Source organism: Burkholderia sp. BCC1996 (assembly GCF_905339955.1).
Lineage (GTDB): Bacteria > Pseudomonadota > Gammaproteobacteria > Burkholderiales > Burkholderiaceae > Burkholderia.
In genome coordinates this window covers 1-57,671 of record NZ_CAJPHM010000032.1, presented here as the reverse complement: position 1 = coordinate 57,671, position 57,671 = coordinate 1, and the positions used below count along the sequence as shown (strand labels likewise).

Below are 57,671 nucleotides of genomic sequence, written 5' to 3'. Positions count from 1 at the left end.
ATCGGCGTTCATCGAAGGACTCGAGGCAGCCAAGGAGCGGTTCGACTACTCCGCCGCGAGGCAGGCACAGGCGCAGGCGCGTGCCGAAGGGCGCTGGGTCGGTATCGGCGTCGCCTGCTATGCGGAACTGTCCGGCATCGGCTCGCGCATTTCGGCATCGCCAGGCATGCCGATCAACACCGGCACCGATACGTGCGTGATTCAGCTCGATTCGACCGGAGCGGTCACGGCATCGTTCGGCTGCGCATCGCATGGTCAGGGACACGAGACGACGCTCGCTCAAGTTCTGGCGGACGAGCTTGGCGCACGCATCGAAGATCTGCGCGTGATCACCGGAAATAGTGCCGCCGTGCCGCATGGTACCGGCAGTTACGCCAGCCGCACGGCCGTCATCAGCAGCGGGGCTGGAATGCTGGCAGCGCGCGAGCTGCGCGCACGGATGCTGCGCGTCGCCGGCCATCTGCTCGACGTGTCGCCGGACGATCTTGACGTGATCGAGAGTGTCATTCGCGTGCGCTGGAGCGACGCACGTCTTTCGTTCGCCGATCTGGCAAAGGCGCTCTATTCGCAAATGGGACGCGTGCCGCTGGAGTTCCGAGAGGATCTTTGTGTCAGTCGGGTGTACGACCCGGTAGTAGGCACGACCAGTTCGTCGACGCATCTCGTTCAGGTGGAAATCGATCCCGAGACGTATGGCGTTCACGTTCAGCGATACGTGATCGCGGAGGACTGCGGACGGGTGATCAATCCGTTGATCGTCGCGGGGCAGACGCGTGGCGCCGTGGCGCAAGGCATCGGTGCAGCACTTCTCGAGGAAGTCGTGTACGACGCCGACGGCCAACTGCTGACGGCGAGCCTGGTCGATTACCTGCTGCCATCGGCACCGGAGGTCCCGACGTTGGATCTCGTGCACCTCGAGAAACTGGCACCCAATACGCTGGGCGGCTTTCGCGGCATGGGCGAGGGCGGGACGATCGGCTCGCCTGCCGCCATCGCGAATGCGATTGCCGATGCCCTGTCGCCGTTGAACGTCGACATATCGGAGCTGCCGGTGACGCCCGAACGCCTGTATCGCCTCATTCATTTATCCCCCATTGAATCAATCAAGGAGCAACAAGATGGAATTCAGACTTGATGGAAAGGTCGCGCTCGTCACCGGTGGCGCCCGGGACGTGGGCCGTGAAATCGCACTGGGCCTGGCTGGGGAGGGTGCGAGTGTCGTCGTCAACTATCACGGATCGAAGGTCGCAGCGGAAGCGGTCGTGGACGAGATCCGCGCGCAAGGTGGGCGAGGGCGGGCGATCGGCTGCGACATCTCGGACCGTCGGGCCGTGGATCAGATGATCGACGAGACCGTCGAGGTCTTCGGCGGTCTCAACATCCTTGTCAACAATGCCGGGCTCGTCATCCGCAAGCGCTTTCTCGATTCTCATCCGGACGAATGGCGCAAGCAGATCGACGTCTGCCTGTACGGCACGCTGAACTGCACGCATGCGGCGTTGCCTCATCTGGAGCGCCAGAAAGGCAGCGGCCGAATTATCACGATCACGGGCGATTCGTCGAGGGTAGGTGAATCCGGCCTGGCGATCGGCGCGGCCGCGCGCGCGGCCAATATTGCGCTGATGAAGTCGATCGCACGAGAAACGCGCTCGGGCACGACTGCCAATGCGCTTGCGCTCGGGCTGATCGAGACTGCACATGATCCGGAATTTCTCGAGGCGAATCTGGAACGGCTGGTCAAGCTCTATCCGCTTCGGCGTCTCGGTCAGCCGCACGACGTTGCGCCTATGGCGGTCCTGCTTGCATCGGAAAAGGGAAGCTGGATTACCGGTCAGGTGATCAGCATCAGCGGCGGCTTCAGTATGGTCTGACGGCGCAACCCCCGGCTTCCTTCCGACAACTGACATATCGGCGCCGCCGACCGAAACCGACGGCAGCGCCCGAGGAGACAAACGTGATTCATACCGAGCTTATTGTGCCTGTCCACGAATTGCTCAAACGCCATAAAGAGCGCAATCCGGACAAGGCCGCATTCGAGGACGCACGTACGTCCATCACCTACGCGGAACTGGACGCGATGACGGCACGCCTCGCGACGCACTTCCAGCGGGCGGGCGTGCAGGCCGGCGATCGCGTCGCCGTCGTGCTGCCGAATTCGGTCGAATGGGTGGTGAGCTGCCTCGCCTGCGTTCGCGCCGGTGCGATCGCCGTGCCGATCAGCCACGAGGCGACGTCGCCGGAGATCGAGTATCGGCTGGACGATGCACGCTGCACTGCGCTGGTGACGAGCGATGCGCGAGAGCGGGAATTACGCGCGGTCGGTGCGTCGGTTGGCTCGGTCAACGAATACGTGACCGTGCCGTGGTCGTCGCAGCCCGTCGTCGGTACGCCATTTGCAGTCGCGACGGCGCGCGGCGCCCCGAGCGAGCCGTCGGATCCGGATGCGATCGACGATCCGGGATTCGTGATCTACACGTCGGGAACGACCGGTAAGCCCAAAGGCGTGTTGCTGTCGACGCGCGGCATGCTGTGGGTCGCTGCCGCATGTTGGGCCCCGATTGCCGGCCTGACGGGCAGCGACCGCATATTGAGCGCGCTTCCGCTGTATCACTCGTATGCGCTGAACTTCTCGGTGCTGAGTGTGCTCGCAGTCGGCGCGACCGCGTACCTGATGGAGAAGTATTCGTCGAGCGAAATCCCGCGGCTACTGTCAGACGGGCGCTTCACCGTAATGCCCGGCGTGCCGACGATGTTCCACTACCTGCTCGAATCCGCGCGGGCGACAGGGGGGCGCGGCTCGCTGCCCGGGCTGCGATTATGCGTGTCGGCCGGCGCGATACTGCCGGGCACGACGAATCGTGAATTCGAAAACATGTTCGGCCTGAAGCTGCTCGATGGCTACGGCATTACCGAAACCTCGACGATGGTCACGATGAACTGGCCGACCGGTGCGCGCGTATTCGGCTCGTGCGGCCTGCCGCTGCCGGGCGTAGCGGCGCGCGTCGTCGATCCTGTTGCGTTGCGCGATGTCCGTGTCGGGGAAGAAGGCGAGTTACTCGTTCGCGGCCCCAATGTGATGAAGGGATACCTGAACAAGCCAACGGAAACCGATGCGGCATTGAGCAACGGCTGGTATCGCACGGGCGACTTGGCACGCTTTGATGCGAACGGCTATATCACCATCACGGGGCGCCTCAAGGAAGTAATCATTCGGGGCGGCCAGAACATCTCACCGGCCGAGATCGAAGAGGTGGTCTGCGAGTACGACGGCGTTCACGATTGCGCGGTCGTCGGTATGCCGCATGCGCATCTCGGCGAGGTGCCGGTGGTGTTCGTCGTCGAGCGAGCCGAGGGCGCTGTGGATGTCGCGGCGCTGCTCGCGCACTGCAGTCTCCATCTGTCGGCTTACAAGGTGCCGTCCGCGATTCATGTGACGGCGGAAATTCCGCGGACCGGATCTGGGAAGGTCATGCGGTTCAAATTGCGCGAAGCCGTACAACCTGCCGAGCACGGTGACGCCTGACGCATTTCAGCTATCCTCTGACTGGAGAAGTATTGATGTCGACAATTTCATTGAACGGACAGGTAACACTTCGGAATCCTGATCTGGTGAGGAATGCGTGCCTGATCGCAGGCGAATGGATTCACGCCGACCAGGGAGACGCGATCGACGTGCGCAATCCGTCGACTGGGCAGTCGCTCGGGACGGTGCCGCGCATGGGGCGAAATGAAACATTGCGCGCGATCGACGGTGCCAATGCCGCGCTGGCCGAATGGCGCTCGCGTACGGGCAAGGAGCGTGCGGCAGTTTTGCGTCGCTGGTATGAACTGATGGTCGAGAATCAGGATGATTTGGCCGCGATCATGACGGCTGAGCAGGGCAAGCCGCTTTCGGAAAGTCGTGGGGAAATCACCTATGCCGCGTCGTTTCTGGAATGGTTCGGCGAGGAGGCCAAGCGTGCCTATGGCGACACGATACCAGGGCATACGCGCGACAAGCGCATCGTCGTGCTGAAGCAACCCGTCGGCGTGTGCGCTGCGATCACGCCGTGGAATTTCCCGGCGGCGATGCTGACGCGCAAGATCGGGCCGGCGCTGGCCGCTGGTTGCACGATGGTATTGAAACCGGCAAGCCAGACGCCATTCTCCGCGCTTGCGCTCTGCGTGCTGGCGGAGCGTGCCGGCGTACCAAAGGGGGTGATCTCGTGCGTGACTGGCGCGGCGGCGGAGATCGGCGAAACGTTGACGGCCAGCCCGATCGTCCGCAAGGTCTCGTTCACCGGATCGACGGAAATCGGCAAGATTCTGCTGGCGCAATGCGCGTCGACCGTCAAGAAGGCATCGATGGAACTGGGCGGCAACGCGCCGTTCATCGTATTCGACGATGCGGATCTCGATGCGGCGGTGAAAGGTGCCATCGCGTCGAAGTATCGCAATGCGGGGCAGACCTGCGTATGCGCCAACAGGCTGCTGGTTCAGGACGGCGTGTATGACACGTTTGTCGAAAAACTGTCGGTGGCCGTGCAATCCATGCGTGTCGGCGACGGATTCGAGGAAGGTGTCGCGATCGGTCCTCTGATCGATGAGCATGCCGTCGCGAAGGTTGTGGAGCACGTAGACGACGCGATATCGAAGGGCGCGCGTGTCGTAGTCGGCGGAAAGCGGCATCAGAAGGGCGGCAACTACTACGAGCCGACGATTCTTGCCGATGTGACGCCGTCGATGCGGATCTTTCGCGAGGAGACATTCGGTCCCGTCGCCCCCATTTTCCGGTTCAGTACCGACGACGAGGCGATCGCGCTCGCCAACGACACCGAATTCGGTCTTGCTTCCTATTTCTACAGCCGGGATATCGGCCGCGTGCTCAAAGTGGCCGAGGCGCTCGAGTACGGCATCGTAGGCATCAACGAAGGCCTGATCTCGACCGAAGTCGCACCGTTCGGCGGTGTCAAGGAGAGCGGGCTCGGACGCGAGGGATCGAAGTACGGCATCGAGGACTACCTCGAGCTCAAGTATCTGTGCATGGGCGGAATCGCCTGACGCTCGGTGCGGCACCTGAGTGCATCGACGCTTCGGTGCCGGTTCATCGTGAATGCTTCAATGGAGGAATCTCGCGCAATAAAGTCCAGCAATGAAAGTTAAACAACAACGATGAATCCATTGGTTTGGAGGAGCTAGATATGTCAACGGTCAATGTGGCAGTGCCTGCGTCGCGGATGTCCCGTGACGAAAAACGGGTGGTTTTCGCATCTTCGTTAGGTACGGTGTTCGAGTGGTACGACTTCTTTCTCGCTGGCTCGCTGGCGACGTTCATTGGCAGGCACGTTTTCTCCGGTGTCAACCCGACCGCGGGATTCATCTTTACGCTGCTGAGCTTTGCTGCGGGGTTCGCGGTGCGGCCTCTCGGGGCGATCGTATTTGGACGTCTGGGCGACCTTGTCGGCCGCAAGTACACGTTCCTCGTGACGATCGTCTTGATGGGCGGCTCGACGTTTCTCATCGGGTTGCTGCCGGGCTTTGCCACTATCGGGATCGCTTCGCCGATCCTGTTTGTCGCGATGCGGATGATTCAAGGGCTCGCGCTTGGCGGCGAATATGGCGGCGCGGCGACCTATGTCGCGGAGCATGCGCCGAATGACCGGCGCGGTGCATGGACCGCCTGGATCCAGATGACCGCGACGCTCGGGCTGTTCCTGTCGCTGGTGGTCATTCTGGGTGTGCGAACCACGACAGGCGAAGGTCCGTTCGCATCGTGGGGATGGCGAGTGCCATTCCTGATGTCCATCGTCCTGCTCGGGATATCGGTGTGGATCCGCCTTCAGTTGCACGAGTCGCCGGCATTCGAGCGCATGAAGGCCGAGGGCAGTCGCTCGAAGGCACCCGTAGCCGAGGCATTCGGGCAATGGAAGAACCTCAAGCTGGTGTTGGTCGTGTTGTTCGGGCTGACGGCGGGGCAGGCAGTCGTCTGGTATACGGGGCAGTTCTACACGCTGTTCTTTCTGACGCAGACGCTCAAGCTCGAGGGTTCGACGTCGAATGTGATCCTTGCCATCGCACTCATGATCTCGGCTCCGTTCTATGTCGTGTTCGGTTCATTGTCCGACCGGATCGGACGCAAGCCGATCATCCTGATTGGTTTCGCGCTGGCGGCCGCCACGTACTTTCCCCTGTTCAAGGGGCTGACGCACTTCATCAATCCCGCGCTGGAGACGGCACAACGGAATGCGCCAATCGTGGTGAAGGCATCTCCTCTCGAGTGTTCGTTCCAGTTTAATCCGGTTGGTACGGCGACCTTTACCAGTTCATGCGATATCGCCAAGAGTGCGCTATCGAAAGCCGGGCTGAGCTACCGTAACGAACCGGCGCCGCCGGGAGAGCGGGCCGCGATCGTCGTCGGCGGCAGCGTCATTGCGTCATACGATGGAAAAGCCGCCGACGCAGCCATGCAAGCGCGTGATTTCGATCGGGCGCTGCAGCGTGCGCTGCACGATAACGGCTATCCGGCGAAGGCCGATCCGGGCAAGATCAATTGGCCGATGGCGATCCTTCTGCTGGCGATCCTGATGATCTACGGCACGATGGTCTACGGGCCGATCGCGGCCATGCTCGTCGAGTATTTTCCGACACGGATCCGCTACACGTCGATGTCGTTGCCATATCACATCGGCAACGGATGGTTCGGTGGATTCCTGCCGGCTTCCGCATTCGCGATCGTCGCGGCAAACGGGAACATCTATTCCGGCCTCTGGTATCCGATCGTCATTGCGGCCGCTTCGCTAATCGTTGGGGTCTTGTGCCTGCGCGAGACGCGCGGCACCGATATCTGCGCCAACTGACCAGACAACATATCGATACGGAGTCAAGCGGATCATGGCGTTATACGAATATCGAGGCGTGGCCCCGCGCGTTCATGCGTCCGCTTACGTACACCCGAGTGCGAGCATCATCGGTGACGTGATCGTCGGCGCCGGTTGCTATATCGGGCCCGGAGCGTCGCTACGTGGGGATTTTGGCGCCATTCGTGTCGGCGAGGACAGCAACGTACAGGACAACTGTACGTTGCATGTCGGGCACGGAATGACATGTTTGCTGGGTGAACGGTCTCATGTCGGTCACGGCGCCGTGGTACATGGCGCACGTCTGGAGCGCAACGCGCTGATCGGGATGAATGCCATCGTGATGGACGACGCGATAGTCGGAGATTCTGCCATCGTGGCGGCGTGCGCGTTCGTCAAGTCGGGAATGGAGGTGCCGGCACGAGCGCTGGTCATGGGCGTGCCGGCACGGATCGTCCGCGTACTGACCGATGCGGAACTGCGAGAGAAGGTCGAAGCGACGAACCGTTACTGCAAACTCGCGGCATCGAGTTTGGCAACGATACGCAGGATCGATATGCCGATCGGTGGCTGAGCCGAGTGATATTGCCGGAATTCGACAGCCCCCCGACCGTCGCGAACGGAATACGGCGATGGACGATTGTCTCGATCGGCTTTTGCGGCGGAGTGCCGCAAATGTTCGTTGTCGGCACTAAAGAACGTAGCCGTGCAGTGCGCCGTGGACGTGCGCGCACTGCACGATTCTCATACGAATCAATCGACCCCCGCCGTGCGGTGACCAGCATAGTACGGGGTGCGCCAGTTTGGCGTTATGCCCATGAAGTCGTCGAAATATGCAATGGCCAGCATCGGCTCTTCGAGCAAATTCTCGCGATATGATTGCCAGATCTTGACCTGTCCGATTTTTTCGGACGGTTCGACGACTTTTCCACATTCCTGCCGTGATACTTTTTTGACGAGCTCAACGCAAAAATGAGTCAGTGCGAATCCTGTCGGCCACCAGTCTGCAATTTCGCTGCTCGATTTCTTATGTGGAATGACGGTCACCGATGTGTCTCGGACGGCTTTGAATTTCAATAGTTCGGCGAGCAGCGCGCCGATGCAGAACTGAAAATAGTCAGCCGCGTTCTTGTGTAGGTAAAACTCGCTGTCTTCGAGGATTTGAGTCCACGCGACGAACGCTTGTGTGAAGTGTCGATCATCGAGTTCGAGCAACACACCGGAATTTTTTGAGTAGTCGTCGCAATACTGCTGAAGAAGCAGTCTGCAAGATGACAGTTTGGTGAGAGCCGGCCATACGCGATGTATGGACCTTGCGATCGGTTCGTGTTCGTCTACCAAGATGCTTCTCCGGCGCATTGACTTCACAGGTAGCTGACAATTCTGGAAAACTCGCGCTGCATCGCGTCGTCCGGATTTTTCGATCGCAATGCCGCTCGAATTCGCGACTCGGAAGCACCTACGAGATCGGCCGCGACGCGAAGCAGCGCGTCGGGATCGGACGGAAGCGCTTCAGGCTGAACAATTCTTGCGCACCCGGTGATACCGAGTAATAGAAAAACATATACGTTCGGCTCGGATACCAGCCACCACGGCGCGACGACATCAGGCAATTCATCGAATCGTGCGCTTCGAATCGGATGGCGGTCGATTAGCGATAACGTGAGCCGGGAATACGCACGACAGATATCGTCGGAAAATTCATCCGGCGACGCCTCGACCTGGATTTCCGATATGCCTTTCAACACGTTGTGCGCGCCGCGCAGGCTGCTGAATGCGTCATTGATGCGGTGTTCAAATATAAGGACGTCCGTCGCACCCGCGTGCAGGATGAATCGCTTCGCAGCTGCGTAATAAAGTGCCGAGCAGTGGCGGATCAGCTTTGTATCCGCGGAATCGCGAATGATGCGTTCCAGGCCGCCGTCGAAGCTGACCGGCGCTTTCCAGTGATCCTGCAGTGGGGGAATCGCATGACCTGCATACGTTTCGGCCGTTTCGAGCAGTGTGTCCGCGATATGGCCGACGGAGCCAAGAAATTGCGGCAACGGCGGCAAGTTCGCGCGGTGGCTAGCGGTTCGCTGAGAATCGGACCCAGAGCCGGGGACGTTTCGCGCCGCGTATCGAAGTTGCCGCGCACAATCCATCAATGCAAGGCGGACCTGACTGAGATCCTGGACGATGTGCGATGGCGTCAATGACTTGGGTTCCATGGCTGCCTCGAGGATGAAACATTTGAAGTTAAGATAGCACATTTGTTCAGTGTCATTGATCACGTTAATTTAGGGGAGGAAGCGTGCCGAGAGCCCGAACCAAGCACCGAGAAGAGGCCATCGACGAACAAAGTCCTGCGCGCAGACTGCGACTGCGCGCGGCGTGGATGTACTTCGTGGAGGAGATGACGCAACACGAGATCGCACAGAAACTCGGCATTGGTCGGGTGACGGTCGTGCGCCTGCTGGCCGCTGCGCGCGAGCGAAACGAGGTAAAAATTTCGATTGGTGATCGCCTGGTCGAATGCGTGGATCTCGAACGGCAACTCGAGGAGCGATTCGGAATCGCGGAAGCGATCGTCGTACCGTTGTCAGCGCGAGACGCGGATGCCACCGCCCCGGTGAGCGCTGCCGCTGGCGAATATGTGTCGTCGATGGTGCGGTCGAACATGAAAATCGGCGTCGGTTGGGGACGCACCCTTGTCAGTTCGCTGTCGTACATGGGTGAGCGCCCAGTCGAAAACGTCTCGGTAGTTTCACTGCTGGGCGGCATCATGAAAGCCCGACATTTCAACCCGGCCGAGTTCGCTTGGCGTTTCGCGACGCTGTATCAGGCGGACTGCTACCTGATGACTGCGCCGTTGGTGGTCGACAGCCCGGAGACCCGGCGCACGCTCATCGAACGCTGCGGCCTCCGGGACATTTTCGATCTGGCGAGATCCCTTGACGCGGTCGTGCTCGGCGCTGCGGGCACCGGCCCGGAGGCAACTGCGCATCGATCGCGGTTCATCAGCGATGCTGATCGCGAATCAGTGATCAAAGCCGGTGCCGTGGGCGATCTGCTTTTCAACTTTTTCGACGCCAACGGACAACTAGTTGACCATCCCATCAACGAGCGTGTGATGTCCGTGCCGCTCGACATCGTCAAGCAAGTGCCGGTGCGCGTTCTTGCAGCGGGCGGCGTCAGCAAGGTGCCGGCGCTGGGCGGCGCTCTGAGGTTATTGCGTCCGTCCGTATTGATCACCGATCAATACGCCGCGGCGGACTTGCTGAAACTCGCGGACTAACCTTCGAGCGGAAAGGTCGCCGCTACCTTTCCGCACTCCGCGCTCATCACTGCTGCCGAGAGAAGCGCGCTCTCTCACCCTCCCTCGTTCGCGGCGACGGCAGCGATGCTGCGCCGCATCAACGTCTGTATCAGTGCTCGCCGCTGGGTTGGCACTCGCGTCAGCGAGCCTGCGGCGCGACTCCTTCTCTATCCGCCCCCAGATTTTTGCGCGCTAGGAATAACCCTAGCTGCGCGCTTTTTGCCGCTCGGTTGCTTGTACCTTTTATGAACAAAGTGCTATTGTAAAAAACAAATGTGCACTTAATGTCGCGGCGATCCAGGTTGCAGACGCGGGTTAAGGGCACATGCCTGCGCAAGCGCGCGTCACTACCCAGGAGACATCGTCGATGCTCAACATCATTCCCAGCGGCCTGGCGGCCGACCTCAAAGCCCGTGCCCAATTGGGCAGACCTATCCGAATCGGCTTGATCGGCTCCGGCGAAATGGGCACGGACATCGTGACCCAGGTCCGGCAAATGGAAGGTCTTGAGATCGGCGCGATCGCGGACCTCCGTGTCGACGCCGCATGCGAAGCGGTTCGAGTCGCCAATCAGGCGGACGAAGGCTATCGCGTCGTCGGGACCGGCTCGGGGATTTCGCAGGCGATCGAGGCCGGATCGATCGCCATCACGCAAGACTCGAATGCGATCTGTACCAACGATCAAATCGACGTGGTGATCGATGCGACCGGCAAACCGGCGGTGGGCGCGCAGATTGGGCTGCTGGCCATGGAGCACGGCAAGCATCTCGTGATGATGAACGTCGAAGCCGATGTGACCATCGGCGCATACCTGCGTCGTGAAGCGGAGCGGCTGGGCGTCGTGTACACGCTGGGTGCTGGCGATGAGCCGAGCTCTACGATCGAGTTGATCGATTTCGTCAGCGCGCTCGGTTATCCGATCGTTGCCGCGGGCAAGGGCAAGAACAACCCGTTGAATATCGACGCGACACCGGACGACTACATGGCCGAAGCCAAGGCGCGCAACATGAATCCGCGCATGCTGGTGGAGTTTGTCGACGGTTCGAAGACCGCGGTCGAAATGGCGGCGATCGGAAATGCGACCGGGCTGATTCCGGATGTCGCCGGCATGCACGGTCCCGCGGCCACGCTCGACCAACTGCATGAGGTGCTTTGTCCGGTGGCGGACGGCGGGATCCTCACCCAAAAGGGTGTAGTCGATTACACCATCGGAAAGGGCGTCGCGCCCGGGGTATTCGTCGTTGCCGAACTTGCACATCCTCGCCTGCGCGAGCGCATGGCAGACCTCAAGCTCGGCAAGGGGCCGTATTACACGTTTTATCGCCCGTATCACCTGACGAGTCTCGAGGTGCCGCTCAGTTGCGCGCGCGCCGTCCTGTACGGCAAAGCCGACATGCGGCCGCTCCCCGTTCCGGTGGTCGAGGTTTGCGCGGTGGCGAAGCGAGACCTGAAAGTCGGTGACCGACTCGACGCGATCGGCGAATTTACGTACCGCGCGTGGGCCATCGCGGCGGACGACGCGCTTGCGCAGCGCGCGGTTCCATGCGGCTTGCTGGAAGGCGGCACCGTCACCCAAGCGATCCGCAAGGGCGAATTGCTGACGTACCAGAACGCCGCGGTCGACGCGAACGCACCGATCGTCAAACTGCGCCAGCGCCAGGACGAAATGGTCCGCGGTGCGCGTGCCGCCGCTTGAGGAGAAGATGATGGGATTCGTTGCAGAGAAGATCGAAGGAATGCCCGAAGTCTATCGGCATGTCTCGGTGCAAGCGCTGCGTGACGCGCTGAAGAAGATGCAACTCGTGCGTCGATTCGAGGAGAGCGCGGAGCAGGCGTATATGCGTGGGCTGATTCACGGGACGATGCACCTGTCTATCGGGCAGGAAGCTTCCGCGATCGCGATGACGATGCTCCTGACCGATGAGGACTACATCACGTCGACGCATCGGGGGCACGGCCACTGCATCGGCAAAGGTGCAGATCCGAAACGCATGTTCGCCGAATTCTTCGGTAAGGAGACGGGGTATTGCCGGGGGCGGGGCGGTTCGATGCACATCGCGGATGTGAGCCGCGGAAATCTCGGCGCCAACGGTATCGTGGGGGGAGGCTTGCCTATTGCGGTCGGCGCGGCGCTGTCGATCAAGAAGCAGCGCAAGAACTCGGTTGTGGTGTGTTTTTTCGGCGATGGCGCGAACAATGAAGGTGCGTTCCATGAATCGCTGAATTTCGCCGCGATCTGGAAGCTGCCGGTGATTTTCGTCTGTGAAAATAACCGGTACGGCATGTCGATGTCGGTCGAACGTTCGACGGCCGTCAGTCGGATCTCGCAGCGCGCGGCTGCGTATGACATGCCCGGCGTAACTGTCGACGGCAACAGCTTCGGCGACGTGTTGACGGCGGCTGAAGGCGCGATCGAGCGTGCACGAAAAGGCGAGGGGCCGACACTCATCGAGTGCGAGACATACCGCATTCGCGGCCACTCCAAGAGCGACCGGAACCGCTATCGCACCCGCGAAGAGATCGAGTCCTGGGGCGCAAGGGATCCCATTGCGAAATTCGAGCGGCAGTTGGTGGAGCTTGGGCTGATCGATGCCGCAGCGGTGCAAGCAATCCACGCGGAAGTCGAGGAAGAAATCAAGGCTGGTCTGGACTACGCGCAGAACAGCCCGGCACCGGACATCGCCGAGTTGACGCGCTATGTATATACGGAGAACGGGGGGAATGACCATGAGTGACCAGCGCGAACTGACTTACGCTCAGGCGATTCATGAGGCAATGGGCATCGCAATGGAGCGAGACGAGCGCGTGTTCCTGATGGGCGAGGATATCGGAGTCTACGGCGGTGCGTTCCAGGTGACCGGTGACCTGTTTCAGCGCTTTGGTGCGGAACGTGTCATGGACACGCCCATCGCGGAGCTGGCAGGCGCCGGCATTGCGGTCGGTGCGGCCATGACCGGCTGCCGGCCGATCTACGAATTCCAGTTTTCGGACTTCGCAACGCTTGCGATGGAACAAATCGTGAACCAGGCCGCGAAGATGCGTTACATGCTGGGCGGAGAAGTCTCGGTGCCGGTTGTGATGCGCTTTCCGGCCGGTTCCGGGACGGGTGCCGCAGCCCAGCACAGCCAGAGCCTCGAGGCCTGGTTCGCGCACGTTCCCGGATTGAAGGTGGTGCAACCCAGTACGCCCCATGACGCGAAGGGATTACTGCTTGCTGCGCTCGAGGATCCCGATCCGGTGATGATCTTCGAACACAAGCTCCTGTACAAGAGCAAGGGCATCGTGCCGGAGGGCTACTATGTGGAGCCGATCGGCAAGGCCGTCGTTCGCCGCGAGGGGCGGGATGTCACGATCGTCGCGACTTCGATCATGACCGTGCGTTCGCTGGAAGCGGCAGACGCGCTGCAGCAGGAAGGCATCGACGTGGAAGTGATCGATCTGCGCAGCATCCGGCCGATCGACCGCGAGGCGATTATCGACAGCGTAAGCAAGACTTCGCGTCTGGTATGTGTGTACGAAGGCGTTCAGCAACTGGGCATAGGCGCCGAGATCGCGTCGATCGTTTGCGAAAGCGACGCCTTCGATTATCTGGACGCACCGATCGTCCGGCTGGGCGGCGCGGATTGTCCGTTGCCTTACAACCCGCAGCTCGAGAAGGTTGCCGTGCCGCAGGTGCCCGACATCGTCGAGGCGGTTCGGCATATCGTCGGTCGGAGGGGCTGAGATGGCGACCGAAGTGATTCTTCCTCGCGTCGACATGGACATGACCGAGGGCACGATTACCGCCTGGTATGTCAAGGACGGCGACACGATCAGGCAGGGCGAGCCGATCTTCGACATCGAGACCAGCAAGGCCACGATGGAAGTGGAGGCCCCGGCGAGCGGTACGGTCCGGCAGATTACCGCCAGCGTCGGTGATACGGTCCCCGTCGGAACCGTGATCGCATGGATCTATGCCAATGGTGAGACCGTCATCGAGCAGGACGTCGGCACAACCGCATTAGGCGTTGCCGAGCCTGACGCTGCGGCTGAACCCCCGATCCATCGTCGCGCGGACGTCGCAGATGCAGCATTGCCGGGTGATATCAGCGACAGCCGGATTCGCGCGACGCCCGCCGCTCGTCGGGCTGCTCGCGAAAGCGAAATCGACTTGGGCAGCCTGCAGGGATCCGGTCCGCATGGGCGGATTATCGAAAATGACGTGCGCGCTGTCGCCGCTGGGCGCGGTGGTTCACGTGAAGTGGTGGCCGGCGCGAGCCAGCAAGGCGCGCTCAATCGGGTCTGGCTGCAGCGCGGCGGCCCGGCGACGCTGGTGTTTCTGCATGGATTCGGGGCCGAGGCGAATAGCTGGCGCCCGTTCTTCAATGCGTTGCGCGACGCCGGCCTTGCGAAGAATCTCGATGTACTGTCGATCGATCTGCCCGGACATGGAAAATCACCGGCCGATGCTGCCGCATCGCTGGAGAACATCGTCGACGCGATCGGCGCTACGCTGGCGGCAGAAGATGTCGCGCACTGCCATCTCGTCGGGCATTCGTTCGGCGGGGCTATCGCGATTGCGTTGAGCGCTTCGCGCCATGTGCGTGTGTCGTCGTTGACGCTGGCTTCACCGGCCGGGCTGGGTACCGAATGCAACGGTGCGTTCTTGCGCGGGCTGACGCAAGCCGCTGATCGAACCAGTCTTATGCGATGGCTGCGGGAATTGGTCGCGCGTCCCGGTGTGATCGACGACGCGTTCATCGCGACGGCAGAGCAGCAATTGTCGAGTGAGGCAAAACGTGTGACGCTTGCGTCAATCGTAGATACGTTCTTCCCGGGCGGCCGGCAGAAGATCGACCTGCGAGAGGTCATCGCGTCGCTGACGATGCCTGTTCGCGTCGTCTGGGGGGCGTCGGACAAAATCATTCCGATGACGCACACGAACGGCCTGCCTGGCCGGATTGCGCAGCACCGCTTCGCGGACATCGGTCATTTGCCGCACGTCGAAGCGCTGGCTGATGTGGTCGGTATCGTCGGCGAGCAACTGTCACGGTAGGCGGAGCCATTCATGAACCTGGAGCTTGACGGCAAGATCGCGCTGGTAACGGGGCTCTCGTCCCCGATCGGCGACGAGGTGGTCCGTGCCTTGCGTACCGCCGGCGCAACGGTGCTTACGCAGCGGGCACGCGCTCTCGAACTGGTGGGTGACACGGGAGACGGTCAAGCGAATGTCGACGGTACGCCGCCGGAAATCTTCACGGCGCGGCGTGCGGTCGAACTGGTCGAACGTACCGTTCTCGAATTCGGGAGGCTCGATATAGTCGTCCATAACGGCTGCGCGCGGCTGGACGGGGGAGGCGATCTCGAGATTCCCGAACGAGAAATCGATCAGGCGTACGCCGAGTGCGTCAAGGCTGCGCTTTACATAGCCCATGCCGCGGCGTCGCAGTATCGGCGAGTCAAGCGAGGCGTGATCGTCAATATCGCGCCGACCGCCGAAGCCGATTCTTGGTGCGTGCCGTGGCAGAGCGCCTGTACCGCGGCGCTCTGTCAGCTATCCCAAGCACTGGGGCAACGATTGAAAGGTGACGGGATCCGCGTCAATGCCGTCTGTCCAACGGTACCTTCATACGATGAGTTTCGCCGCGTCTCACGGGGAGCGACGCTGCATCCGGCCCCGCTGCCATCGATCCCGAGGCGAGAGGATGGCATGTCCGCCGCGGTGCGTGCCGCTCTATTCCTGGCTTCGGATGCGTCACACTACATCTCGGGTCTCGTGTTCCCGATCGAGGTCAATTCGGGTTTTTGCTAGAAGAATCGTTTCTACGAGCTTCGTGTCGCGTTTTCCCGTATTTACCCGAAAATGAACAATTGTATTATTCAAATAAACATTTGTTCAAATGGCGGCGCGAAATTGCCCGCCAGATTCGTACCGTTTGTTAAAGCAGCTCGCGCGAGGCAGGAGACACGCAATGGAACTCGTACGGTTTGGTTTACTGGCATTGGCGGTTACGTGGGCGCTGCAGCTCATCGCCGGGTGGGCCCATATGCGCTACTACAGGGACACGCTGAGAAAGACGGCGCGCACGTGGGGCGACGGGTTCCTCGGCGTGGGAACGTTCAAGCCGCGGATCGGGCGCGGCGCGGTTGCGATCGTCGTCATCAGTGACGATCGCATTGTCAGGCAAGTATTGGCCATGTCCGGACTGACTGTGTTTGCTCGTTTCGAAGCGCTTTCCGGATTCAACGGCGGGTCGATCGGCGAGTTTCAGCAACATGTGGCGTCCTCAGCGCTTGCGCCGCGTCTCAGGAACGCGCTTCACAGCGCGCTCGACATGGCTTGCAGAGCTGCGAACGTCAGTCATCCTATCGGTGCCGTGATTGAGTAGACGAACGCTGTAAAGCACGCAGGTCGCAGCGCTGTTTTGATTCACGCATCTGTCGCACATCACAACTTCATCAGGAGACAACCATGAATCCGCTGGATTTTCTTACTCATGCCGCCGAGGCGTTCATCGGTGTATTCAACGCAGGCGGAAAGACGTTCGTCGGCTTTGTTACAGGTATTTTGCCGACACTGATCGTGCTGCTCACCGCGGTCTATACGATCATCGCGCTGGTGGGAGAGCAGCGGATCCAGGGATTGGCTCGTTTCCTTTCGAAAAACATCCTGACGCGATATACGCTGTTGCCGTTACTCGCGATGTTCTTTCTGACCAATCCGATGGCCTACACGTTCGGCGTCTTCCTTGAAGAGCGTCACAAACCCGCGTTCTACGATTCCGCGGTGTCCTTGTGTCATCCGATCACTGGCTTGTTTCCGCACTGCAATCCCGGCGAGCTGTTCGTCTGGCTTGGCGTGGCAGCGGGTATCACGAAGCTCGCTGAAACCCATGCCGCACCGTTTTCGTTGCCGAAACTCGCGCTCTTCTACCTGGGCGTCGGCCTTTTCGTCAATCTCCTGAAAGGGGTGCTGACCGAAGCGATCACCCGCATGATCGCGAAGCGCGAAGGCCTGACTCTTTGAACTCGACACGATAAAACACGAGAAATCACCTGGAGGAGAACGAAATGGATGCGCGTACGTACAAGGCGGTTCAGGTTCGAAAAGGACCCAACGGCTGGGGAGGTCCACTCGTCATCGCACCGACGGTGGAGCGCAACAAGATTGTGGCCGTGACCGGAGGAGATATTCCGAAGGTGGCGCAGCGGCTGGCTGATCTGACCGGAGCAACGGTCGTGGATGGCTTCCGCAATCCGCCGCTCGAATCGGAAATCGCGGCTGTCGTGATCGATTGCGGGGGCACTGCGCGGTGCGGCGTATATCCGCGAAAACGCATCCCGACCATCAATCTGAGTCCGGTCGGGCAGTCGGGTCCGCTTGCGCAGTTCATTACCGAAGACATCTATGTGTCCGCCGTCGAATTGAACAGCTTGCAGTCCGTCGACGACGACGCGTCGAGTGTCGACGCGCATCGCGCCGCTTTAACAAGCGGTGACACACCACCCGCTGCAACGCCGTCGCCGGCCGAACCCCGAACCGGTGCAGGCCACGGCGGCTTCGTCGGGATGATCACATCGGTCGGCCGCGGTATGGGCGGCGTCGTGAATGTGCTGTTCACGAGCGGGCGCAAGTCGATCGATACCGTCATTCGCAACGTGCTGCCGTTCATGGCGTTCGTGACGATGTTGATCGGCGTGATCAATTCGACCGGGGTGGGAACTGGGCTCGCTCATCTGCTTTCGCCGCTGGCGGGCAATATCGTGGGGCTGGTGATCCTGTCGGCGATCTGCGGTCTTCCGTTCCTGTCGCCCGTACTTGGGCCGGGCGCGGTGATCGCGCAGGTCATCGGCGCGGCAATCATCGGGCCGGCCATCGGCAATGGCACGATTCCGCCGCATATGGCGCTGCCGGCGCTGTTCGCGTATGACACCCAGGTCGGTTGTGATTTCGTGCCGGTCGGGATGGCACTCGGCGAAGCGAAACCGGAGACGATTCGCGTCGGCGTGCCGGCCGTACTGATCAGTCGCCAGATCATGGGGCCGGTCTCGGTGTTAATTGCCTGGGTGGTCAGTTTCGCTCTCTAAAAACATCTTGAGGTCACGCATGCATTACTACAAGACAATCATTTCCAGTATCGGCGAAGAGGTGGAGTCCCTTCTCGAAGGCGGCGTGCTGATTTTGTATTCGGATGGCGCGCCTTCCGAACTGGCCGAGGTGTCGGTTCTTCACCGCGTAGAGCAGGCGGACAGCCATGCGCCGCGTATCGGTTCCGTGCTGCGCATCGGCGAAATTTCGGCGATCGTGACTGCCGTGGGGCCGACGGCCTGGAACAAGGTGAGCGAACTGGGTCATGTCGTCATCACGTTCAATGGAGCCCATTCGGCGGAGCGCCCGGGAGAGATCTGCGCATCGACGGTCGATTTTGAACGGCTCTTCAAGAGCATGCAGAAAGGGACCGTCATCGAGATCGTTGACGCCTGAATTGCGCCGACGTCAATCGTCGTCACCCACGGAATACGAAAAGGCATCGTCATGTTGGAAACTCAGGTTGTGGTCAAGGTACACGAGGGTCTGCACGCGCGCCCCGCGACGCAATTCGCAAAGCTTGCGAAGGAGTTCAATAGCGCGCTGAAAATCGGAAGAGGCGATGCATGGGCGGACGCGAAGAGCGCCGTGAAGCTCATGTTGCTGGGTGTGAAGCAGGATGAGCAGATACTTCTCCGAGCGGACGGCGAAGACGAATGCGAGGCGGTCGACAAGTTGACACAATTTCTGTCGAATGTCAGCGCAATCGTGCAGGGCGTCACCGCGCCGGACAGCCATTGCGGATCCGACGGTTCAGCGACGGCTCCGCGAGCGTTCGAGCACACGGCCGCGGCGCGATCCGCCGACGATGCCGATTGTCCGGGCGCATTGAAAGGTGTTCCGGCGAGTGAAGGCCTGGCATTTGGCAGTGCGCTCGCGTATGTGCGTGACGAGCTCGTGGTCGATCGCCAGTTCGTGTCGGAACACGAGGTAGCAGACGAGGCCAAGCGATTCACCGCGACGCTCGAGTTCACTTTGGGTGCGATGCTCGAGCCGGGCGACGGGACGATGGGAACCGAGATCATCGAGGCGATCGCCGATGTCGCAAGGAGCGACGACTATGCGGGCACGATCCGCGAGCTCATCGCAACGCGGTGGAGCGCGGCGGCGGCTACGCTGAAATGCGGGCAGGATCTGGCGTTCGCGTTCGAATCGATGACGGACGAGTATCTTCGCAGCCGCGCCGACGACATTCGCGGCCTGACGCGCGAGATCGTGGCCGTGCTTCTCGGCAAGCAGCAAAAGTCTCTGCGGGAACTGGACGTGCCGAGCATCATCCTTGCCGAAGAATTGTCCGCGCCGGATCTGGCACGCGCGAACCTCGCCAATATCCTCGGGATCGTCTGCACATCCGGCAGTGCGACGTCTCATGTCGCGATCATCGCGCGCTCGCACGGCATTCCGGCAGTTCTGGGTCTGCCGATCGATAAGGACAGGCTGCGATCAGTCGCACGTGTATCGATTGACGGTACGACCGGGGAGGTCTGGCTCGACCATTCCGACGCGCATGAAAAGGAACTGTCGCGCCGTATCGACGCGCAGCGCGAGCAGCAATCGGCGCTCCTTGCTTACCGGGACGTCGAGCCCTCCACGCGCGACGGACGCAAGATACTGATTGCCGCGAACATGGGTTCTCTGTCGGAACTTGACTCGGCCCTGCAAGCCGGCGCGATGGGCGTGGGGCTATTCCGTACCGAGCTTTTGTTCATGGACCATCAGCGCGTGCCTACGGAGGACGAGCAATACGAAGTTTATGCCACGCTCGCACAGCGCTTTCACCCGTGGCCTGTCATCATTCGAACGCTCGATGCTGGCGGCGACAAGCCGCTGCCGGGCATTCGCTTCCCGAAGGAGGAGAATCCATTTCTGGGGTGGCGAGGCATCCGGATGTGTCTCGACTGCCCCGAAGTGTTCGAGCCGCAACTGCGGGCGCTACTGCGTGCGGCTGCTCACGGAAACATCTGCGTGATGCTGCCAATGGTCGACGATGTCGACGAGGTTCGCCGCACGAAGGCGATCATCGAGCGCATCGCTGCGGAACTGACCGAAGCGGGGGTGCCGTTTGCGGTTCCGAAGCTCGGCATCATGATCGAGACGCCGGCTGCGGTTCTCACTGCCGATCTGCTGGCGCAGGAAGTCGCGTTCTTCTCGATCGGCACCAACGACCTTACGCAATACATCATGGCCGTCGATCGCATGAATCCCAGCCTTGCCTCGCTCTACAGGACCGAGCACCCGGCTGTCATTCAGGCGATCAAGATGGTATGCGACGCGGCGAAGCGGGCGCACATCAGTGTCGGCGTGTGCGGGGAAGCTGCGTCTCGGCCAAACATGATTCCGGTGTTCGTGAACCTCGGGGTCGACGAACTCAGTATGAGTCCCAACTCGGTACTGCGCGCAAAGAAACTCGTGACGGAAATCTGACTTCCGATCGGGAAACGACAGAGGCGTGGCATCGGCGATCCACAAGATTCGTATTTGCCACTGCTTCGCGGGCCCGGCTTGATACACGGACGGGCGGGCGACCTGTCTCGCCGCGCAGGTATCCCGCCTTGTCGGGCTATTTCACTATGCCTCCCGAGCTGCTTACCGGCCGACACGGCGCGATTCGAGGAGGCGATTTTGCCGGATGGAACTACCGTCCGGTCTTCTCGAACACGCGTAGCCTTCACACCCGAAAGCCGTTCAAGCTTTCTCGAAAATTGCCTGGTTTCCTTCCACGGCTCGTCCAGTCGGGCGTCTGTATCAAGAACGCGTGACGAGCCGCGAGGTGAAACGTCAGGCCGCACCCACCTGCAGCGAGGCTGCTCGCCGCGCTGAATTGGTTCTCCAGCGTCCGGCGCGTGCGGTCTCACCCCAGCTGCGTTTCACCCAGGCATACCGGGCGATGTCCGCGTGATCCCTGATCGTCATTTTGCCTTGTGTTACCTGCCGGACGCTTGCCATCGCTACAGCCCTGTCTGACAGCGGGTGACGGCATGCGCAACAGATTCGCGGCGATTGCGACGAACGACGTGGCCAAGTTTCGGACGCAGGGCAGGCCTACTGTCGCATTGATAAATTTTGGCGATCAGCGCAAATCGCGAATCGCAATTGGACCGCTTCAATTTGGAGGTGGACGATCGTTTCACTTGTCGTGAACAAAAAGCTTCTTGAAGCGAAATCGTGAGACAAATGTAGCGAAATAAACCGACAAATACCAGTCGTTGCTGCATTTCCCGGTGTTTTCGTACGGCGAAGATTCACATAATGACGGAGGTGTGACGGAGATGGAGATGAACATGCAAGAGATTCGCATAAGCGAATCTGCACCCAAAAAGTTGTCCGGAAACATGGGGCCGATCGGCCTGGCGCTGATGGTGCTCGCGTTCTCGGCACCTTTGACAACGGTGTCCGGTTATATCCCGTTCGCGCTGATGTTCGGAGGCGTCAGCAGTCCGATCCTGTTCGTCGTCGTCACGATCGTTCTGCTGTTCTTTTCCGTCGGCTACGTGACGCTCAACAACATCGTCAAGCGCCCGGGCGACTTCTATGCGTTCGTCAGTTTCGGCATCGGGAAGTCGACAGGCCTCGGTTCGGGCATCCTCGCGGCGGTGTCGTATTTTCTGCTGCTCGCCGGGGTGACGTCGTTCTTCGGCGTGTCCTGTTCCGATCTCCTTCATGAAACGACCGGCGCCGTGCTCCCGTGGTACATCCCGACGATCGCATGCTGGATGGCTTGCGGGATCCTCAGCTACCTGCATGTCGAGTTGTCGGCGAAGGTGCTGACATGGATCATGCTGCTTGAGATCGCGGTATGTCTCATCTTCTCGTTCTTCGTGCTGACGAAGGGCGGCGCGGCAGACATCTCGGCAGCCGCGCCGTTTGCGCCAAGCCAACTGTCGAAGAGCGCGAGCGTGCCGTTCTCGGTGCTGTTCATCGTCGGCTTCTTCATGGGATTCGAGGCGACCGCGCTGTTCCGGGACGAAGTCCGGATGCCCGACCGCACGATACCGGTAGCCACGTATGGTGCGGTCATTTTCATCGGCGTCGTCTATACCATTTGTGCGTATGCGCTGATCATGGCCTATGGGTCGCATGTCCAGGACATCGCTACCAAGACCCCTGCCGCAATGTTTCCCGACGCATTCTCGAAGTTCGTCAGCGGCCGTCTCCATGTCGTGATCTCGCTGCTGGTGCTGACGTCGGCGTTCGCATCGGCGCTGTCCACGCAGAACGTGCTGGCCCGCTACATGCACAACCTCGGCACCGACGGCGCGCTGCCGCGATTCCTCGGCAAGGTTCATCCGAAGCACGAGTCGCCCTATCTCGCGTCGATCACGGTGTCGGTGATGGTGCTCTGCGTGCTGATCCCCTTCATCGCGATGGGCGCCAAGCCCGATCTGCTGTACGGGCAACTCTCCGGAGTCGGTACGTCGGGGATCGTCGTTCTGATGGCCATCGTCAGCATCTCGTCGCTGGTATGGTACGGCCGGAGCGGCAGGCACCAGGGCGTCAGCTTCTTCAAGTCGGCGGTCGCACCCGCCATTTCGTCGGTGTTCTTCATCGCGCTCGTCGTGCTGATTGCCCAGCACTTCGATGTTCTGGCCGGTGGTGATCCGGGGCAGTACGTGTGGATGTTCTACTGCTTGATCGGCGTGCTGCTCGTTGGCATCGCACTGGCTCAATACTTCAAGTACCTGCGCCCGGAAATCTTCGAGCGGCTTGGCCGCAGCCACAAGGACTGAATCGTTGAGCGACCGGGGCGGGACTGTTCGCCTCATCCTGGGTCGTTTCTCCTTTGATCCCGAGCAATTTTTCGGGATCTTTTTTTATTTTCGGCTCGTCGTCCCCGGCGCGTCCGGCTACCAGTAACGACGGGCGGTGCAGAAACGTCACGGCCGGCTTCACTTCATCCGTTCATCCAGAAGACGTCCGACTTGTCGGACGCATCCCAGACCATGGTCTTCGAGACTGCAAGCGAAAACAACAAACGGACTGCAACACGAGCATCATTTTTTCTCGCGGGAATCAGCGTCGCGACGTGGGCGCCGCTGGTGCCTTACGCGAAGGCACGGCTTGATGTCGACGAAGCGAAATTCGGCTTCCTGCTGCTCTTCCTGGGTATCGGGGCAGTCGGGTGCATGCCGCTCTGTCAGCGCGCGGTCGAGCGATTCGGTTGCCGCAAGGTCATCGGCGCGGGCGCCGCGATGATCTGCGCATCGCTTCCGCTCCTCGCGACGCTGTCCGGTATGCCGGCGATGGCGATGACGCTGTTGATCTTCGGTGCCGGCCTGGGATTCGTCGATGTGGCGATGAACATCCAGGCGACGCTCATTGAACGACAAAGCGGCGAGCAACTGATGTCTGGTTTCCACGGCCTGTTCAGCGTCGGCGGAATTGCGGGCTCGCTGGTCGGTGGCTCGCTGTTGTCGGCCGGTGCGAATGCGCTCGGTGTAGCGGCAGCCATGGTTGTCGTCATCGCAGTGCTCATGTTTCGCTACGCGCGATTCCTGGAGCCGGCAGGGCCCCGCGAGCGCAAAGCCTCGGTATTGATCCTGCCGCAGGGCATCGTCGTCTTGATGGGGGCCATTGCGATCGGGTGCTTTCTCGTTGAAGGTGCGATGCTCGATTGGAGTGCGCTATTCCTGACCTCCGTGAAGTCGTATGCGCAGGATCGCGCAGGCTTCGGCTATACCGCATTCGCGATGACAATGGCGATCGGTCGACTCTTCGGTGACGCGTTGATTACCCGGTTCGGTCCGCGCGTGGTGATCGTATCGGGCGGGATCCTCGGTGCGGTCGGGATGTCCATCGCGATCGCTTCGCCGTCGGGCACGGGCGCGATCTTCGGGTTTGCCGTGTGCGGGGCTGGGTGCGCGAACATCGTACCCATCCTGTTCGCGGCCGCCGGGCGACAAACGGCCATGGATCCTTCTGCCGCAATTTCGTCGATCACGACATTAGGCTATGGCGGCAATCTGGTCGGACCGGCAATTGTCGGCTTCTTTGCGCATGCGATTGGCCTGCATCTTGCATTTGCGTTGCTCGCCGTGCTGCTTGTGCTCGCCGCGTTTGGTGGCCGGAATATCGAGTCGTGACGTGTTCGGTGTGCCCCGCTGATAAGTCGGGGCGCATGGTTGAACGTTCGGCGTGCGCCGCCGACCGATTACGAATTTCGATCAGTAAGCATTTTTGTTCTTCATTGGATTGAATCGGTCGAGGTTGATGTAATGCGCTGACGTCTTTCACCGTGAGCGAATGCCATGACCGATCTCTCATCCGGCGATTTCTCGGTCGCCGACATCGAAGCTGCCTATGTGCGCATCCTGCCGTTCGTCGTGCGAACGCCGCTGCTCGAGAGCGAGGCGCTCAACCGTGCGGTAGGGGCCCGTGTGCTCGTTAAGGCGGAAAGTCTTCAGAAGACGGGCTCCTTCAAGTTCCGCGGCGCGTGCAATCGCGTGCTGCAGGTTCCGGCTGCCATGCGGCCGCGAGGCGTCGTCGCCTTCTCGTCGGGAAACCACGCGCTGGCGATCTCAGCGGTTTGCGCGCGATTCGGCATGCCGGCCACCATCATCATGCCGGCGGATGCACCCAAGGCAAAAATCGAGGGGGCGCGGGCCTATGGCGCAACCGTGCGTCTTTATGACCGACAAACCGACGACCGGGAAGCAATTGGCCGGGACATTGCGGAGCGCACCGGCGCCGTGACCGTTCCCCCTTACGACGATCTCCAGGTGATGGCCGGGCAGGGCACCGTCGGTCTCGAGATCGTGCAGCAAACGCAGGCGATTTCGGTGGTCCCGGATATGGTTCTTGCCGCTGCCAGCGGCGGCGGTCTGGTCGCCGGGGTCGCGACGGCGATCAACGCGTACTGTCGGCAAGCCCGTATCTACGCTGTCGAGCCGCAGGGGTTCGACGATCACGCACGATCGCTGGCGAAGGGTGAGCAGGTTGGCAACGCCCGGGGCGCCACATCGATCTGTGATTCGCTGCAGGTCGCTTCGCCCGGCAAACTGACGTTCCCGATCAACAAGCGGTTGCTGGCCGGGAGTCTCGTCGTCGACGATGACGAGGTGCGTCGGGCGATGCGCGCGGCGTTCGAGACACTGAAGCTCGTCGTGGAACCCGGTGGCGCGGCGCCGCTCGCCGCGGTCCTTGCCGGAAAGCTCGAGGTAGCTGGAAAGACCATCGTGCTGGTGCTGAGCGGCGGTAACGTGGACCACGACGTCTTCGTCAGTGCACTGGCCTGACCGTCCGGCATTCATTTACCCAGAGCGCATTCCCGCCAAGAGGCAATTGCCATGCTGCAACCAGACAGCAAACAGTATCAACGTGTCGCACGCACGATCGACGAATTCATGACGCTCGACTACACGGGCGTCGGGCTCATCGGCAACATCTACGAGGCGCTGCAGAAGCGGCAGCCGGGCTACGCATGCATGGGCGCGGCCGAACGAATCGTCGAGACGGTAAGGCGACAGGGCGGTCCGGTGCTTATCGCCACGGGATTCCCGGAGGGGGGCGGTGCGCCAGAAACCGATGGCCCGGTGGGCGCCGCGCTGATGGCGCGCGCATTCTTTCTGGGCCTTGGGGTGCCGACCGTCATCGTGATCGACGAGGACTGGGAGGAGATGATGGTGCAGACCTGCCGCGGTGCAGGGCTGGCGCCGATGCCCTTCCCGGACGACGGTGTGGTGAAGGGCATCGAATATCTGCGGCCCGTCTACATCCGCACCGTCCCCAAGGACACGGAAGGCAGTCATCGCGTTTCCGATGACCTGCTCGAGCGCACCCGGCCCAGCGTGATGATTTCCATCGAGCGCCCGGGTTGTAATGCGCTGGGGCTCTACCACGGCCTAGGCGGCCGCCCGCTCGACGGGCTCATCGCCGACCTCGATTACTTGTTCTACCAGGGAAAGGAGCGAGGGATTCTGCATATCGGCGTGGGCGATGGCGGCAACGAGCTCGGCATGGGCGTGATTGCGGCAGATCTGCCTACCTTCTCGCCGAAGGCGGCGTCGACCGGTGTTGAAGGGCGGGGCGGCGTTGCGGCGGTCAATGCGGCCGATCACCTCGTCGTCGCGAACGTATCCAACTGGGGCGCGACGGGCATCATTGCTGCGCTTTCGGCGCTGCTGGAGAACCCTTTCGTGTTTCACGATCCCGAACTCGAGATCCGCTGCATCGAATGTTGTGTCAATTCGGGCGGCGTCGACGGCATGTTCATGGCGCCCGAGCCCGCCGTTGACGGCATCAGCGCGGTCGAATGGGAGGGGTTGCTTCGTGCACTGCGCGCGACTGTGCGCCGCACGCTGGGCGACTCGATCAACTGGCAGGGGGAGCGTGGCGACTGGAGGCAATTGAAATGACGGGGCAGACAACGATCGACGCTCGCCTTGCCGAACTGGGCCTCGGACTGCCGCCGGTGAGCGTGCCGCGCGGCAGTTATCTTCCGGTAGTGCGGTCGGGAAACATCCTCCAGATAGCGGGGCAGGGCCCGCGCCGCGGCGATGAGCTCCTTTATGCGGGAAAGGTCGGCATCGACCTCGGCGTGGAGGAGGGGCAGCGTGCGGCACGGCTTTGTGCACTCAATATCCTAAGCCACATCGGACGAATGCTGGACGGCGATTTTTCCCGCGTCGTTCGGATCGTTCGGGTTGCCGGCGTCGTGCAGTGCGGCGCCGATTTTACCGAGCATGCGAAGGTGCTGAATGGTGCTTCCGACCTGTTCTTTGCCGTTCTCGGCGAAGCGGGGCGGCACGCGCGTATTGCGACGGGCGCCAATTCCTTGCCGTCCGGCATGGCCGTGGAAGTGGAAGCGACCGTAGAGATCGCCTGACGCTCGCCTATGTGGAATTCCGGACGCAAGCCGATCATGACGGTACGAAACCTGAAGGGAGAGAGGTGAGCATGCAATTCGATTCAGCAACCAGTCCGGTCCGTGACGGCGCGCAATCCGAAGGTACGTACCGGACGGTCGCTTTTCGGATCATGCCGTTCCTGATGTTGTGTTATGTCACGGCATATCTCGATCGTATCAACATCGGCTTCGCGAAGCTTCGCATGCTATCGGATCTTGGGCTGACGGACGCGACCTACGGGCTGGGGGCCGGCCTGTTCTTTATCGGCTATTTCCTGTTCGAGGTGCCGAGCAACGTGCTGATGGCGAAGATCGGTGCGAAAAGGACCATCTCGCGAATCATGATTCTCTGGGCGTTGATTTCAGCGGCCTTTGCGTTCGTTTCGACGCCGGCCCAGTTCTATGTGCTTCGCTTTCTGCTCGGCGTGGCCGAGGCGGGCTTTTACCCCGGCATCATCCTGTACCTGACATACTGGTTTCCGTCTGCGCGTCGCGCAAAGATGGTGGCCCTCTTCGTCGGGGCGGTGCCCTTGTCCGGCATGATCGGGGCGCCGGTATCCGGTGCGATCATGTCGGCGCTCGAGGGCGCGCATGGATTGGCAGGGTGGCAATGGCTCTTCGTCATCGAGGCGATACCGTCGATCGTTCTTGGGCTATTGACGCTTGTATTCCTCGACGACGGCCCGGAGTCCGCTCGCTGGTTGCGGGAACCTGACAGACGTTTCATCGAGCGCGAGCTGGAAGCGGATCGTCGAGCAATAGACGGACAGGGCGCCGGTATGAGCCTGCGGCAGACGGTGACGAACCGCAAGGTCTGGCACATGACACTCATCTGCTTCTGTTCGGCAATTTGTTCGTACGGCGTTTCGTTCTGGTTGCCTACGCTGGTAGCGCAACTGGCGCCGGGCGACGTCCTGCGTATCGGATTCTACACATCGTTGCCGTTCAGCGCGGCATTTGTCGGAATGTATCTGATCGGGCGTAGCTCCGATAAACTGCGCGAACGCCGTTGGCATCTCGTGGTGCCGTTTCTGTGCGTGATCGCGGGGCTCGTCGCGAGCGTATTCACGCGTGGCGCGCCGGTCCTTGCATTGGCGGCGCTGTGTGTCGCGGCCGTGGGTGCGTACAGTACGACGTCGATGTTGTTCTCGATTCCGGGGCTGTTCCTGACGGGGATCGGTATGGCGGCCGGTGTCGCCTTCATCAACTGTGTCGGCGGCCTGGGTGGATTCGTCAGCCCCTATGTCGTGGGCGTCGTCAAGGACATTACCGGGAGCACCGATTACGGTGTTTTCTTTATTGCGTTGATGGCCGCAATCGGCATGGTATTGACGCTGTGCCTTCCGAAGAACCTCGTTAATCGCTGAGATCGATTGCCGTTGACGTCTGTTCCGTCTGAACTATTGCGGGCCGGCATTTTCTTCATGTTCGACGCGAACGGAGCAGATGATCAATCTGAAAAGCCTCGAAACCTTCTACTGGGTTGCAACGCTCAGCAGCTTCCATAAGGCGGCAACCAAGCTGCACACGACGCAATCCGCCGTGTCGCACCGGATTTCCGGCCTGGAGGACGATCTGGGTGTGCTGCTGTTCGAGCGCGCGGCTCGTAGCATCCGGTTGACGCCCCGTGGCCGAACGCTGCTGGAGTACGCGGAGCGTTTCCTGGCGCTCGAGTCCGAACTGATCTCGGCGATCGCAAGCCCGCAGACGCTGTCCGGTGTAGTTCGCCTGGGTGTCGCCGAAACCATCGTGCATATATGGCTCACCGAGTTCATTGCGCGTGTGCATCGCGAACATCCGGGCATCGTCATCGACATCGTGGTCGACATCACGCCGGCGCTTCGCGATGCGCTCAAGTCCGGCGAGATCGACATGGCGTTTCTACTGGCCGGGCCCGTTGTTGATCCCGATTTCATCGAAGTGCCGCTGTGCAGATATCCGGTCAATTTCCTCGTGTCCCCTGATCTCGATGTCGGTGACAGCCCGTTGACGCCGGACACCCTGGCGCGCTTCCCGATCATCACGCTGCCGAAGCGGACCCATCCGTACATCACGCTGAGAGACGCCATTGCGACGCGGGACAAGCCGTCTCCGCGCATCTTCTCGAACGGGTCGTTGTCGACGATCGTGAAGATGGCGATCGACAGGATCGGCATCGCCGTGATGCCGGGTGCGGTCGTGCAGCGCGAAATCGAGACGGGAGTACTCGTCGTCAAGGAATCGACGCTCGCGCTGGACGATTTCGTATTCAGCGCGGCGTACGCGCGCGGGCTCGACGTACGCATCCACGAAATCCTGGCCGGATTGGCCCACGACGCGGCCGGGTCGACGCGTCGCTAGACGAATGTTCCGACGTGCGACAGCGCGTCGCGATTAATGGGGTTGTATCAACGCGCAACCCGTTGCCTGACGAGGTTTGGAGATTTTTATCATCCTTTGGGTGGACGAGGGATGCACGCGTCATTTCTAGAATGAAATCAATTGCCGGCACATGCGATATCACCGTCCGGCTTGACGCGATGCGCACGTTGCGCGCCTTTCGACAGGGCTTCAGGGAAGCGCGGCATGGCGATCATTTCGACCGACAAACAGGCTGTTGACCACCGGTTTTCGCAAGAGCGCCGGACAGGAGGGCGCAAATGACCGATGCGAGCGGGAAGCGGGTGGCCTCGACAAACCCGGCGGTGCGCTACGACGCATCGGAAAAGCAGAAGGCGTACGCGAAGACGGCGCGCATTCCGATCAAGATCGTCCCGATCGAGCCGCTTCGCAAGCCACGATGGATCCGCGCCAAAGTCGCGACGCCCAACACGCGTTTTTTCGAGATCAAGACGATCCTGCGTGAGCACAACCTGCACACCGTGTGCGAAGAAGCGAGCTGCCCGAACATCGGCGAATGCTTCGGCAAGGGCACCGCGACGTTCATGATCATGGGCGACAAGTGCACGCGCCGCTGCCCGTTCTGCGACGTCGGCCACGGCCGTCCCGACCCGCTCGACGCGGATGAACCGAAGAATCTGGCCCGCACGATCGCCGCGCTGAAGCTCAAGTACGTGGTGATCACGAGCGTCGACCGCGACGACCTGCGCGACGGCGGCGCGGCCCACTTCGTCGAATGCATTCGCGAAGTGCGCGAGCAGTCGCCGGAAACGCGCATCGAGATCCTGACGCCGGACTTCCGCGGCCGTCTCGACCGCGCGATCTCAATCCTGAACGCGGCACCGCCGGATGTGATGAACCACAACCTCGAAACGGTGCCGCGCCTGTACAAGGAAGCGCGCCCGGGTTCGGACTACGCGCACTCGCTGAAGCTCTTGACGGACTTCAAGGCGCAGCATCCGGACGTCGCGACGAAGTCGGGCCTGATGGTCGGCCTCGGCGAGACGGAAGAGGAAATCCTGCAGGTGATGCGCGACCTGCGCGCGCACGACGTCGACATGCTGACGATCGGCCAGTACCTGCAGCCGTCCGAGCACCACCTGCCGGTGCGTGCGTACGTGCATCCGGATACGTTCAAGATGTACGAGGAAGAGGCGTACAAGATGGGCTTCACGCACGCGGCGGTCGGCGCGATGGTGCGGTCGAGCTATCACGCGGATCTGCAGGCGCATGGGGCCGGCGTTGCGTGAGGGGCGAAACCGGTGCGCGTGATAAAGCGCGGTTATCGAAAAACATCGCCAACGGCAATTGGACCCGATCAATTTGGCGGCCGACGATGGCCGCAATACGAACCGGACTGAGTACCGTACCGGCCCGAAACCGATGAAGGGTGCCCGGACACATGAACGATCGCGGCGCGATGCAGCGATCGTTCGATCATGCTGACGATATGCTGGAGGCGTAAGGAGATGGAGATGGATATGAAACTGAATGTGGAAGACGTGCAGATAGAAACGTCTCCGCAGAAGAAACTGTCGGGCAGCATGGGGGCCGTCGGTCTGGCGCTTACCGTGCTGGCGTTCTCGGCCCCGTTGACGACCGTGTCGGGTTACATCCCGTTCGCGCTGATGTTCGGCGGAGTCGGCAGCCCCGTGATATTCGTACTGACGACGCTGGTATTGCTGCTGTTTTCCGTCGGCTATGTGACGCTCAATAATATCGTGAAGCGCCCGGGCGACTTCTATGCGTTCATCAGCTATGGCATCGGAAAGTCGACCGGCCTCGGCTCCGGCATACTCGCGGCGGTTTCGTACTTCCTGCTCCTCGCCGGTGTCACGTCGTTCTTCGGCGTCTCGTGCTCGGATCTCGCGCACGACATGACCGGCATGGCGATTCCGTGGTACTGGCCGACGCTCGCGTGCTGGCTGGTGGTCTCGATGCTGGGATATCTTCATGTCGAGCTGTCCGCGAAGGTGCTGACGTGGGTGATGATTCTCGAGATCGTCGTCTGTCTGGTATTTTCATTCGGTGTGCTGGCAAAAGGCGGTGTTCCGGGTGTTTCCGCATCCGCTCCGTTCCTGCCGAGCCAACTGGCGAACAGTACCAACGTGCCGTTCTGCATGCTGTTCACCGTGTCGTTCTTCATGGGGTTTGAGGCGACCGCCTTGTTTCGCGACGAGGTGAAGATGCCGGACCGAACGATTCCGCGTGCGACCTATGGTGCCGTCATCTTCATCGGCGTGATCTACACGCTGTGTGCGTATGCGATGATCATGGCTTACGGGCCGCAGGTTCAGTCGATCGCGGCCAAGACACCCGCGGCGATGTTCCCTGACGCCTTCGCGAAATTCGTGAGCCCTGGCCTGCACCTGATCGTTTCGGTGCTGGTGATGACGTCGGCGTTCGCGGCGAGCCTGTCCACGCAGAACGTGCTTTCGCGCTATATGCACAACCTAGGAACGGACGGTGCGCTTCCCCGCTTCCTCGGAAAGGTGCATGCGAAGCACGAGTCTCCGTATCTTGCTTCGATGACCGTCTCGGTCATGGTGCTGTGCGTGCTGTTGCCGTTCATTCTGATGGGCGCCAAACCCGATCTGCTTTATGGGCAGCTCTCCGGAGTCGGAACGTCGGGCATCATCATTCTGATGACCATCGTCAACATCTCGTCGTTGGTCTGGTACGTTCGTCGCGGCAGGCAACAGGGCGTGAGTTTCGCCAAGTCGTTTCTGGCACCGGCGATTTCGTCGATATTCTTCATCGCGCTGGTCTATCTCGTGGCAGCACACTTCGACGTGCTCGCGGGCGGGGACCCCGGGCAGTACGTGTGGATGTTCTACTGCCTGATCGGCGTGCAGGTCGCGGGCATGGCACTTGCCCAATACTTCAAGCACCGGCGACCCGAAGTCTTCGAATGCCTGGGGCGCAGCCAGAACGGTTGACGATGACGACAAGCCAGGACTCGCCGAGTCCTGGTTTTTTTGCGCTTGCGCCAAGCAAGCGCGGCGTGGCGCCTAGCGCCCTTCGTAATGCGCGGCGACGTTTTGCGCGAGTCCGGCAACGACCGCACTCAGCGGCATGTCGACGCGGCGAACGAAACTGGCGGTGAACGGCATCACCGGCATCTCGTGGCCGGTGTCGATCCGGCGCAGCCGGCCGCTCGCCAGATGTTCGGCCACGACGTGGTGCGGAATCGCCGCGATGCCGATGCCGTCGAGCGTCATCCGGACGATCGACGACAGCGACGAGTTGCCGAAGATTCTCACGTGATGCAGATGCGACCGATCGAACATCTCCTTCAGCTGCATGTACGGACGTGTCGATCTGGAGAACGTGATGATCGGATGCCGCGCAAGATCGCTCAGCGTGAGGTGCGCCGTGTCGCATTCAAAATCTGACGAGACGATCCAGCTGATCGGATAGCTGCACAACGGCAGATTCTCCGCGTTGCTCGCGTTCACGGGACCCATCAGGAGCGCGACGTCGATCGTGCCGTCGGTGAGCCCCGCGGTCAGATTCGGCGTGGCGTCGACATTGACCTCGAGCGTGATCTCCGGGTATTCGATGCTGAGCCGCTTGAGCAGCGCGGACAGCCATGTGTGCACGATCGTGTCCGACGCGCCGAGCTGAACCGTCCCGCTCAGGGCCGTCCGGCCAGCGACGGCCTCGACTATTTCGGCGCTCAGCGAAATCATTTGTTCCGCGTAAACGAGCAGCTGCCTGCCCTTGATGGTCAGGAAGCAACCGCGCTTGTCTCGCTCGAACAGGCGTCCCTTCAGTTGCTGTTCGAGTTGCGCGATGCGCGCGGATACAGCGGGCTGTGTCGTGTGCAACCTTTCCGCGGCACGGTGAAATCCCCCCAGCTGGGCGACGGCGTAAAAGGTCTCCAGGTTTCGAAGATCGATCATGTGACGAACTCCACCCGCATGGGGAAAAGCGATTCGATCGCGCGTATCCGAATGTCGATCGACGATCGGACGAGGCGATGCATATCCCCGGTGCGGGGAAGGTTCGATCGATCATAGCGACGAAGGTTGGGGTGCTCAACACAGAACGCCTGATTCCGAGGAAAGCGGACGCGCTGCGATTTATTTCTCCACCTTTAGGTGGACGAACCTCATCAGACGCATCACTAGAATTTCAACAACGCTGAAACGAACAATGCGTTCGTGGCAGTTGAAGCGAGCAGTCGACGACCGATCGCGATCGCACGGTTCTGGTGTCGACGTGAATTCATGATCGGGATGCTGACTGGCACTCACGCACTGATAAGAATCGGTGATCGAGCGAAATCGCCAATCACAATTGGACCGGACGAAATTGAACGGTGACGATTGAAATTGCATGTCGGCACTGCTGTCGCGATATTCGTGGGGCGAGCCGGATTTGCAACACTGAGTGTGTCGCGTCGAAGCGTACAGCCACGCACACCATTTAAATTAAGGAGATTGGAATGTCCGCCTTGAAGTTTCCCAGTGAGCGGCTCGTGGACGCTTATCGCGCCATGCGAACAATTCGCCGCTTCGAGGAGCGCGTGATGGACGAGATGGCGACCGGCGACATTCCGGGCAACACTCATCTTTGTGCCGGGCAGGAGGCGAGCGCCGTCGGCGTGTGCCTGCACCTGACGGACAAGGACTACATTTCGTCGACCCATCGCGGGCATGGTCACAGCATTGCCAAGGGATGCGATATCGGCGCAATGATGGCCGAGCTGTTCGGGCGTGCGACGGGAACGTGCGGCGGCAAAGGCGGCTCGCAGCACATCGCCGATCTGCGCAAGGGGATGCTGGGCGCGAACGGCATCGTGGCCGGCGGTGCGCCGATTACGTGCGGCGCCGCGCTCACGGCGAAGTTGCTCGGCACCGGTGGCGTGGCGGTTGCGTTCGCGGGTGACGGTGCGATGAACGAAGGCGTGATGTCGGAGAGCTTCAACCTCGCGAAGATCTGGATGCTTCCGATCGTCTTCGTGATCGAGGACAACGGCTTCGGCGAAGCGACGGCGAACTCGTTCGTCTCGGCCGGCAGCTTCACGCGGCGTGCGCAGAGCTACGACATTCCCGCTGCGGAGGTCGACGGTACCGACTTGTTCGCGGTCTACGAGGCCGCTGGCCAGGCGATCGACCGTGCCCGCAATGGCGGCGGCCCGAGCCTGCTGCAGATTCACGTGCCGCGCTACTACGGTCACTACAGCGGAGACCCCGACAACTATCGCACGCCGGAAGAAAAGAAGGCCATGCGCCAGGAGCGCGATTGCGTCGTCAATTTCCGCAGGCAGGTGCAGGAAGGATCGCAAGTGGCCAGCGGCGAGCTGGACGCGGTCGATGCGCAGATCGAGACCGAGATCGACGCCGCCGTGAGTGCTGCGCGCGCAGCCCCGTTCCCGCCGCTTTCGGCACTGACCGCCGACGTTTACGTGAAGTATCTGTAAGGACCCACAGCAATGGCTAAGAAATCGTTCCGTCAAGCGCTGAATGACGCGCTGCACTCGGAAATGGCGCGTGATCCGCGCGTGATCATGATGGGTGAGGATTTGACCGGCGGCGCGGGCGCCAACGGCGTCAAGGATGCGTGGGGCGGTGCTTTCGGCGTGACGCGCGGGCTGCTCGACGCCTACGGCCCCGAGCGCATTCGCGATACGCCAATCAGCGAGGCCGCATTCGTCGGCGCGGCCGCCGGCGCGGCCCTCACGGGTTTGCGTCCGATCGCCGAACTGATGTTCGTCGACTTCGCCGGCGTGTGTCTCGACCAGATCATGAATCAGATCGCGAAGTTCCGGTACATGTTCGGCGGCCGTGCCAAAACACCGCTCGTGATTCGCGCGACGTACGGGGCCGGCACGCGCTCGGCCGCGCAGCACACGCAGGCGTTCTATCCGATCTTCACGCACATTCCCGGCCTCAAGGTCGTGATCCCGTCGAATCCGTACGACGCGAAAGGCCTGCTGCTCCAGGCGATCCGCGACGACGATCCGGTGATCTTCCTCGAAAACAAGATGCTGTACGACACCGTGGGCGAAGTGCCCGACGGTGCATACACGATCCCGTTCGGCGAGGCGCGGGTGGTGCGGGACGGGAAAGACGTGCTGATCGTTGCGCTCGGCCGCATGGTCGGCGTCGCGGAGACGGCCGCTCGCCTCCTCGCGGCGGACGGCGTGTCGGCATGCATCATCGATCCGCGCACGACGTCGCCGCTCGACGAGGACACGTTGCTCGAATACGCCGAGGACATCGGACGGGTCGTGATCGTCGACGAGGCAAATCCGCGCTGTAGCGTCGCGGCGGACATCTCCGCGTTGCTGGCCGACAAGTGCTTCGACTCGCTGAAGGCGCCGATCCGGCTCGTGACGGCGCCGCACACGCCGGTGCCGTATGCACCGAACCTGGAAGACGTGTACGTGCCGTCGCCGGAAGCCGTCGTGAATGCCGTCAAGTCGATTCTGAAGGGGTAATCAATCATGTCGTTCATTGAAGCCGTCACCATCCCCAAGTGGGGGATGACGATGACCGAAGGCACCGTGCTCGAATGGCACGCGAAGGAGGGAGACAAGGTCGAACGCGGCCAGGAACTCCTCGAGGTCGAATCCACGAAGGTCAACAACGTGGTGGAGGCGACTGTGTCCGGGATCCTGCGGCGCATCGTCATCAACGAGGGCGAAATCGCGCCGGTCGGCGCGCTGATCGGCGTCATCGCCGATGAAGCGGCGACCGAGGAGGAAATCGACGCGCTCGTCGCAAGCTACGCGTATCGACTGAATGCGGACGACGGCGAGGCGGGCGGTGTGGTCGCACCGAAGGCGGTGGCCGTGTCCGGCGGCAGCGTGAACGTGCTGGAGCTCGGCCCCGAAAGCAACGAAACCGTGTTGTTCATTCACGGCTTCGGCGGCGACTTGTCAACCTGGCTGTTCAACCAGGGCACGCTCGCCGAGCACTTCCGGACGATCGCGGTGGACCTTCCCGGGCACGGCGCGTCGACGCCGATTACCGGTGGTGGTGTGATCAAAAAGATCACTGTGGCGGTCGAGGAAGCGGCGAGCGCGATCACGTCCGGGAAACTGCACCTGGTCGGTCACTCGTTCGGCGGCGCGATCGCCGCGGCCTTCGCGGCCGCCAACCCGTCGCGTGTCGCATCGGTGACGCTCATCGCGCCGATCGGCCTGAGCAAGGAGATCAACCGTTCGTTCGTGACCGAATTCGTCGCCGCGGAGCGCCGCCGTCCGCTTCAGGCCGCGCTGGAGAAGCTGTTTGCCGATCCGTCGAAGATCACGAGCGAAATGGTCGAGGGCACGCTTCAGTTCAAGCGGCTGGAAGGCGTCCAGGAGGCGCTGTCCGCTATCGCCGACACCATCGCCGACGAGAACGGCCAGGTTCAGACGATCGGTGCGACGCTGGCGGGACTCACCTGCCCCGTGATGCTGCTCTGGGGCGAGCGCGACGCCATCATTCCGGCCCCGCAGGCCGACGGCCTGCCGTCCACGGTGCAGCTGCGCGTGATTCCGGACGTCGGCCACATGCCGCAAATGGAGGCAGCGTCGGTCGTGAACGATGCGCTGCTGGACAACATCCGTCGCGCCCGATAACTGCTCGTGCCGGGCGGCGGGACGCCGATTCGGCGGTGTGGAGCGGTTATCGGCGCGGTGATCTTGAGGAAACAGTCATGTCAGGACGTTTGACAGGCAAGCGGGTACTTCTGACCGGCGGCGTTGCCAATATCGGTCTCGCCATTCTGGAGTCGTTCGTTGCCGAAGGTGCGACCGTATCGGTCGTCGATATCGATGAGGTCAAGGGCCGCGCGCTCGAATCCCGGTTCGGCGACAAGGTGCGTTTTTTTCGAACCGACATCTCGAGCGAAGACGAGATCAAGGCCGTCATCGAGAAGTCGTCGGAATGGATGCACGGCATCGACACGTTGTGTCTGAATGCCGGCGTCCAGCTCTCCGGGCGGATCGAGCAGTTCAGCACCGAGAGCTGGGACAAGGTCTTCGGGATCAACGTGCGGGCTAACTTCATTTTCGCGCGTGAGTCGCTCCGTCACCTGAGAGCCGCGAAGCAGTCGTCGATCGTGATGATGTCGTCGCTCGCGGGCAAGCGCGGCGGCACCGGCCTCGCATGCTACTCGGCGTCCAAGGCGGCCATCATCGGTCTGACGACCACGCTTGCAATCGAGCTCGCGCCGGACGGCGTGCGTGTCAATGCCGTGTGTCCCGGCTGGATCGATACGCCGTTCAATCAACCGGTGATCGATTTCATGGGTGGCCGCGACAAGCAGGAGTCGGTGGTTCGGACGGCTATCCCCCTGGGCCGACAGGCGACGCCGGACGAAGTCGCGCCGCTGTTTGTCTACCTCGCATCAGACGAGTCGTCTTACGTCACCGCGCAGGCAATCAATGTCGATGGCGGCGCGTACAACTGACCGCCGGACAGAATCGGGAAGAAACCAATGAGCAAGCAGATCACATATGAAGCCGCCCGGCGGGCGATCGAAGCGGGCGTCGCGAAGGCGAACGAACTGGCGCAGAGCTCGTCGTTGTCGATTGTGGATGCTGGCGGCCACCTTGTTGCGTTCACACGCGTGAACGACGCGGCGTTCGGCACGATCGAAATTGCGCACCACAAGGCGTATACCGCCGCAGCACTGCGGTTCCCTACCGATTACTGGATGAAACTCGTCCAGCCCGGAGCCGCGCTCTACGGGCTCGAGCGCGCCGCGTCCCGCCCGCTGGTTGTGTTCGGCGGCGGCCTGCCGGTGAAGCACGGCGACGAGGTCATTGGCGGCGTCGGCGTGTCGGGCGGTCCGGAAGAAGCGGACGTGGCGATTGCGCGTGCGATGGTTGCTGCGCTCGGCGAGAACTGAACATCTTCCTGAAAGGGTACTTTCAATGGAATCGACTGCAGGTACGCGGACGATGTCGGCCGACCAGGTTCGGCTGCTGATTCGCGACGGCAAGCTGCGTGCGCCGACGACGGGATACGCCGACGGCTTCATGCAGGCAAATCTGGCAATTCTGCCGAAGACGTACGCAGATGATTTTCGCGAGTTTTGCCGAATCAACCCGAAGAGCTGTCCGCTGGTGGGAATCGGGCAGCCCGGCAACCCGGGGCTGGACGGACTGGGCGCGATCGATATTCGAACTGACGTGCCCCGCTACCGCGTGTACCGGAACGGGGTTCACACCGATACGGTCGACGATCTGGTCGATCTGTGGCGTGACGATCTCGTGACGTTCGCGCTCGGTTGCTCGTTCTCTTTCGAGAGCGCGATTCTGCAGGCTGGGATCGACATTCGCCACATCAGTGCGAACCGGAACGTGCCGATGTACGTGACGAACATCCAGACGACGGCCGCGGGGCCGTTTCGTGGCCCGATGGTCGTGTCGATGCGTGCGTTCAAGCCCGCCGATGCGATTCAGGCGATCGTGCTGTCGGAACGGTTTCCGCTCGCGCATGGCGCACCGGTTCATATCGGCGACCCGGCGACCATCGGGATTCGCGACGTCACCCGGCCGGAGTTCGGCGATCCGCCGGTGATCGAGGCCGGTGACATCCTCGGGTTCTGGGCCTGCGGGGTCACGCCGCAGATGGCACTTCAGGCGGCGAAGCCGGATTTTGCGATCACGCATGAACCGGGGTACATGCTCGTCACCGATTTGCCGGCGAACGCGGCGGCCGTGTGAGCGAGGAGTCGTTGCAATGTTCGATGCAGAAATCGCCGCGAAGCTGCTCAATCGCGGCACCTCGCAGGCGTCGGACGAATGTGGCAGGCAATACCTTGACGTGTTGCGCGAGGGACAGCTCGATTTTTCTCACCAGATCGAGCGTCTGGCCGGAGAGAGCGCCGGTTCCGAGGTTCCTCGCGAAATCGAATGGCTGACATTTGGCGACGGCTCTCGCGCGTTGCGCATTCGTACCGACGATGCGCAAACGGGCTGGAGCGAATGGGTTTCGATTGTGAAACCCGGCGGCGTCGAATCGATAAACAGCGCGAACAAATATATTGCGGCGCAATGATACGGCGAGGCTGTCGCAGCCTGCCCGCAATGGAAATTGACCGATTGGCGGGGAAGCCCGCCGGGAGACACCGATGTCCGAGCATGGCGTCCGACTGGAATGGACTATCGAGCAGCACCACGAGCGGGAAGAGACCTATAGCCGGGACCACCGGGCGATCATCAGCCCGACGGTGACGATCCCTGTGTCCGCGGCTCCCGACTATCTCGGGAACGAACGTCTGGCCGACCCGGAGCAGTTGCTCGTCAACGCGCTCGCGAGTTGCCACATGCTGTACTTCCTCGCGCTCTGCGAAGGAAGCGGGTATGCGGTCGCATCGTACTCCGACGATGCAGTCGGGAAAGTCGAGAAAAGCGCGGACGGGTTTCACTGGGTATCCGAGATCGTGCTCAGGCCCCGCGTGACCTTCGCGTCCGAAAAGCAGCCGAATCAGGCGCAACTCGAGCGGCTGCATGACCGTGCTCACAAAGGGTGCTTCATCGCCAATTCGATCAAGTCGAAAGTGGAAATCGATCTCGGCTGAGTTTGGACCGGGATCGGTTGCCAGCCGATCAACAAACGTAATGAGGAAAGTGAGATGAAGAAGGAAGGTCTGGTCGTGGTTGCAACCGTCGTTGCCCGATCCGGTAGCGAAGACGTGCTGCGCGAAGCGTTGAAGGAGCTGGTGCCGTACGCAAGGACGGAGCCGGGGTTCATTCAATACGATCTTCACGAGTCGGCCGACACGCCGGGGCAGTTCGTCTTCTACGAAATCTGGGAAGACGAAGCCGCCCTCGAGACCCACTCGAATACCGAGTTCGCGAAGGCATTCGGCGCACGGGCGGGGCAATGGATCGAATCCGTCTCGCTCAGCAAGTTCCGGAAAATCGCGTGAACCGAGCACGAACGCTCGAGCGGCATCGCGTGTTCGTGCACTGAAGAAATCCTGTGGGCAGCGTCATGGTAAGCATTGATTTGAACTGCGATCTCGGTGAGAGCTTCGGCGCCTGGCGGATGGGCGACGATGCGGCGATGCTCGACATCGTGACGAGCGCGAATGTTGCCTGCGGTTTTCATGCCGGCGATCCGGCGGGGATCTATACCGTGCTGCATGAAGCGGCACGGCGCGGTGTCGCCGTCGGCGCGCACGTCGGGTATCGCGATCTGGTGGGCTTCGGGCGTCGCAACATGCAGCCATCCCATGCAGAACTGATGGGCGACGTGATCTACCAGATTGGTGCGCTGCAGGGGCTTGCAAAGGCCGCGGGCACGTCGATTCGCTACGTGAAGCCTCATGGCGCGCTGTACAACACGATCGCGCACGATACCTACCAGGCGGTGGCCGTCATCGACGCGATTCTGGCGATCGATCCGACGCTCGTGCTCATGGTGCTCGCCGGCGCGCCGGTTGTGAATCAGGCGCGTGAAGCCGGCCTTGCCGTCGTCGGCGAGGCATTTGCCGACCGCGCGTACAACGTGGATGGAAGCCTCGTGAATCGCCGCGCGGACGGGGCTGTCATTCACGATCCGGACGTCGTTGCGCGTCGCATGCTGCGGTTCGTGCAGGAGGGTGTCGTGCCCGCGATCGACGGCACGGACATCACGATCGACGCACAGTCAATCTGCATCCACGGAGACAACCCGTCGGCCGTTGCAACTGCTCGCGTGCTGCAAACGCAACTCGCCGCGCGCGGCGTCACGCTTCGTCCGTTTGCCGGGGTGTGCAGGGGAGAGAACCGTGGCTGAGCAGATGCGCATCCTTTCGGCCGGCTCTGCCGGCATGCTGGTCGAGCTCGATAGTCTCGAAACGACGCTGGCGCTTCTCGACCGGCTGCTCGCGAGCGAAGTGGACGGCGTCGACGAAGTCGTTCCGGGCGCGCGCACCGTGCTGGTTCGCTTCGACCCGGCTGTCATCGATCGCGCGGCGCTGATCGAGCGGCTCGGGCAGCTGGACGTGTCCGTTCGTCGGGAGCGCGGCGGGAGTATGTTCGATATCCCGGTTTCCTACGACGGAGAGGATCTGGGCGAGGTTGCCGAACTGCTGGGATGGTCCGTGGCCGAGCTGGTCCAGCGACATCTGGATGCGGTCCACTCGGTCGCGTTTACCGGATTTGCACCGGGGTTCGCGTATATGACCACCGACGATCCGGGATTCGACGTTCCCCGACGCAAGACGCCTCGCGTACGCATCCCGGCAGGCTCGGTCGCGATCGCCGGGAAATTCAGCGGGATCTATCCGTCGGATAGCCCCGGAGGATGGCAGCTTCTCGGCACGACGCAGGTGCCCATGTGGGACGTGACGCGTCCGCGTGCGGCTTTGCTCGCACCCGGCGATCGGGTTCGTTTCCGCGATGCGGGCAAAGGTTCGGCCGTTCCGGTATCGGGGTGGCCGACGCCAGTGCCGGTGCTCCAGGTTTCGGGCACCGGCATTCTGGTGACGCGTGCGGACCGCCCTGTGCTGTATCAGGACCTCGGGCGGCCCCGACAGGCTGACCAGGGTGTCTCCGTGTGCGGCGCCGTCGACAGCGCCGCGCTGCGACTCGCGAATGCCTGTGTTGGCAATCCGGACAGTCGCGCCGCGCTCGAAGTGATGTTCGGCGGCCTTTCGCTGGTGCCCGATCGCCCGGTGACCCTCGCAGTGACGGGGGCGCCGTGCCCGATTTCGATTCGCGACGCGAATGGCCGCGTGACGGTGATCCCTCACTCGCGTCCTTTTGCCGTCGATGCGGGCGAGGAAGTCACGCTCGATATGCCCGGCCGCGGCATGCGGAGCTACGTCGCATTGCGCGGCGGGTTCGTCGTCGAGCGCACGCTGGGGTCTGCGTCGACCGATACGCTTTCGAGGATCGGCCCGGCGCCGATCGTTCGCGGCGATGTCCTGGTCCCGGCCGACGAAGCCGCTACGTTCGTCGAGCCAGAGCTGCCGGCCGCGCGGCCGCTTCCGCGCGAAGGCGACGTAGTCGATGTCGACGTCGTCCCGGGGCCGCGCACCGACTGGTTCACCGACGAAGGCATTGCACGGTTCCTGTCGCAGGAATGGCGCGTCACGCCCGAGTCGAGCCGCGTTGGCATGCGACTGTCGGGCGACCTGGCGCTGGCGCGGCGCGACGACGCGGAGCTACCGTCGGAAGGCACGTTGTTCGGATCGATTCAGGTGCCGCACAGCGGCCAGCCGGTGGTGTTCCTGACCGATCACCCCGTCACCGGCGGGTACCCGGTGATTGCCGTCGTCGCGGCCCATCATCTCGGCATGCTCGGGCAGATTCCGATCGGCGCCCGCATCCGCTTCAACCCGATATCCGCATTCGATCCGCAAGTGAAGGAACTCGTTCGATGAAGAAGCTGCTCATCGCCAATCGCGGCGAAATCGCCATTCGCGTCATTCGCGCTGCGCGCGACTACAACGTGACATCAGTCGCAATCTACTCGGACGCGGACGCCGGTTCGCTGCATGCCGAACTGGCCGACGAAGCGTACGGGCTGGGTGCGGGCCGCCCGGCGGAAACCTATCTCGACATCTTGAAGATTCTGGCGATCGCCCGTCGCGCCGGTGCCGATGCGGTCCACCCGGGCTACGGCTTCCTGTCCGAACGCGCAGAGTTCGCCCAGGCGGTCATCGATGCCGGACTGATCTGGGTCGGCCCGTCGCCGGAGGTCATCACCGCGCTCGGCGACAAGGTGCAGGCCCGGCGTATCGCATCGAAGGTCGGTGCGCCGCTGGTCAGGGGATCCGACGGGCCGTTGCACAGTGCGTCGGACGCGGTGGCCTTCGCGCGGGAAGTGGGCTTGCCGCTGGCGATCAAGGCCGCTTTCGGGGGCGGCGGGCGCGGCATGAAGATCGTCCGACGCATCGAAGACGTCGCGGAGATGTTCGATTCGGCCGTCCGTGAGGCGACGGAGGCGTTCGGCCGGGGCGACTGCTACGCCGAGCAGTTTCTCGACCGTCCGCGCCATATCGAGGCGCAGATCATGGCCGACCATCACGGCAACACCGTCGTGCTCGGCACGCGCGACTGTTCGCTGCAGCGCCGAAACCAGAAGCTCGTGGAAGAGGCTCCCGCACCTTTCATCACCGACGAGCAGCGCGCGCGCATTCACGACGCGGCGCGCAGGATATGTGCCGAGGCCGGCTATACGGGGGCGGGCACGGTCGAGTTTCTGCTTTCTCAAGACGGGGTCATCTCGTTTCTCGAGGTGAACACGCGGTTGCAGGTCGAGCATCCGGTGACGGAGGAAACCACGGGTGTCGACATCGTGATCGAACAACTGCGCATCGCGGATGGCCTTCCTGTGTCGATTGCGGCGACGCCGGAGCCCCGCGGTCATGCGATCGAATTCCGTATCAACGCAGAGGATCCGGGCCGCGGCTTCCTTCCGACACCAGGCGCAATCACGCGCTTTCGTCCACCCGCAGGTCTCGGTGTGCGGCTCGACTCCGGTGTCGAATCAGGCTCGCAGATTCCGGGGCTTTACGACTCGCTGATGGCCAAGCTGGTCATTACCGGCGATACGCGTCAACAAGCACTGACTCGCGCCCGTCGCGCGCTCGCCGAATTCGCTATCGAGGGCGTGGCGTCGGTGTTGCCTTTCCATCGGGCGGTGCTTGAGGACAAGCGTTTCACCGGCGAAGATGGCTTCAAGGTTCATACCAACTGGATCGAAACGGAGTTCGGCGGGGTCGAGCCGTCCGGACGCGTTGCGCCGGCAGAGGGGGCGCTGCTGAAAAGCTTCATCGAGATCGACGGAAAGCGTCACACGATCGGTCTGCCCGCGTCGCTGTTTGCGAACGTCGGCGCCCCGCGAGTATTCGACGATGCGGTGAAGGCGGAAACGGGCGTCGACATCGTGACGGCATCGGTTCCCGGAACGCTGCAGAAATGGCTGGTAGAAGAGGGGGCGACGGTGGCCGAGGGCGATGCCGTCGCCATCATGGAAGCGATGAAGATGGAGATGCGGGTCGTAGCACCGAAAGGCGGGCGGATCCGGATCCATGGGCTAGCCGGACGTCCGGTCTCGGCGGGCGAAAAGATCGCGGTTATCGAGTAAGGAGCGAAAAAGGCATTGAATCGAGCTTGAGTTGTCGAAATGTAGAAGATGTACGCCATGTGATTCGGAATACTGAGTGACTGGCGAAAGATCAGATTGATGTCGGAAGCGTCAAGGAATCGGCTGAGTGCGTCACGAGTACGACAGCCTTATTGGAGGAAAACCGTGAAAAAACTGAATGTCGCTCTGGTGGGCACTGGCTTCATGGGCAAGGCCCACTCCATCGCTACTGCCGTGGTGCCGATCCTGTTCGGCTCGCCGGTGGAAATCGAGCGCAAGGTCGTGGTCGACATCGACGACGAACTCGCACGCAATGCAGCTGCGCAATACGGGTTCGCCGAGCATGCGACGGACTGGCGCGAAGTCGTGTCTCGCCCGGATATCGACATCGTCGACATCTGCACACCGAACGACACGCACGCGGCGATCGCGATCGCCGCCGCGAAGGCGGGCAAGCACGTGATGTGCGAGAAGCCGATGGCCATGACGGTAGCCGATGCGGAAGCCATGCATGCAGCCGCGAAGGAAACGGGCGTGGTCACGATGATCTCGTACAACTATCGCCACACGCCGGCGCTGCAGATGGCCAAGCGCCTGATCGACGAAGGACGTATCGGCGAGATCCTGACGTTCCGCGGTTACTACCTGCAGGACTGGGGCGCGGATCCGAGCACGCCGCTGTCGTGGCGTTTCAACAAGGAGAAGGCCGGCTCGGGCACGCTCGGCGATATCGGCACGCACGTCATCGACGCGGCGCGACTGCTCGTCGGCGAGTTCGAATCCGTGAACTCGATCGTCAAGACTTTCATCACCGAGCGGCCGCTGCCGGCCGGGCGCTTCTTCGGCCCGGCAGGTCAGGCGTCGTCGGAAAAGGGCAAGGTCGACGTCGACGACATGGCCATGACGATGATCAAGTTCAGCAACGGCGTGTGCGGGACGATCGAAGTGACGCGCAATGCGTGGGGACACCACAACCAGCTCGGCTTCGAAATCCACGGTACCCGCGGCTCGATTGCGTTCGATTATCAGCGGCTGAACGAACTGCGTGTAGCGTTCGCGGACGATCCTGCGGACGCGTTCGGCTTCCGCACGATCTACTCGGGCCCGCATCAACCGTTCGGCGACAAGCTGTGGCCGGTTGCAGGGATGGGCCAGGGCTACATCGATATCAAGTCGATCGAGTGGTACAACTTCCTGCAGGCCATCGCCGGGAACAAACCCGCCGCACCGAACTTCGAGGATGGTGTCCAGATCGAGCGCATCGCAGACGCGATCCTCGTGTCGGGGCAAAGCGGCGTGTGGGAACACATCCAGCAGCCGGTTCGCGGATAACACGGCCGCCGCCTGAGGTCGTGCGGAGACGGTGAGCTTCCTCGGTGAGTGGCAAATCGATGGCGCGGCTCGTCGGCAACGGATTCGACGAGCGCCTCCTCGTTTGCCGCCAACGTTCAAGCATCACCGTCATCACCGTTGCCGGCGGCAAGCGGCGATGGATCCGGATGCAGCCGCCCCGTCGGCCGTATTCGAACGATAGCGTGTCAATAGATCGGAGGCAGAAGATGACCTTGGCAATCGGGGTGATCGGTGTCGGCGTAATGGGATCGGAGCACGTGCGCATTTTGCGTGAAGAGACGTCGGGTGCGGAGCTGGTCGCGGTCTGCGATGCGGACGAAGGGCGCGCGCGTACGGTGGCAGGCGGCGCGCGAGTCTATACGGACCCGCTGGCGCTGCTTCGCTCGGAGCATGTAGACGCCGTTCTCGTTGCAGCACCGGACCCGCTGCACGGCAACCTCGTACTGCAGTGTATCGAGGCCGACAAGCCGGTCTTGTGCGAGAAGCCGCTGGCCGGTACGGCAGCGGAGGCCCTCAAGGTCGTCGACGCGGAAATCGCGAAGGGCCGAAGGCTGGTCCAGGTCGGTTACATGCGTCGTTTCGACCCGCCGTACATGGAGATGAAACGTGCCGTTGGAGACGGCGAGATCGGTGCACCGGTGGTCGTGCACAACGTCCATCGCAATCCCGTCGCGCCGGACTGGTTCAACGGTCCAATGTCCATCACCAATGCGTTCGTTCACGAAATCGATGCAACCCGCTGGCTGATCGATTCCGAGCCTGTCGCCGCGCGTGTCTACAACGCTGGAAACGGCGATCCGCTGGTCGTCGTGATGGAAATGGCCGGAGACGTGATCGTGTCGTCGGAGGTGTTCATGAATTGCCAGTATGGCTATCACGTGCACGTGCAGGTCGTCGGGCGAACGGGAACGATCGAGACCGCTCCGCCCGGATTCGTCGGCAGAAGCGTCGGCGGCTACGGCATGACAGCCTATGCAGGCAACTGGATCGACCGGTTCAGGCCAGCCTATGTGAAGCAGCTCAACGAGTGGGTCCGTTCGATCGGAACCGGCACGTCTAGTGGTGGCGCACATGCCTGGGATGGCTATGTCACGACGTCCGTCGCGGAGCAGATCGTCGCGGGGATGGGCCGCGGAACGTCAGTGACGTTCGCGACCGAGCGTTACCGTCCGACGATGTACGCATAGTCGTACCGATCCACGGAAATGAAGCGGTTTATGCGACTCGGGAGGAAAAATGATCAGAATCGGTATTCTCGGATGTGGGCGCATTGGTCAGGTTCATGCACTGGGTGTCAAGCAGATTCCGTCAGCGACGCTGGTCGCGGTTGCAGACGTCGACGAGCGTGCCGCGGGCATCTGCGCCGACCGATTCGGGGCTGACGCACGCACAGCATCGGAAATTCTCGACGGGAAGGACGTCGATGCGGTTGTGATCGCGACACCGTCATCGACGCATTTCGATCTCGTTCACGCGGCAGTGGTCGCGCGAAAGGCCATTTTTTGCGAGAAGCCCATCGACCTGTCGTCGGCTCGGGTAAGAGCATGCATGGAAGCCGTCGAGAATGTGGGGGTGCCTTTCATGACGGCGTTCAATCAGCGGTTCGACCCGCACTTCGGCGAGTTGGCGCGGCGCGTACACGAGGGCGAGATCGGCGAGGTCGAGACGGTCACGATCACATCTCGCGATCCGGCACCGCCGCCGCTGTCGTATCTGAAGACATCCGGTGGCCTCTTTCGCGACATGATGATTCACGATTTTGACCTCGCACGATTCCTGTTGCGGGAAGATCCGGTGCGTGTGTTCGCCACCGGATCGGTGCTGGTCGAGCCGTCCATCGCGGAGGTAGACGACGTGGACACGGCGGCGGTGATCCTGACGACGAAGTCGGGGCGGATCTGCCAGATTTCGAATTCGCGCCGCTCGACCTACGGCTATGACCAGCGAATCGAAGTTCATGGATCGCGCGGCATGCTGCGCGTCAAGAACGTGCACGAGTCTCAGGTTGAGCGTGCCACGCCATCCGGGTTTGCCATGCCGGTAGCGCAGCCGTTCTTTCTCGAGCGCTTCGGTGCCGCCTATCTTGCCGAAATGCGCTACTTCGTCGACACCGTGTCGGCAGGAAAAATGCCGCAACCGGACGCCAGCGACGGCCTGAAGGCCCAGTTGATTGCCGACGCGGCCACGCTTTCGTGGCAGCGCAGGCAGCCGGTGGACATCGCCGGTTGATCGACACGGCCGGCACGGGAAAACCGGCCGGTCGCCATTTCCTACGTATCGGGTGCTCCCATGAAGATCGGTATCGTCGGCCTCGGCAACGTGGCAGAGCTACACGTGACGGCTCTCGCCGAAATGGATCCGCAGTTGTTTTGCGGCGGCTGGAGTCGAACTTACAGCAAGGCGCGGGAATTCGTCGACAGGTTTGGTGGACGTGCATACGAAACCGTTGACGAACTGCTGGGCGACAAGGCGGTCGACGCCGTTGTCGTGTGCACGAATGCCGCGTCGCACTTCGACATGGCCAGGCGTGCGCTACTGGCAGGAAAACACGTACTGATCGAGAAGCCGTTGTGCGAGCAGGCGGCGCAGATTCGCGAGCTTGCGGAGATCGCAAGTTCGCAATCGAGGATCTGCATGCCATCCCACAATTACGTCTATGCGGAGAGCATGCGGCGACTGCACGCCCATGTCGCTTCCGGGAAAATGGGACGGATCGTCAATTTCTGGGCGATCTACAACAAGCGGCATGACGCTTCGATTGGCGCGCGGGATCTCACGATGCGCGAGCTGATGGTGCATCACGCGTACTGCATGCTGTACTTCGTCGGCCGTCCGTCGTCGGTATTCGCGACCGGTTCGAATGTGCACTTCGACGATCCGAATGCCGACGACCAGCTGATGATCACCGCGGAATATCCGGACGGAACGATTGCGAATCTGTGGGGAAGTTTTTCAGCTGACGATCGTAGTCGCGATCCCTGGTCCGTCTATTTCAAGATCATCGGTTCAGACGGAAGCGGTGTCATTCCTTGGGATGTAACAAAGTTCGGCGATGCGAGACTTCCGTTCTGGGATGACGCGACCTACTGGGACAGCTTTCTTCAGGTCGAAAGCTTCTTCGTGAACGAGTGCGTCGCGAAAGGCACGGCTCCGTTGTCGACGCTCGACGACGCATATGACGCGGCCGCCGTTCTGGAAGCGGCACGCCGGTCTCTGCGCGAGCGGAGCGTTGTGCCGGTCATCTACGGCTCTTGAGCCACACAGAGGCGCAAACATGATCAGATACGCTGTTGTAGGCGCGGGATGGATAGCGCAAGAGGCGTTCATGCCGGCCGTTGCCCAGACCGGAAATTCGACGATCGGTGCGTTGGTCTCCGGAAATCCTGACAGGGCGCGGAAGCTCGCGAAATTCCATGGCGTCGAAACAATTGCCGATTACGACGACTACGAGCGGATGCTGAACAGCGATGTCGTCGACGCGGTCTATATCGCGGTACCCAACCCGCTTCACGCCGATTATGCGATTCGCGCGGCGCGTGCCGGCAAGCACGTATTGGTCGAGAAGCCGATGGCGACCAGCGTCGCGGACGCCGAGGCGATGATTGCGGCAGCCACCGACGCCGGCGTGTTATTGAGCACCTGCTATCGCTTGCATCACGAGGCAGGAACGATCGCGGCACTGGAAGCGATTCGGGAAGGCCGCATTGGCGATCCGAAGTACTTCAGCGGGGTGTTCGGCTTTCAGTCTGCGGCGGGCAACCACAGGCTGGACAGCAAGAATTGGGGTGGCCCGCTTCAAGACATCGGGATTTACTGCGTCAACGCCGCGCGGCACGTCTTTTCCGATGAACCAGTCGATGCGTCGGCGATCTCGACGCGCCGTTCTGGAGATCCGCGATTCGCACACATCGACGACGCCATTGCGGTCACGTTGCGCTTCCCTCGCGATCGAATTGCACAGTTCTATTGCAGCTTCGGCACGGCGCCGATCGATATGTACAGGGTGCTCGGGACCGAAGGGGACCTGACCATGGAGCCCGGTTTCAGGTTCGAAACACCGACCCGAATGGTACTGAACACGAAGGATGCTTCGGAGACGATGCATTTCCGGCACTGCGATCACTTCGGCGGGTTGATTCAGCAGTTTTCCGAATGCATTCAGAAACGCAGCAAGCCTGCGTCGAGTGTCGAAGAGGGCCTGGCTGACCTGAGGGCCTTGTTGGCGATCGAGGCGTCTGCTCGCACGGGAACGGTGGTATCCATCGAACCGACGCGTTTTAGTCGCCGGAACCTGACGCTCGATGATGTGCGCGCCGTACCGAGAACGGAGAAGCGGCTGCTGCTGTAGGCGTTCAAGTCGGGAGAACTTGCGCGACATGCTGCCCGAGGCTCGCTCGGCGAGCCTCGAATTCCTGTCGCGGATGCAGATCCGTGGCGCGAGACTTAGTTGTAGCCGAGGATCGATACCGACCGGAGATCGGGCCGATCGGGAACATTCGCTGCGATGGAAGACATCGGTTCACGCAGAAGGGCGGTGTACGGGGAGACGTTTCGCTGGTCCGTGGCGGATACGTTTCGATGGTTCGTGCGGGTTACCGGGGCAGCGTTGTGAAGGGCGGTGCCGAGAACTTTCCGTGGCGTCATGGGGCGAGGGTCCAGATATATCCGTCGTTTCGAGATTCGCGGTTTGCCGAATGGCTTTCGCACTCTACGTCGTAAAGAAGGAATGCGAACAAATAATAGGATCGGAAATGATCTTGAGCCAACGAGAAATTCCGCACACGGCTGTCAACATTTTCCTGACAAGCAGAGACGAACGTATCGATGTCCAACGCCAATGCGCCGTCTTCGCCGTGTTGACTCGAGAAGATCGACGGGCGCAGGCAGGTGTTCTATGGCGTATGACGGGACGGAAACCTGCATCCTCGATGGTGAGGCAATGAATACACGCTTTCTGGAGACGTTCGTGACGCTCGCGCAACAAGGCAGCTTCCGGGCTACGGCGCGTCTTCTCCATACTTCGCCCGCGACGATATCGACACGTATCAAGGCGTTGGAAGACGAGTTGAGGACCGAGCTCGTCGATCGAACGGCGGCGGATTTTCGTCTCACCCTGTCTGGTCAGAGCTTGTTGACGCTGGCAATGAACGTGGTAGACGCGACCCGTGCGCTCAAGAAGGCAGCCGGTCTCGATCTCGCGTTACGCGGACCGATACGTTTCGGCGTGATAGACACGATCGTTCACAGCTGGCTTTCCTTGTATGTGACGCAGTTGAGGGAGCGCGTCCCGGGCTTGGTGGTCGAGCTGACCGTAGATTCGAGCCCGGCACTGAACAAGAAAATCCTGCAGGGCGAGCTCGACATGGCTGTCTGCGCAGAGGTAGTTGGTAGCGACAAGGTCACGTCGAGCGGAATTGCAAGCTATCCGGTTCGATGGATTGTCAGCCGGGAGCTGCTTTCCGGTTCGGACGTGGATCCGGTTCGCCTCGCCCTAACACGGCCGATACTGACATTCGGAAGGGGCACCACGTCGCACCTGGCGGTGGAACGCATCGTCCGAACACTGGCCGGTGGAGCCGGTATCCCGGACGAGGCGATACGCATAACCTGTGCCTCTTCGGTCGCTGCGATCGTGCAATTGGTGCGTGATGGATACGGTGTCGGGGCAGTCCCGCACCTGTTCGTGCATGACGAACTGGAGAACGGGCGAATCGCCGAGCTCGCGCTGGAGCCGCAGCCGCCGTCGATCGACGTGTCGTTGTGCATGCCGATCAATGCATCGCCGGCTGTTGTAGCGGCAGCCGACGCGGCCCGGGACGTGTGCGCCACATACTGCCGAGGAAAACCGGAGACGCAGATCCGGGCCGCGTGACCGATCATCCCGATTGCGGTCGTTCGGGCAGTGGGGGTACCGATTGACTTTCGGAATATCGTCGCCGGCGGGTATATGACTTCCCTAATATGATCCGGTGGCGCGGTGCGGTAGCCTGTCACATTAGGTATCAGATGTTAGTCTGGTGCGAATTTCATGCTATCCGCTCGTGAGGTTTTCGGTTTCGGTGCTGGCGCACCTGTCGGGCCGCCGATTTCGCGCGATCGGCGCTCGCGCTCATCCCTACCGGCAAAGAGAATTGGCGATGTTAGTCGAAGTCAGCAGATTCAGGGAATCCCAGGAGTTCGCTCTTCAGACCGTTAACTTTGCACGGTCGATGCTCAATTGTTCGGCCGCCGTGTTCACATGGCTCGATTCGCACGACCAGCTATTGCCGCACACCCAGATGGGATGGCCCGAAGAGACCATCAAGGACTATTACACCGTATTCGCCTCGGCCGATCCGCTGAACGTCTATCGTCTGATCAAACAGCGTGCGACCGTAGTGACCCTCAAAGGGGCAAAGCGCGACGACCAGCACTCCAGTTGGTCGGATTACCAGCGGAAGTACGGGCTCGTGGACGAAGTCGGGTTCCTGTTCTGGGCGGGAGATACGCCACTAGCATGCCTCTCCGTCATCAAGAAGCAAGGCGATAGCCCGTTCTCGACTCCCGAACCCTTCGGACAGATGTACGAGTATATGCAGCACAGCTTCTCGATGCTTGCATCCGTCAAGAAGGTCCAGGCAGACCATGCGCTGCGAAACGAGTATTTCCTGACGGAGCGGGAGCTCGCTGTCGCTTCCCTGATGACCGCCGGCCTGTCCAACAAGGATATCGCCGAGACGCTGGGCATCGAGCTTGCCACCGTCAAGTCGCACGTCATTCGAATCCTGGGCAAGCTGGGCATCGAGAGCCGAACCCAGCTTGCGGCATTCTCCGCCGACCTGGGCACACCGACAACGAAATAGTCTGAGTGCACCGGGGCGGTGCGTTTGTCCTCGCCACCGGTTGCTTCAATGGAAATTTTTCTCATCCTTTGGATGGACGAACGGCGTCTTGGCCATACATACAATGGTTTCAAGGCCGCCGGACATCATCCAGACGGTCGTAACGCTCGCATTGGTGCACGCCTGTTGCGTGGCCTGACAGCTCACTTCATCGATCACGATCTTCAACCTTGAGGATGGTGCGCTTTACACATGGCGTGAGCGACGTCCGGATGTCAATTCGCATAACGAATTAACCTCCGATGCGTGACGGATGTTTGCCGAGTGCTGGTTGATTGTGGACCGTATTCGGTCCAGCTCGCGGAATTGATAGAAATTCGTGATCTGCATGCATCGAGAATCACAATTGGACCTCGTCTAATTGGCGCAAGACGATGCATGCACGCGAATCCTGGAAACAGAAAGCGCACGATTCGCCGGCTCAGTGAGCAGCGCACGTGCTGGTCGAAGTGAAGTCAAGGAGACGTTTCAGTGAATGATTATTCCGGGCGCGTGGTTGTCGTAACCGGTGCTGGTTCCGGCATGGGGCGAGCAATGGTTCGCGAGTTCGTTTCGAGAGGGGCGAACGTAGCCGCACTCGACATCAATCTCAAGAATGCCGTTGCCACTGTCGAAGCGTTGGCGAATCCGTCGATGGCGTACGCACATCAAGTGGACGTCAGCGACCCGCGCAGCGTCGAGGCCGCTGTCAAGGCGGTGATCGAGCGTTGGGGGCACATCGATATTCTGTGCAATAACGCCGGCATTCTGGATGGACACGCGACGGCTCACGAGGTGAGCGTCGAAGAGTGGGACCGCGTCATCGCCGTAAACCTCACGGGACCGTTCCTGATGGCCCGAGCGGTCATTCCGCAGATGTTGAAGCAAGGCAAAGGGGCGATCGTGAACACGTCGTCCACCTCGGGCTTCAGTGCTGCGGGCGGCGGGACTGCCTACACGGCGTCCAAACACGGTGTGATCGGTCTGACGCGACAACTCACGTTCGAATACGGCGCGCGCGGCATTCGCGTCAATACGATTTGCCCGGGTGCAACCGCAACCCCGCTGGCGATGTCGGAGCACACGACGGCGAATTCGCCTGATATGGAGGCGGCCCTTCAGAAATTCCCGGCCCGCCGCTGGTGTCAGCCGGAAGAAATTGCCAAGCTCGCCGCGTATCTGGCCGGCGACGATGCCGACTTCGTGCATGGCAGCGAGTACGTGATGGACGGCGGCTGGCTTGCTGCTGCCCGGGATCCCTTCTGAGCGGGCGTTTGGCTACACGCGTGGCGCGGCGCATGCGCCCGCGCCTGCACATGTCGGTGGAACAACAGGAGCTTGTGAATGTTTTCGAATCGTGAATGGCCGGAGACCGGCGTCGAAGGTTTCAAGCGAGGCTTTCAGACGGTTGATGGCGTGCGGATGCATTATGTGAGCGGCGGCAAGGCGGACGGCGACGTGCTGGTTCTGATTTGCGGTTTCCCTCAAAGCTGGTATGCGTGGCGCAAGGTTTTGCCTCTGCTTGGGCATCGGTACCATGTTATTGCCCCGGATCTTCCCGGGCAAGGTGACTCGGATCGTCCCGCAGGTACGCTCGACACGGTCAAGGCAGCCAAGCTCCTTCGTGGTCTGGTCGAGAAACTCGGTGTCGATCGACATGCACTTGTCGTACACGACATCGGCGGATGGGTCGGTTATCCCTATGCGGCGATGAATGGCGACAAGGTCACCGGCCTCGCGATCCTCGACACGGGTATCCCGGGCATCAGTCTTCCGGATACGCTGCCGTGGGCTTCCGACGTTGCGTGGCGGACGTGGCACGTCGCATTTCACAACATCCCGGATCTTCCCGAAGCGCTCTTGGCCGGCCGCGAGCACATCTATCTCGAGTGGTATTTGCAACGGAAGGCTGCGAATCCGCAGGTGTTCTCCCAAGCGGACTTCGAGGAATACCATCGCGTGTTCCTGACGAATGGCCTGAAAGGCGGTCTCGCTTACTACCGTGCTATCTCGGTGTCTGCCGAGCAGAATCGCGAATTGAGCGCGAAGGGCAAGCTCAAAATGCCGGTTCTCGCGGTCCGTGCAGATCAGGGATCAATGCCCGACCTGGTCCCGCAGCTGCAGCAGGTCGCGGCGGACGTTCGCGGCACGATGGTCGCTTCCGGACACTACATCCCGGAAGAGGCGCCCGAGGCGCTTGCAAAGGAACTCGAGAATTTCTTCGGCTAGTACGAGCGGATAAGCAGGTGCCACTTCTGACAATCCAGCCAGCGTCTGGAGAAATCCGTCGCCCAGTTCGAACGGGTATGGAGCGCGCGCCGCATGCTGCCGAGCGATGTCAGCGCGTCGCGGGCGCTGCCATCCGTCCGATGAGAGATTGTTGATCTTGAGATGGGAACGGCAGGCATCGAAGAAATTCGATGGTTCGTTTAATCAGTATTCCTTGTTAAATTAACTTTGGTGATTTGGGGGGGGAATGAACAAGAAAATCATTGCAGTCGCCGCACTGAGCATCGTAGCTTACTCGCAAGCAAAGGCTCAAAGTTCCGTAACGCTCTATGGGATCGTCGACACGGGTGTGGGCTATGTACACAACAGTGGCGGGCAGAGTTCGCAAGTGAGGATGTTGCCCAGCAATCTTTCGGCTTCCCTGTGGGGATTGAAGGGAACGGAGGATCTGGGTGGTGGGCTCTCGGCCATCTTTACAGTAGAGAGCGGCTTTGACGGCACGAACGGTGCGCTTGCGACACCGGGAAAGTTGTTCAGCCGACAAGCGTTCGTGGGCATTTCGAGCCAGTACGGCACCCTGACGCTCGGTCGTCAATACGATCCGCTCACCGATCTCGAACAGCAGTTGACCGCTGATGTCTACAGCGGCTGGTTCGCTACGCCGGGTGATGTCGACAATTACGATTCGAGTGCTCGATTCAACAACGCCGTGAAGTGGGTGAGCCCGTCGTGGGGCGGTGTCTCGGCCGAGGTCATGTATGCGCTCGGTGGCGTCGCTGGATCCACGGGGTCGGGGCAGACGTGGAGCGCGGCAGTTGGCTATCAAAGCACGTCGTTCAGCGTCGGCGGTGGCGTTCTCCACATCGACAACGGCAACGCAACGTTGGGCAATCGCGGCACCTCCTCGTCCGACTCGCTGTTCAATTCGCCGGTAAATGCGGCTTATGCGTCGGCCCGGTCGATCAATATCGCCCGGATCGGTGCCAATTACGTTGCGGGCCCGTTCACGGTGGGCGCGGCGTATGGCTATGCCCAGTATTCGGCCGATTCGGCATCGACGTTCACGGGGTCGGAGAAGTATCACAACGGTTCGGTCTTTGCCCAGTATCAGGTGACACCTGCGTTCCTGCTCATCGCCGGCTACAACTACACGCGCGCACTGGGGGATTCGTCTGCCAAGTACCATCAGGTGAATATCGGGGCCGACTACAGCTTGAGCAAGCGCACCGACGTCTATGCGCTCGCAGGGTATCAGCATGCAAGCGGGCAGAACGGGCAAGGCGCCGCCGAGGCTTCCATCGGGTCGTACGGAATTGCGGCGGGCAAAGGTACTCAGGAAGTTGTAGCCGTCGGCCTGCGGCACAAGTTCTGAAGCAATCTGTATGAGGCGCCGTGGACCGATACGAGGGCGATTCCTTCGTGAGTTCCGTGGCGCTGCGTTGCTCCTTTCCCTGACATGAAGGTATTCGGATTTCTGTATGCCGGCATCAACTCACTCCGATGAGGATTACGCGTCCAGTCCGGTTCCTGAAGATGCAAGGACCGGTTGGAAGGGCATATTCTTCGCTACGTTAGGTATTGCGACCGCGCTTTTCTTTGCTCAGATTGCGTCGATCATTACCGTGAGGTTTGGCGTAGCAGCAGCGCTGATCGGACTGACCTACGGATACTGCGTTTCGACATTCGTCGGTGTGCTGCTCGTTCGTCGATCCATCCAGACAGGGTTTGGCATCAATATCTGGGCCAGAACCGTGCTCGGGTATCGTGGAGCGGGATTGTTCAGCCTGGCTTACGGAGTGGCCTGCCTCACTTACTTCGTCGCAGAAGCCAGCATCATGGGGGCTTCGCTTCAGGCTCTCTTTCCGGAATCTCCTCATGCGTTGATATACATCTGCCTTGTCTTCGTCATGTTGCCGCTCGTGTGGTCGGGCATGAAGGTCCTTGCAAGATTCCAGACGATGAGTCTGGTGCTGTTCGTTGTGTTTGTTGTGTGGGCGATAAGAAACGCGCTTGATGTTCCCGTGGCTGGCGCTCCTCTCCCGGAGATTCGGCTTGCGGCAGACCCCTTCACCAGCCTGCTTGAAGTATTGGGCATCGTTAACGGTCTCGCCTTCATCATTGGTCTCGTGACGGCCGACTATGCAAGATTTGTGCGCAAACGAGAACTCCGAGCAGGGACCGTGTTTGTCGGCGCGTTGTTTCCTGCGTTCTGTTATGGGATCACCGGGATCTTGGGGATCTGGTTCGCTGTCCAGATGCGGGAAAGCAATCCTGGCGTCTATTTCGTTTCGTTGCTGGGTGCGGGGGGAATCATTTTCGCGTGTACGACGCAGCTCAGAATCAATCTCGGGAACATCTACTCAGGCACCGTTGCCTTCGTCAACGCACTCGAGCATCTATTTGGCGTTTCCGTCAGCAGAAGAGTCGTTATCGTTGCTTTCTGCACGGTTGCGGCCACTGTGCTGATTTCAGATGGTACGCACTTCCTCGCGAGTGCCCTGAACTATATTGGTATGTCCATGGCTTGCTTCGTCACGTTGCTTCTCGTCGATCAGGTCTGGGTTGGACGATCCCGAGATGTGCCCGATGTCGTGCCTCAAGTGATCAAGAACTGGCGATGGACGGGATTGAGCTCATGCTTGATCGCAACCCTATGTGGAGTGTGCATCGGTAACGCATCGCTCTTCCCATCGTTGTACCAGTGGGCGACACCAGTGTCGGTGCTTGTTCAGGTGATCCTCTTTGTTGGTATCGAATCGTACTGCAATCGACGAAAG

General features: G+C 61.2%; 53 protein-coding genes (1 of these 53 running past the window's edge). 49 read left to right on the top strand and 4 right to left on the bottom strand.

Annotated features, from left to right (window positions below; all coding sequences use genetic code 11):
• The 6 genes from U4Z64_RS32290 to U4Z64_RS32265 all read left to right on the top strand — a co-directional run.
• Positions 1–1,135 carry the end of a xanthine dehydrogenase family protein molybdopterin-binding subunit gene (locus U4Z64_RS32290; RefSeq protein ID WP_321822088.1) on the top strand. 1,310 nt of this gene lie to the left of the window's left edge, so 1,135 of the gene's 2,445 nt are visible here — the last part of the coding sequence; the start codon falls outside the window, past its left edge; the stop codon is at positions 1,133–1,135.
• A complete protein-coding gene (locus U4Z64_RS32285) occupies positions 1,119–1,871 on the top strand; it encodes an SDR family NAD(P)-dependent oxidoreductase (RefSeq protein ID WP_077178941.1) in 753 nt (250 codons plus the stop codon). The genes U4Z64_RS32290 and U4Z64_RS32285 overlap by 17 nt, the downstream gene beginning before the upstream one ends.
• Before the next feature lie 83 nt (positions 1,872–1,954).
• Positions 1,955–3,523 carry a class I adenylate-forming enzyme family protein gene (locus U4Z64_RS32280; RefSeq protein ID WP_321822087.1) on the top strand — a complete coding sequence of 523 codons (1,569 nt, stop codon included), beginning with the start codon at positions 1,955–1,957 and terminating at the stop codon, positions 3,521–3,523.
• A gap of 35 nt (positions 3,524–3,558) precedes the next feature.
• On the top strand, positions 3,559–5,040 hold the full coding sequence (gabD, locus tag U4Z64_RS32275; protein ID WP_321822086.1) for an NADP-dependent succinate-semialdehyde dehydrogenase: 1,482 nt from the start codon (positions 3,559–3,561) through the stop codon (positions 5,038–5,040).
• A gap of 140 nt (positions 5,041–5,180) precedes the next feature.
• Positions 5,181–6,836: an MFS transporter gene (locus U4Z64_RS32270; protein WP_136472580.1), complete on the top strand. Its 1,656-nt coding sequence runs from the start codon at positions 5,181–5,183 to the stop codon at positions 6,834–6,836.
• Between the two features lie 34 nt (positions 6,837–6,870).
• On the top strand, positions 6,871–7,410 hold the full coding sequence (locus U4Z64_RS32265) for a gamma carbonic anhydrase family protein (RefSeq protein ID WP_060063281.1): 540 nt from the start codon (positions 6,871–6,873) through the stop codon (positions 7,408–7,410).
• Between the two features lie 179 nt (positions 7,411–7,589).
• Here U4Z64_RS32265 and U4Z64_RS32260 read toward each other — a convergent pair whose 3' ends face one another.
• On the bottom strand, positions 7,590–8,177 hold the full coding sequence (locus U4Z64_RS32260) for a hypothetical protein (RefSeq protein ID WP_136472576.1): 588 nt from the start codon (positions 8,175–8,177) through the stop codon (positions 7,590–7,592).
• A gap of 23 nt (positions 8,178–8,200) precedes the next feature.
• Positions 8,201–9,046 (bottom strand): hypothetical protein, encoded by an 846-nt coding sequence (locus tag U4Z64_RS32255; protein WP_321822085.1) that lies wholly within the window; start codon positions 9,044–9,046, stop codon positions 8,201–8,203.
• A gap of 185 nt (positions 9,047–9,231) precedes the next feature.
• Between U4Z64_RS32255 and U4Z64_RS32250 the strand changes: the two genes are divergently transcribed.
• The 20 genes from U4Z64_RS32250 (at position 9,232) to U4Z64_RS32155 (ending at position 32,362) form a co-directional block, all read left to right on the top strand.
• Positions 9,232–10,113 (top strand): sugar-binding transcriptional regulator, encoded by an 882-nt coding sequence (locus U4Z64_RS32250; RefSeq protein ID WP_226238130.1) that lies wholly within the window; start codon positions 9,232–9,234, stop codon positions 10,111–10,113.
• A 388-nt stretch (positions 10,114–10,501) separates the two neighbouring features.
• Positions 10,502–11,830, top strand: a complete 1,329-nt coding sequence (locus U4Z64_RS32245; protein ID WP_125333403.1) for an NAD(P)H-dependent oxidoreductase — start codon at positions 10,502–10,504, stop codon at positions 11,828–11,830.
• Positions 11,831–11,840: 10 nt separating this feature from the next.
• Entirely contained in the window at positions 11,841–12,869 is a 1,029-nt protein-coding gene (locus U4Z64_RS32240) for a thiamine pyrophosphate-dependent dehydrogenase E1 component subunit alpha (protein ID WP_321822084.1), read from the top strand.
• Entirely contained in the window at positions 12,856–13,857 is a 1,002-nt protein-coding gene (locus tag U4Z64_RS32235; protein ID WP_290440119.1) for an alpha-ketoacid dehydrogenase subunit beta, read from the top strand. Before U4Z64_RS32240 ends, U4Z64_RS32235 begins: the two co-directional genes overlap by 14 nt.
• A gap of 1 nt (position 13,858) precedes the next feature.
• Positions 13,859–15,169: an acetoin dehydrogenase dihydrolipoyllysine-residue acetyltransferase subunit gene (locus U4Z64_RS32230; protein ID WP_321822083.1), complete on the top strand. Its 1,311-nt coding sequence runs from the start codon at positions 13,859–13,861 to the stop codon at positions 15,167–15,169.
• Between the two features lie 12 nt (positions 15,170–15,181).
• Complete coding sequence (locus U4Z64_RS32225; RefSeq protein ID WP_060063261.1) at positions 15,182–15,925, top strand: SDR family oxidoreductase; 744 nt, start codon at positions 15,182–15,184, stop codon at positions 15,923–15,925.
• A 160-nt stretch (positions 15,926–16,085) separates the two neighbouring features.
• The gene (locus U4Z64_RS32220; RefSeq protein ID WP_060063258.1) at positions 16,086–16,502 is read left to right on the top strand and encodes a transcriptional regulator GutM; all 417 of its coding nucleotides are present in this window, start codon (positions 16,086–16,088) and stop codon (positions 16,500–16,502) included.
• Positions 16,503–16,585: 83 nt separating this feature from the next.
• On the top strand, positions 16,586–17,140 hold the full coding sequence (locus tag U4Z64_RS32215) for a PTS glucitol/sorbitol transporter subunit IIC (RefSeq protein WP_196798934.1): 555 nt from the start codon (positions 16,586–16,588) through the stop codon (positions 17,138–17,140).
• A gap of 44 nt (positions 17,141–17,184) precedes the next feature.
• Entirely contained in the window at positions 17,185–18,201 is a 1,017-nt protein-coding gene (locus U4Z64_RS32210) for a PTS glucitol/sorbitol transporter subunit IIB (protein WP_060063256.1), read from the top strand.
• A gap of 19 nt (positions 18,202–18,220) precedes the next feature.
• Entirely contained in the window at positions 18,221–18,598 is a 378-nt protein-coding gene (locus U4Z64_RS32205) for a PTS glucitol/sorbitol transporter subunit IIA (RefSeq protein WP_060063253.1), read from the top strand.
• Between the two features lie 51 nt (positions 18,599–18,649).
• Complete coding sequence (gene ptsP, locus U4Z64_RS32200) at positions 18,650–20,626, top strand: phosphoenolpyruvate--protein phosphotransferase (RefSeq protein WP_321822082.1); 1,977 nt, start codon at positions 18,650–18,652, stop codon at positions 20,624–20,626.
• 908 nt (positions 20,627–21,534) lie between these two features.
• Entirely contained in the window at positions 21,535–22,929 is a 1,395-nt protein-coding gene (locus U4Z64_RS32195; protein ID WP_321822081.1) for an APC family permease, read from the top strand.
• A gap of 213 nt (positions 22,930–23,142) precedes the next feature.
• A complete protein-coding gene (locus U4Z64_RS32190; RefSeq protein WP_060063240.1) occupies positions 23,143–24,282 on the top strand; it encodes an MFS transporter in 1,140 nt (379 codons plus the stop codon).
• Positions 24,283–24,447: 165 nt separating this feature from the next.
• On the top strand, positions 24,448–25,434 hold the full coding sequence (locus U4Z64_RS32185; protein ID WP_060063237.1) for a threonine/serine dehydratase: 987 nt from the start codon (positions 24,448–24,450) through the stop codon (positions 25,432–25,434).
• A gap of 51 nt (positions 25,435–25,485) precedes the next feature.
• Entirely contained in the window at positions 25,486–26,553 is a 1,068-nt protein-coding gene (locus U4Z64_RS32180) for a DUF4392 domain-containing protein (RefSeq protein ID WP_321822080.1), read from the top strand.
• Positions 26,550–27,023: a RidA family protein gene (locus tag U4Z64_RS32175; protein WP_060063234.1), complete on the top strand. Its 474-nt coding sequence runs from the start codon at positions 26,550–26,552 to the stop codon at positions 27,021–27,023. Before U4Z64_RS32180 ends, U4Z64_RS32175 begins: the two co-directional genes overlap by 4 nt.
• Positions 27,024–27,094: 71 nt before the next feature.
• Positions 27,095–28,411, top strand: coding sequence for an MFS transporter (locus U4Z64_RS32170; RefSeq protein WP_321822079.1), 1,317 nt, complete (start codon positions 27,095–27,097; stop codon positions 28,409–28,411).
• Positions 28,412–28,490: 79 nt separating this feature from the next.
• Entirely contained in the window at positions 28,491–29,384 is an 894-nt protein-coding gene (locus tag U4Z64_RS32165) for a LysR family transcriptional regulator (protein WP_321822078.1), read from the top strand.
• Positions 29,385–29,683: 299 nt separating this feature from the next.
• Complete coding sequence (gene lipA, locus U4Z64_RS32160) at positions 29,684–30,673, top strand: lipoyl synthase (protein ID WP_321822077.1); 990 nt, start codon at positions 29,684–29,686, stop codon at positions 30,671–30,673.
• A gap of 225 nt (positions 30,674–30,898) precedes the next feature.
• Positions 30,899–32,362, top strand: coding sequence for an APC family permease (locus U4Z64_RS32155; protein ID WP_321822076.1), 1,464 nt, complete (start codon positions 30,899–30,901; stop codon positions 32,360–32,362).
• Between the two features lie 72 nt (positions 32,363–32,434).
• On the opposite strand, the gene U4Z64_RS32150 is transcribed toward U4Z64_RS32155, so the two are convergent.
• On the bottom strand, positions 32,435–33,328 hold the full coding sequence (locus U4Z64_RS32150) for a LysR family transcriptional regulator (RefSeq protein ID WP_321822075.1): 894 nt from the start codon (positions 33,326–33,328) through the stop codon (positions 32,435–32,437).
• 545 nt (positions 33,329–33,873) lie between these two features.
• Here U4Z64_RS32150 and U4Z64_RS32145 point away from each other — a divergent pair.
• The 19 genes from U4Z64_RS32145 to U4Z64_RS32055 all read left to right on the top strand — a co-directional run bounded on the left by U4Z64_RS32145 (position 33,874) and on the right by U4Z64_RS32055 (position 52,647).
• Positions 33,874–34,851 (top strand): thiamine pyrophosphate-dependent dehydrogenase E1 component subunit alpha, encoded by a 978-nt coding sequence (locus tag U4Z64_RS32145; protein ID WP_321822074.1) that lies wholly within the window; start codon positions 33,874–33,876, stop codon positions 34,849–34,851.
• A gap of 12 nt (positions 34,852–34,863) precedes the next feature.
• Positions 34,864–35,871, top strand: coding sequence for an alpha-ketoacid dehydrogenase subunit beta (locus U4Z64_RS32140; RefSeq protein ID WP_321822073.1), 1,008 nt, complete (start codon positions 34,864–34,866; stop codon positions 35,869–35,871).
• Positions 35,872–35,877: 6 nt separating this feature from the next.
• The gene (locus U4Z64_RS32135) at positions 35,878–36,999 is read left to right on the top strand and encodes an acetoin dehydrogenase dihydrolipoyllysine-residue acetyltransferase subunit (RefSeq protein WP_321822072.1); all 1,122 of its coding nucleotides are present in this window, start codon (positions 35,878–35,880) and stop codon (positions 36,997–36,999) included.
• Between the two features lie 77 nt (positions 37,000–37,076).
• Positions 37,077–37,832 carry an SDR family NAD(P)-dependent oxidoreductase gene (locus U4Z64_RS32130; RefSeq protein WP_125333418.1) on the top strand — a complete coding sequence of 252 codons (756 nt, stop codon included), beginning with the start codon at positions 37,077–37,079 and terminating at the stop codon, positions 37,830–37,832.
• 27 nt (positions 37,833–37,859) lie between these two features.
• Positions 37,860–38,273: a GlcG/HbpS family heme-binding protein gene (locus tag U4Z64_RS32125; protein WP_062885836.1), complete on the top strand. Its 414-nt coding sequence runs from the start codon at positions 37,860–37,862 to the stop codon at positions 38,271–38,273.
• The gene (locus tag U4Z64_RS32120) at positions 38,254–39,093 is read left to right on the top strand and encodes a putative hydro-lyase (protein WP_371748614.1); all 840 of its coding nucleotides are present in this window, start codon (positions 38,254–38,256) and stop codon (positions 39,091–39,093) included. Before U4Z64_RS32125 ends, U4Z64_RS32120 begins: the two co-directional genes overlap by 20 nt.
• Before the next feature lie 16 nt (positions 39,094–39,109).
• Complete coding sequence (locus U4Z64_RS32115) at positions 39,110–39,427, top strand: hypothetical protein (protein WP_062885834.1); 318 nt, start codon at positions 39,110–39,112, stop codon at positions 39,425–39,427.
• A gap of 73 nt (positions 39,428–39,500) precedes the next feature.
• On the top strand, positions 39,501–39,950 hold the full coding sequence (locus U4Z64_RS32110; protein WP_077178929.1) for an OsmC family protein: 450 nt from the start codon (positions 39,501–39,503) through the stop codon (positions 39,948–39,950).
• Between the two features lie 54 nt (positions 39,951–40,004).
• Positions 40,005–40,301 carry a putative quinol monooxygenase gene (locus U4Z64_RS32105; protein ID WP_048985720.1) on the top strand — a complete coding sequence of 99 codons (297 nt, stop codon included), beginning with the start codon at positions 40,005–40,007 and terminating at the stop codon, positions 40,299–40,301.
• A 65-nt stretch (positions 40,302–40,366) separates the two neighbouring features.
• Positions 40,367–41,152: a LamB/YcsF family protein gene (locus U4Z64_RS32100; RefSeq protein ID WP_077178928.1), complete on the top strand. Its 786-nt coding sequence runs from the start codon at positions 40,367–40,369 to the stop codon at positions 41,150–41,152.
• The gene (locus U4Z64_RS32095; RefSeq protein WP_321822071.1) at positions 41,145–42,743 is read left to right on the top strand and encodes an urea amidolyase family protein; all 1,599 of its coding nucleotides are present in this window, start codon (positions 41,145–41,147) and stop codon (positions 42,741–42,743) included. The genes U4Z64_RS32100 and U4Z64_RS32095 overlap by 8 nt, the downstream gene beginning before the upstream one ends.
• On the top strand, positions 42,740–44,452 hold the full coding sequence (locus U4Z64_RS32090; RefSeq protein ID WP_321822070.1) for an acetyl/propionyl/methylcrotonyl-CoA carboxylase subunit alpha: 1,713 nt from the start codon (positions 42,740–42,742) through the stop codon (positions 44,450–44,452). Before U4Z64_RS32095 ends, U4Z64_RS32090 begins: the two co-directional genes overlap by 4 nt.
• Before the next feature lie 165 nt (positions 44,453–44,617).
• A complete protein-coding gene (locus U4Z64_RS32085) occupies positions 44,618–45,784 on the top strand; it encodes a Gfo/Idh/MocA family protein (protein ID WP_062885829.1) in 1,167 nt (388 codons plus the stop codon).
• 59 nt (positions 45,785–45,843) lie between these two features.
• Positions 45,844–46,992, top strand: a complete 1,149-nt coding sequence (locus U4Z64_RS32080; RefSeq protein ID WP_321822069.1) for a Gfo/Idh/MocA family oxidoreductase — start codon at positions 45,844–45,846, stop codon at positions 46,990–46,992.
• Between the two features lie 49 nt (positions 46,993–47,041).
• Positions 47,042–48,034 (top strand): inositol 2-dehydrogenase, encoded by a 993-nt coding sequence (iolG, locus tag U4Z64_RS32075; protein WP_321822068.1) that lies wholly within the window; start codon positions 47,042–47,044, stop codon positions 48,032–48,034.
• Positions 48,035–48,094: 60 nt separating this feature from the next.
• Positions 48,095–49,060 (top strand): Gfo/Idh/MocA family oxidoreductase, encoded by a 966-nt coding sequence (locus U4Z64_RS32070; protein ID WP_321822067.1) that lies wholly within the window; start codon positions 48,095–48,097, stop codon positions 49,058–49,060.
• 19 nt (positions 49,061–49,079) lie between these two features.
• Positions 49,080–50,153: a Gfo/Idh/MocA family oxidoreductase gene (locus tag U4Z64_RS32065; protein WP_321822066.1), complete on the top strand. Its 1,074-nt coding sequence runs from the start codon at positions 49,080–49,082 to the stop codon at positions 50,151–50,153.
• A gap of 591 nt (positions 50,154–50,744) precedes the next feature.
• A complete protein-coding gene (locus tag U4Z64_RS32060; RefSeq protein WP_321822065.1) occupies positions 50,745–51,677 on the top strand; it encodes a LysR family transcriptional regulator in 933 nt (310 codons plus the stop codon).
• 265 nt (positions 51,678–51,942) lie between these two features.
• Positions 51,943–52,647 carry a response regulator transcription factor gene (locus U4Z64_RS32055; RefSeq protein ID WP_321822064.1) on the top strand — a complete coding sequence of 235 codons (705 nt, stop codon included), beginning with the start codon at positions 51,943–51,945 and terminating at the stop codon, positions 52,645–52,647.
• Positions 52,648–52,692: 45 nt separating this feature from the next.
• Here U4Z64_RS32055 and U4Z64_RS32050 read toward each other — a convergent pair whose 3' ends face one another.
• Positions 52,693–52,854: a hypothetical protein gene (locus tag U4Z64_RS32050; RefSeq protein WP_321822063.1), complete on the bottom strand. Its 162-nt coding sequence runs from the start codon at positions 52,852–52,854 to the stop codon at positions 52,693–52,695.
• A gap of 303 nt (positions 52,855–53,157) precedes the next feature.
• Between U4Z64_RS32050 and U4Z64_RS32045 the strand changes: the two genes are divergently transcribed.
• The 4 genes from U4Z64_RS32045 to U4Z64_RS32030 form a co-directional block, all read left to right on the top strand.
• Entirely contained in the window at positions 53,158–53,931 is a 774-nt protein-coding gene (locus U4Z64_RS32045; RefSeq protein ID WP_125333425.1) for an SDR family NAD(P)-dependent oxidoreductase, read from the top strand.
• Between the two features lie 78 nt (positions 53,932–54,009).
• Positions 54,010–54,894, top strand: coding sequence for an alpha/beta fold hydrolase (locus U4Z64_RS32040; protein WP_257251479.1), 885 nt, complete (start codon positions 54,010–54,012; stop codon positions 54,892–54,894).
• A 247-nt stretch (positions 54,895–55,141) separates the two neighbouring features.
• Positions 55,142–56,266 (top strand): porin, encoded by a 1,125-nt coding sequence (locus U4Z64_RS32035; RefSeq protein ID WP_062885823.1) that lies wholly within the window; start codon positions 55,142–55,144, stop codon positions 56,264–56,266.
• Between the two features lie 106 nt (positions 56,267–56,372).
• The coding region (locus U4Z64_RS32030; protein WP_321822062.1) for a hypothetical protein at positions 56,373–57,671 on the top strand (1,299 nt) is incomplete at its 3' end.

Excerpts from the sequence above, each read along its gene's own strand:
- U4Z64_RS32285 (WP_077178941.1), top strand. The coding sequence starts at position 1,119 with ATGGAATTCAGACTTGATGGAAAGGTCGCGCTCGTCACCGGTGGCGCC.
- U4Z64_RS32190 (WP_060063240.1), top strand. The coding sequence starts at position 23,143 with ATGGTCTTCGAGACTGCAAGCGAAAACAACAAACGGACTGCAACACGA.
- U4Z64_RS32195 (WP_321822081.1), top strand. The coding sequence starts at position 21,535 with ATGGGGCCGATCGGCCTGGCGCTGATGGTGCTCGCGTTCTCGGCACCT.
- U4Z64_RS32135 (WP_321822072.1), top strand. The coding sequence starts at position 35,878 with ATGTCGTTCATTGAAGCCGTCACCATCCCCAAGTGGGGGATGACGATG.
- U4Z64_RS32040 (WP_257251479.1), top strand. The coding sequence starts at position 54,010 with ATGTTTTCGAATCGTGAATGGCCGGAGACCGGCGTCGAAGGTTTCAAG.
- U4Z64_RS32070 (WP_321822067.1), top strand. The coding sequence starts at position 48,095 with ATGAAGATCGGTATCGTCGGCCTCGGCAACGTGGCAGAGCTACACGTG.
- U4Z64_RS32065 (WP_321822066.1), top strand. The coding sequence starts at position 49,080 with ATGATCAGATACGCTGTTGTAGGCGCGGGATGGATAGCGCAAGAGGCG.
- ptsP (WP_321822082.1), top strand. The coding sequence starts at position 18,650 with ATGTTGGAAACTCAGGTTGTGGTCAAGGTACACGAGGGTCTGCACGCG.
- U4Z64_RS32155 (WP_321822076.1), top strand. The coding sequence starts at position 30,899 with ATGGATATGAAACTGAATGTGGAAGACGTGCAGATAGAAACGTCTCCG.
- U4Z64_RS32180 (WP_321822080.1), top strand. The coding sequence starts at position 25,486 with ATGCTGCAACCAGACAGCAAACAGTATCAACGTGTCGCACGCACGATC.
- U4Z64_RS32055 (WP_321822064.1), top strand. The coding sequence starts at position 51,943 with ATGTTAGTCGAAGTCAGCAGATTCAGGGAATCCCAGGAGTTCGCTCTT.
- U4Z64_RS32140 (WP_321822073.1), top strand. The coding sequence starts at position 34,864 with ATGGCTAAGAAATCGTTCCGTCAAGCGCTGAATGACGCGCTGCACTCG.
- U4Z64_RS32235 (WP_290440119.1), top strand. The coding sequence starts at position 12,856 with ATGACCATGAGTGACCAGCGCGAACTGACTTACGCTCAGGCGATTCAT.
- U4Z64_RS32105 (WP_048985720.1), top strand. The coding sequence starts at position 40,005 with ATGAAGAAGGAAGGTCTGGTCGTGGTTGCAACCGTCGTTGCCCGATCC.
- U4Z64_RS32185 (WP_060063237.1), top strand. The coding sequence starts at position 24,448 with ATGACCGATCTCTCATCCGGCGATTTCTCGGTCGCCGACATCGAAGCT.
- U4Z64_RS32125 (WP_062885836.1), top strand. The coding sequence starts at position 37,860 with ATGAGCAAGCAGATCACATATGAAGCCGCCCGGCGGGCGATCGAAGCG.
- U4Z64_RS32170 (WP_321822079.1), top strand. The coding sequence starts at position 27,095 with ATGCAATTCGATTCAGCAACCAGTCCGGTCCGTGACGGCGCGCAATCC.
- U4Z64_RS32220 (WP_060063258.1), top strand. The coding sequence starts at position 16,086 with ATGGAACTCGTACGGTTTGGTTTACTGGCATTGGCGGTTACGTGGGCG.
- U4Z64_RS32205 (WP_060063253.1), top strand. The coding sequence starts at position 18,221 with ATGCATTACTACAAGACAATCATTTCCAGTATCGGCGAAGAGGTGGAG.
- iolG (WP_321822068.1), top strand. The coding sequence starts at position 47,042 with ATGATCAGAATCGGTATTCTCGGATGTGGGCGCATTGGTCAGGTTCAT.
- U4Z64_RS32145 (WP_321822074.1), top strand. The coding sequence starts at position 33,874 with ATGTCCGCCTTGAAGTTTCCCAGTGAGCGGCTCGTGGACGCTTATCGC.
- U4Z64_RS32225 (WP_060063261.1), top strand. The coding sequence starts at position 15,182 with ATGAACCTGGAGCTTGACGGCAAGATCGCGCTGGTAACGGGGCTCTCG.
- U4Z64_RS32100 (WP_077178928.1), top strand. The coding sequence starts at position 40,367 with ATGGTAAGCATTGATTTGAACTGCGATCTCGGTGAGAGCTTCGGCGCC.
- lipA (WP_321822077.1), top strand. The coding sequence starts at position 29,684 with ATGACCGATGCGAGCGGGAAGCGGGTGGCCTCGACAAACCCGGCGGTG.
- gabD (WP_321822086.1), top strand. The coding sequence starts at position 3,559 with ATGTCGACAATTTCATTGAACGGACAGGTAACACTTCGGAATCCTGAT.
- U4Z64_RS32115 (WP_062885834.1), top strand. The coding sequence starts at position 39,110 with ATGTTCGATGCAGAAATCGCCGCGAAGCTGCTCAATCGCGGCACCTCG.
- U4Z64_RS32245 (WP_125333403.1), top strand. The coding sequence starts at position 10,502 with ATGCTCAACATCATTCCCAGCGGCCTGGCGGCCGACCTCAAAGCCCGT.
- U4Z64_RS32110 (WP_077178929.1), top strand. The coding sequence starts at position 39,501 with ATGTCCGAGCATGGCGTCCGACTGGAATGGACTATCGAGCAGCACCAC.
- U4Z64_RS32270 (WP_136472580.1), top strand. The coding sequence starts at position 5,181 with ATGTCAACGGTCAATGTGGCAGTGCCTGCGTCGCGGATGTCCCGTGAC.
- U4Z64_RS32175 (WP_060063234.1), top strand. The coding sequence starts at position 26,550 with ATGACGGGGCAGACAACGATCGACGCTCGCCTTGCCGAACTGGGCCTC.
- U4Z64_RS32250 (WP_226238130.1), top strand. The coding sequence starts at position 9,232 with ATGACGCAACACGAGATCGCACAGAAACTCGGCATTGGTCGGGTGACG.
- U4Z64_RS32090 (WP_321822070.1), top strand. The coding sequence starts at position 42,740 with ATGAAGAAGCTGCTCATCGCCAATCGCGGCGAAATCGCCATTCGCGTC.
- U4Z64_RS32080 (WP_321822069.1), top strand. The coding sequence starts at position 45,844 with ATGGCGCGGCTCGTCGGCAACGGATTCGACGAGCGCCTCCTCGTTTGC.
- U4Z64_RS32240 (WP_321822084.1), top strand. The coding sequence starts at position 11,841 with ATGGGATTCGTTGCAGAGAAGATCGAAGGAATGCCCGAAGTCTATCGG.
- U4Z64_RS32255 (WP_321822085.1), bottom strand. The coding sequence starts at position 9,046 with ATGGAACCCAAGTCATTGACGCCATCGCACATCGTCCAGGATCTCAGT.
- U4Z64_RS32230 (WP_321822083.1), top strand. The coding sequence starts at position 13,859 with ATGGCGACCGAAGTGATTCTTCCTCGCGTCGACATGGACATGACCGAG.
- U4Z64_RS32165 (WP_321822078.1), top strand. The coding sequence starts at position 28,491 with ATGATCAATCTGAAAAGCCTCGAAACCTTCTACTGGGTTGCAACGCTC.
- U4Z64_RS32150 (WP_321822075.1), bottom strand. The coding sequence starts at position 33,328 with ATGATCGATCTTCGAAACCTGGAGACCTTTTACGCCGTCGCCCAGCTG.
- U4Z64_RS32210 (WP_060063256.1), top strand. The coding sequence starts at position 17,185 with ATGGATGCGCGTACGTACAAGGCGGTTCAGGTTCGAAAAGGACCCAAC.
- U4Z64_RS32035 (WP_062885823.1), top strand. The coding sequence starts at position 55,142 with ATGAACAAGAAAATCATTGCAGTCGCCGCACTGAGCATCGTAGCTTAC.
- U4Z64_RS32265 (WP_060063281.1), top strand. The coding sequence starts at position 6,871 with ATGGCGTTATACGAATATCGAGGCGTGGCCCCGCGCGTTCATGCGTCC.
- U4Z64_RS32130 (WP_125333418.1), top strand. The coding sequence starts at position 37,077 with ATGTCAGGACGTTTGACAGGCAAGCGGGTACTTCTGACCGGCGGCGTT.
- U4Z64_RS32215 (WP_196798934.1), top strand. The coding sequence starts at position 16,586 with ATGAATCCGCTGGATTTTCTTACTCATGCCGCCGAGGCGTTCATCGGT.
- U4Z64_RS32060 (WP_321822065.1), top strand. The coding sequence starts at position 50,745 with ATGAATACACGCTTTCTGGAGACGTTCGTGACGCTCGCGCAACAAGGC.